At 45.2% G+C, this 57,671-nt stretch carries 49 protein-coding genes and 3 tRNA genes; 24 read left to right on the forward strand and 28 right to left on the reverse strand.

All coding sequences use genetic code 11. The features are described 5' to 3' along the window. Position 1 precedes the first annotated feature (1 nt). The 6 genes from GWI56_RS17285 to GWI56_RS17310 form a co-directional block, all read right to left on the reverse strand. Positions 2–76 (reverse strand) — tRNA-Gln (locus GWI56_RS17285). A gap of 60 nt (positions 77–136) precedes the next feature. Beyond that, positions 137–221, reverse strand: a tRNA-Leu gene (locus GWI56_RS17290). 94 nt (positions 222–315) lie between these two features. After that, positions 316–392, reverse strand: a tRNA-Met gene (locus tag GWI56_RS17295). Between the two features lie 208 nt (positions 393–600). Then, positions 601–1,692, reverse strand: a complete 1,092-nt coding sequence (gene ychF, locus GWI56_RS17300) for a redox-regulated ATPase YchF (protein ID WP_028761466.1) — start codon at positions 1,690–1,692, stop codon at positions 601–603. 132 nt (positions 1,693–1,824) lie between these two features. Further along, positions 1,825–2,412, reverse strand: a complete 588-nt coding sequence (gene pth / locus GWI56_RS17305; RefSeq protein ID WP_028761467.1) for an aminoacyl-tRNA hydrolase — start codon at positions 2,410–2,412, stop codon at positions 1,825–1,827. Between the two features lie 165 nt (positions 2,413–2,577). Continuing rightward, positions 2,578–3,840 carry an FAD-dependent monooxygenase gene (locus GWI56_RS17310; RefSeq protein ID WP_198573610.1) on the reverse strand — a complete coding sequence of 421 codons (1,263 nt, stop codon included), beginning with the start codon at positions 3,838–3,840 and terminating at the stop codon, positions 2,578–2,580. A 377-nt stretch (positions 3,841–4,217) separates the two neighbouring features. Between GWI56_RS17310 and miaB the strand changes: the two genes are divergently transcribed. The 7 genes from miaB to GWI56_RS17345 all read left to right on the forward strand — a co-directional run bounded on the left by miaB (position 4,218) and on the right by GWI56_RS17345 (position 11,210). Beyond that, positions 4,218–5,642 (forward strand): tRNA (N6-isopentenyl adenosine(37)-C2)-methylthiotransferase MiaB, encoded by a 1,425-nt coding sequence (miaB, locus tag GWI56_RS17315; RefSeq protein WP_006082739.1) that lies wholly within the window; start codon positions 4,218–4,220, stop codon positions 5,640–5,642. 208 nt (positions 5,643–5,850) lie between these two features. After that, entirely contained in the window at positions 5,851–6,900 is a 1,050-nt protein-coding gene (locus tag GWI56_RS17320; protein ID WP_028761469.1) for a PhoH family protein, read from the forward strand. Then, entirely contained in the window at positions 6,890–7,351 is a 462-nt protein-coding gene (ybeY, locus tag GWI56_RS17325) for an rRNA maturation RNase YbeY (protein ID WP_105251690.1), read from the forward strand. Before GWI56_RS17320 ends, ybeY begins: the two co-directional genes overlap by 11 nt. A gap of 40 nt (positions 7,352–7,391) precedes the next feature. Next, positions 7,392–8,267: a CNNM family magnesium/cobalt transport protein CorC gene (corC, locus tag GWI56_RS17330; RefSeq protein ID WP_006082742.1), complete on the forward strand. Its 876-nt coding sequence runs from the start codon at positions 7,392–7,394 to the stop codon at positions 8,265–8,267. Between the two features lie 6 nt (positions 8,268–8,273). Next, entirely contained in the window at positions 8,274–9,848 is a 1,575-nt protein-coding gene (gene lnt / locus GWI56_RS17335) for an apolipoprotein N-acyltransferase (protein WP_198573611.1), read from the forward strand. Positions 9,849–9,858: 10 nt separating this feature from the next. After that, the gene (locus GWI56_RS17340; RefSeq protein WP_198573612.1) at positions 9,859–10,362 is read left to right on the forward strand and encodes a prepilin-type N-terminal cleavage/methylation domain-containing protein; all 504 of its coding nucleotides are present in this window, start codon (positions 9,859–9,861) and stop codon (positions 10,360–10,362) included. Positions 10,363–10,550: 188 nt separating this feature from the next. Next, complete coding sequence (locus GWI56_RS17345) at positions 10,551–11,210, forward strand: methyltransferase domain-containing protein (protein ID WP_198573613.1); 660 nt, start codon at positions 10,551–10,553, stop codon at positions 11,208–11,210. A gap of 103 nt (positions 11,211–11,313) precedes the next feature. Here GWI56_RS17345 and GWI56_RS17350 read toward each other — a convergent pair whose 3' ends face one another. After that, on the reverse strand, positions 11,314–11,814 hold the full coding sequence (locus GWI56_RS17350; protein ID WP_028761474.1) for a zinc ribbon-containing protein: 501 nt from the start codon (positions 11,812–11,814) through the stop codon (positions 11,314–11,316). 121 nt (positions 11,815–11,935) lie between these two features. Between GWI56_RS17350 and leuS the strand changes: the two genes are divergently transcribed. From leuS to lipA, 14 genes are all read left to right on the forward strand, one after another. Then, entirely contained in the window at positions 11,936–14,515 is a 2,580-nt protein-coding gene (leuS, locus tag GWI56_RS17355; protein ID WP_198573662.1) for a leucine--tRNA ligase, read from the forward strand. A 100-nt stretch (positions 14,516–14,615) separates the two neighbouring features. Continuing rightward, positions 14,616–15,110 carry an LPS assembly lipoprotein LptE gene (gene lptE, locus GWI56_RS17360; protein ID WP_198573614.1) on the forward strand — a complete coding sequence of 165 codons (495 nt, stop codon included), beginning with the start codon at positions 14,616–14,618 and terminating at the stop codon, positions 15,108–15,110. Positions 15,111–15,127: 17 nt separating this feature from the next. Further along, positions 15,128–16,159 (forward strand): DNA polymerase III subunit delta, encoded by a 1,032-nt coding sequence (gene holA / locus GWI56_RS17365; protein ID WP_198573615.1) that lies wholly within the window; start codon positions 15,128–15,130, stop codon positions 16,157–16,159. Between the two features lie 24 nt (positions 16,160–16,183). Further along, positions 16,184–16,834, forward strand: coding sequence for a nicotinate-nucleotide adenylyltransferase (gene nadD, locus GWI56_RS17370; protein WP_168822788.1), 651 nt, complete (start codon positions 16,184–16,186; stop codon positions 16,832–16,834). Between the two features lie 107 nt (positions 16,835–16,941). Continuing rightward, complete coding sequence (gene rsfS / locus GWI56_RS17375; RefSeq protein WP_006082751.1) at positions 16,942–17,271, forward strand: ribosome silencing factor; 330 nt, start codon at positions 16,942–16,944, stop codon at positions 17,269–17,271. Beyond that, positions 17,271–17,741: a 23S rRNA (pseudouridine(1915)-N(3))-methyltransferase RlmH gene (gene rlmH / locus GWI56_RS17380; protein WP_006082752.1), complete on the forward strand. Its 471-nt coding sequence runs from the start codon at positions 17,271–17,273 to the stop codon at positions 17,739–17,741. Before rsfS ends, rlmH begins: the two co-directional genes overlap by 1 nt. A 61-nt stretch (positions 17,742–17,802) precedes the next feature. Beyond that, on the forward strand, positions 17,803–19,659 hold the full coding sequence (gene mrdA, locus GWI56_RS17385; RefSeq protein ID WP_131523225.1) for a penicillin-binding protein 2: 1,857 nt from the start codon (positions 17,803–17,805) through the stop codon (positions 19,657–19,659). Continuing rightward, positions 19,656–20,762, forward strand: coding sequence for a rod shape-determining protein RodA (rodA, locus tag GWI56_RS17390; protein WP_028761480.1), 1,107 nt, complete (start codon positions 19,656–19,658; stop codon positions 20,760–20,762). The genes mrdA and rodA overlap by 4 nt, the downstream gene beginning before the upstream one ends. 16 nt (positions 20,763–20,778) lie before the next feature. After that, entirely contained in the window at positions 20,779–21,855 is a 1,077-nt protein-coding gene (gene mltB, locus GWI56_RS17395) for a lytic murein transglycosylase B (RefSeq protein WP_173497493.1), read from the forward strand. Beyond that, positions 21,839–22,684, forward strand: coding sequence for a septal ring lytic transglycosylase RlpA family protein (locus tag GWI56_RS17400; protein WP_198573616.1), 846 nt, complete (start codon positions 21,839–21,841; stop codon positions 22,682–22,684). The genes mltB and GWI56_RS17400 overlap by 17 nt, the downstream gene beginning before the upstream one ends. Before the next feature lie 141 nt (positions 22,685–22,825). After that, entirely contained in the window at positions 22,826–24,001 is a 1,176-nt protein-coding gene (locus tag GWI56_RS17405; protein WP_028761483.1) for a serine hydrolase, read from the forward strand. Between the two features lie 121 nt (positions 24,002–24,122). After that, complete coding sequence (gene ybeD, locus GWI56_RS17410; protein ID WP_006082758.1) at positions 24,123–24,389, forward strand: DUF493 family protein YbeD; 267 nt, start codon at positions 24,123–24,125, stop codon at positions 24,387–24,389. A 93-nt stretch (positions 24,390–24,482) separates the two neighbouring features. Beyond that, positions 24,483–25,136 carry a lipoyl(octanoyl) transferase LipB gene (gene lipB, locus GWI56_RS17415; protein WP_028761484.1) on the forward strand — a complete coding sequence of 218 codons (654 nt, stop codon included), beginning with the start codon at positions 24,483–24,485 and terminating at the stop codon, positions 25,134–25,136. Next, a complete protein-coding gene (gene lipA, locus GWI56_RS17420) occupies positions 25,133–26,098 on the forward strand; it encodes a lipoyl synthase (RefSeq protein WP_198573617.1) in 966 nt (321 codons plus the stop codon). The genes lipB and lipA overlap by 4 nt, the downstream gene beginning before the upstream one ends. A gap of 203 nt (positions 26,099–26,301) precedes the next feature. Here the strand turns inward: lipA and rimI are convergent, their stop codons facing one another. After that, positions 26,302–26,781 carry a ribosomal protein S18-alanine N-acetyltransferase gene (gene rimI / locus GWI56_RS17425; protein WP_242068435.1) on the reverse strand — a complete coding sequence of 160 codons (480 nt, stop codon included), beginning with the start codon at positions 26,779–26,781 and terminating at the stop codon, positions 26,302–26,304. A 155-nt stretch (positions 26,782–26,936) separates the two neighbouring features. Beyond that, positions 26,937–27,290, reverse strand: a complete 354-nt coding sequence (locus GWI56_RS17430; RefSeq protein WP_113939278.1) for a hypothetical protein — start codon at positions 27,288–27,290, stop codon at positions 26,937–26,939. Between the two features lie 243 nt (positions 27,291–27,533). Here GWI56_RS17430 and dpsA point away from each other — a divergent pair, with 243 nt between their 5' ends. Next, positions 27,534–28,001 carry a DNA starvation/stationary phase protection protein DpsA gene (dpsA, locus tag GWI56_RS17435; RefSeq protein ID WP_028761488.1) on the forward strand — a complete coding sequence of 156 codons (468 nt, stop codon included), beginning with the start codon at positions 27,534–27,536 and terminating at the stop codon, positions 27,999–28,001. Between the two features lie 93 nt (positions 28,002–28,094). Here dpsA and GWI56_RS17440 read toward each other — a convergent pair whose 3' ends face one another. From GWI56_RS17440 to GWI56_RS17480, 9 genes are all read right to left on the reverse strand, one after another. After that, a complete protein-coding gene (locus tag GWI56_RS17440; RefSeq protein ID WP_198573619.1) occupies positions 28,095–29,351 on the reverse strand; it encodes a heparan-alpha-glucosaminide N-acetyltransferase domain-containing protein in 1,257 nt (418 codons plus the stop codon). Continuing rightward, positions 29,341–31,512, reverse strand: coding sequence for a TonB-dependent siderophore receptor (locus GWI56_RS17445; protein WP_198573620.1), 2,172 nt, complete (start codon positions 31,510–31,512; stop codon positions 29,341–29,343). The genes GWI56_RS17440 and GWI56_RS17445 overlap by 11 nt, the downstream gene beginning before the upstream one ends. 85 nt (positions 31,513–31,597) lie before the next feature. Next, on the reverse strand, positions 31,598–31,888 hold the full coding sequence (locus GWI56_RS17450) for a DUF2607 family protein (protein ID WP_028761491.1): 291 nt from the start codon (positions 31,886–31,888) through the stop codon (positions 31,598–31,600). Between the two features lie 154 nt (positions 31,889–32,042). Next, the gene (locus GWI56_RS17455) at positions 32,043–33,044 is read right to left on the reverse strand and encodes a siderophore ABC transporter substrate-binding protein (RefSeq protein ID WP_198573621.1); all 1,002 of its coding nucleotides are present in this window, start codon (positions 33,042–33,044) and stop codon (positions 32,043–32,045) included. Beyond that, the gene (locus GWI56_RS17460; protein ID WP_198573622.1) at positions 33,041–33,823 is read right to left on the reverse strand and encodes an ATP-binding cassette domain-containing protein; all 783 of its coding nucleotides are present in this window, start codon (positions 33,821–33,823) and stop codon (positions 33,041–33,043) included. Before GWI56_RS17460 ends, GWI56_RS17455 begins: the two co-directional genes overlap by 4 nt. Further along, complete coding sequence (locus tag GWI56_RS17465; RefSeq protein WP_198573623.1) at positions 33,820–34,770, reverse strand: iron chelate uptake ABC transporter family permease subunit; 951 nt, start codon at positions 34,768–34,770, stop codon at positions 33,820–33,822. The genes GWI56_RS17460 and GWI56_RS17465 overlap by 4 nt, the downstream gene beginning before the upstream one ends. Beyond that, the gene (locus GWI56_RS17470; protein WP_347339146.1) at positions 34,767–35,708 is read right to left on the reverse strand and encodes an iron chelate uptake ABC transporter family permease subunit; all 942 of its coding nucleotides are present in this window, start codon (positions 35,706–35,708) and stop codon (positions 34,767–34,769) included. Before GWI56_RS17470 ends, GWI56_RS17465 begins: the two co-directional genes overlap by 4 nt. Positions 35,709–35,780: 72 nt before the next feature. Then, on the reverse strand, positions 35,781–36,491 hold the full coding sequence (locus GWI56_RS17475) for a TetR/AcrR family transcriptional regulator (protein ID WP_198573624.1): 711 nt from the start codon (positions 36,489–36,491) through the stop codon (positions 35,781–35,783). Between the two features lie 92 nt (positions 36,492–36,583). Then, on the reverse strand, positions 36,584–38,701 hold the full coding sequence (locus GWI56_RS17480; RefSeq protein ID WP_198573625.1) for a TonB-dependent receptor: 2,118 nt from the start codon (positions 38,699–38,701) through the stop codon (positions 36,584–36,586). Between the two features lie 319 nt (positions 38,702–39,020). On the opposite strand from GWI56_RS17480, the gene GWI56_RS17485 reads away from it, so the two are divergent. Continuing rightward, positions 39,021–40,622, forward strand: coding sequence for an ABC transporter ATP-binding protein (locus tag GWI56_RS17485; RefSeq protein WP_198573626.1), 1,602 nt, complete (start codon positions 39,021–39,023; stop codon positions 40,620–40,622). Then, complete coding sequence (locus GWI56_RS17490) at positions 40,619–42,196, forward strand: ABC transporter ATP-binding protein (protein ID WP_198573627.1); 1,578 nt, start codon at positions 40,619–40,621, stop codon at positions 42,194–42,196. Before GWI56_RS17485 ends, GWI56_RS17490 begins: the two co-directional genes overlap by 4 nt. 285 nt (positions 42,197–42,481) lie before the next feature. Here GWI56_RS17490 and GWI56_RS17495 read toward each other — a convergent pair whose 3' ends face one another. The 10 genes from GWI56_RS17495 to GWI56_RS17540 all read right to left on the reverse strand — a co-directional run bounded on the left by GWI56_RS17495 (position 42,482) and on the right by GWI56_RS17540 (position 57,606). Further along, entirely contained in the window at positions 42,482–43,891 is a 1,410-nt protein-coding gene (locus GWI56_RS17495) for an ammonia-forming cytochrome c nitrite reductase subunit c552 (RefSeq protein WP_198573664.1), read from the reverse strand. Then, positions 43,875–45,086, reverse strand: coding sequence for an NnrS family protein (locus GWI56_RS17500; RefSeq protein WP_198573628.1), 1,212 nt, complete (start codon positions 45,084–45,086; stop codon positions 43,875–43,877). Before GWI56_RS17500 ends, GWI56_RS17495 begins: the two co-directional genes overlap by 17 nt. Before the next feature lie 1,010 nt (positions 45,087–46,096). Next, on the reverse strand, positions 46,097–47,026 hold the full coding sequence (locus GWI56_RS17505) for a hypothetical protein (protein ID WP_347339148.1): 930 nt from the start codon (positions 47,024–47,026) through the stop codon (positions 46,097–46,099). Positions 47,027–47,427: 401 nt separating this feature from the next. Next, complete coding sequence (locus GWI56_RS17510) at positions 47,428–48,498, reverse strand: hypothetical protein (protein WP_198573629.1); 1,071 nt, start codon at positions 48,496–48,498, stop codon at positions 47,428–47,430. Between the two features lie 553 nt (positions 48,499–49,051). Beyond that, a complete protein-coding gene (locus GWI56_RS17515; protein WP_198573630.1) occupies positions 49,052–49,702 on the reverse strand; it encodes a hypothetical protein in 651 nt (216 codons plus the stop codon). An 86-nt stretch (positions 49,703–49,788) separates the two neighbouring features. Next, positions 49,789–50,085, reverse strand: a complete 297-nt coding sequence (locus GWI56_RS17520; RefSeq protein WP_198573631.1) for an immunity protein YezG family protein — start codon at positions 50,083–50,085, stop codon at positions 49,789–49,791. 6 nt (positions 50,086–50,091) lie between these two features. Beyond that, on the reverse strand, positions 50,092–51,228 hold the full coding sequence (locus GWI56_RS17525; RefSeq protein WP_198573632.1) for a DNA/RNA non-specific endonuclease: 1,137 nt from the start codon (positions 51,226–51,228) through the stop codon (positions 50,092–50,094). Between the two features lie 2 nt (positions 51,229–51,230). Continuing rightward, positions 51,231–52,013 (reverse strand): DNA topoisomerase, encoded by a 783-nt coding sequence (locus tag GWI56_RS17530; protein ID WP_242068437.1) that lies wholly within the window; start codon positions 52,011–52,013, stop codon positions 51,231–51,233. Next, a complete protein-coding gene (locus tag GWI56_RS17535; RefSeq protein WP_198573634.1) occupies positions 52,013–55,795 on the reverse strand; it encodes an AAA domain-containing protein in 3,783 nt (1,260 codons plus the stop codon). Before GWI56_RS17535 ends, GWI56_RS17530 begins: the two co-directional genes overlap by 1 nt. Continuing rightward, entirely contained in the window at positions 55,792–57,606 is a 1,815-nt protein-coding gene (locus GWI56_RS17540; protein WP_198573635.1) for a hypothetical protein, read from the reverse strand. The genes GWI56_RS17535 and GWI56_RS17540 overlap by 4 nt, the downstream gene beginning before the upstream one ends. Positions 57,607–57,671 lie beyond the last annotated feature (65 nt).

Genomic DNA, 57,671 nt, shown 5'->3' on the forward strand with positions numbered 1-57,671 from the left:
ATGGCTGGGGTACAAGGATTCGAACCTTGGAATGCCGAGATCAAAACCCGGTGCCTTACCACTTGGCGATACCCCAACTAACTCTGTTTCAAACATCCGCTATCGCCGATGTTTCTAAATTCATATATCTAAAAAATGGTACGGGAAGAGAGACTTGAACTCTCACACCTTGCGGCACCAGAACCTAAATCTGGCGTGTCTACCAATTTCACCATTCCCGCACAGTTTCATGTTTACATCGTGAAGAGATGCTAGCAATCAATGCTAGAGTAAAATCGTTATTCATTTTGAATAAGAAATTTATCTTAAATAAAATGGTAGCAATGGCGGGACTTGAACCTGCGACCCCAGCATTATGAGTGCTGTGCTCTAACCAGCTGAGCTACATTGCCACATCGATATTACGCGCCCCTCTCAGCGAGGAACGGGGCGTATTATGCTTATTCGAGGTATCTAGGTCAACAGCTTTTTTTCGCTATTTCCCTTAGGTTAAGCTGTTCGGCTATTACTTCACCAAACTGAGCAACAGATGTGCTAAATAACACCTTGTTGCTCATACTTAGCTTAATTTATCGAGACTTACAGCGTAAATAAGCTTTGTTATACGTTAAACAGGAAATGCATCACATCGCCATCTTTAACAATATAGGTTTTACCTTCCACGCGTAACTTACCGGCTTCTTTCGCACCAGCTTCACCTTTGTGGGCAATGAAGTCGTCAAATGCCATCACTTGGGCACGGATAAAACCGCGTTCAAAATCGGTATGGATAACACCCGCCGCTTGCGGAGCACTCGCACCCACTGGCACAGTCCAAGCACGCACTTCTTTCACGCCTGCGGTGAAATAGGTTTGCAGATTCAGTAATTCATAACCTGCGCGGATCACACGATCTAAACCAGGTTCTTCGATACCCAGATCCGCCATAAACTCATCGCGCTCCTCGATTTCCATCTCGGCCAGTTCAGATTCAATCGCCGCACATACGGCAACAACGATAGCGTTTTCAGTGGCAGCAATGGCGCGAACGGCATCTAAGTGCGGGTTATTTTCAAAACCATCTTCCGCAACGTTAGCAATATACATGGTCGGCTTTAAGGTTAAGAAGTTCAGGTAAGCCACCGCTTCCAGTTCTTCTTTCGATAAATCCATTGAACGCAACATTTTAGCTTCGTCTAAAATGGGGCGCATTTTTTCTAATACTTCCACTTCAAACTTAGCGTCTTTATCACCACCTTTAGCACGTTTCTGCTGACGCTGAACCGCACGCTCTAAACTGTCTAAGTCAGCTAACGCTAATTCAGTGTTGATGACTTCGATATCGCCAGCAGGGTCAACCTTGTTAGCAACGTGAACAATGTTGTCATCATCAAAACAACGTACTACATGACCAATAGCATCGGTTTCACGGATATTAGCGAGGAACTTGTTACCTAAGCCTTCGCCTTTAGATGCGCCAGCCACAAGACCCGCAATATCCACGAATTCCATGGTGGTAGGTAACACACGTTGTGGATTCACAATCGCAGCTAACGCATCCAGACGTGGATCCGGCACAGGTACAACACCAGTGTTAGGTTCAATGGTACAAAACGGGAAGTTAGCCGCTTCGATGCCAGCCTTAGTTAACGCATTAAAAAGCGTTGATTTACCTACGTTAGGAAGACCAACAATGCCGCATTTAAAACCCATATGCTTACCTTTCTCTCGATTATTGGCTGACAAGTCACACTCATCAGCGAGGTTTAGTCGTCCTGCCCTATGGCAGCACATTACTGAATAATTAAATCACTTGAATCACTTAAGTCTCGCCAAAGGCAAAACCTACTCCGCTTTAAAGGAGTGTAATCTGTTCATGGCTTTCACCATGTCTTGTTTAAACAAAATTTCGGTAGAACGCACGGCTTCATCTATCGCCGCCTCGATAAGTTCTTGCTCTTTAGCAGGCGCTTTTCCCAGTACGTAACCACTCACTTGATTTTTATCACCGGGATGACCGATACCTAAGCGTAAACGGTAGAAGTTTTTATCGTTAGCCAGTTTAGCAATAATATCTTTCAGACCATTGTGGCCGCCATGACCGCCACCGAGCTTAAACTTAGCCACACCGGGCGGCAGATCGAGTTCATCGTGAGCGACCAGAATCTCTTCCGGCGTGATACGAAAAAAATTCGCCAAAGCGCCAACCGCTTTACCGCTTAAATTCATATAAGTCGTCGGGATCAATAAGCGGACATCTTTACCGTGCAATACGGCTCTGGCGGTCAAACCAAAATACTTACTGTCAGCCACTAAAGTCACGCCGCAAATTCTCGCTAACTCAAGTACGTACCAAGCCCCCGCATTATGGCGAGTGTGTGCATATTCAGCACCTGGATTAGCCAGACCAACTATTAATTTTATTTCGCTCATGACACTCAATATCGTTATTTCGTCGATGACAGCCGCGCAAAGTGCCGACTGAACTGACCATACCTGCTAAAAACGCGGCATTTTAGCACTCAAACCCCAAGTCAACAAATGCCACGTCATCGCACAGGAGCAGAGCACAAGGTCAGAACACAGAACAACTCAGCGTTAATTAAGTCCCATAGCATATTTAAGGACTGTCTTTTTGAGCGGGGAATTGATGTTTGCCAACTTTAACGCGCCATTACGCAGCAGCTTTAGCGGCAGAATATCGTTGCTAAAACCGGCGTAAAACAAATCCATCGCCGTCATCATCAATTGATTATCGCGATAACGCTTGCGCTGATATTGGGCAAGCACTTCATTCGACCACCAGAGATTATTTTGAGTTAATGCCTCTTTTATTACCGCCAAAAACGCTTCGACATCCTTAAACCCAAGGTTCACCCCTTGGCCAGCGAGGGGATTAATGGTGTGGGCGGCATCGCCTAAAATCACCACGTTCTGACTATAGTAGCGCTGGGCATGCCGACGAGTGAGGCCAAAACTGCCTTTATTCTCAACGGTAAAATCAGCGTCCAAACGTGCTGGAAAATGCACTCTTATCTGATCTGCAAGCTGTTTATTATTAAGCTGCATTAACTGCTTAATTCGATTGGCATCGTCGTACCACACCAGCGAAGCGTTATTGCCTGGTAAAGGTAATAATGAACGCGGTCCTTTGGGCGTAAACTGCTGCCAAGTCACATCCTGTTGCCCCTGTGCGGTGTTGATATTAATCAACATGGCCGATTGAGCGTAATCCCAACCCGAAATGCCAATTCCCGCCCATTGACGTACCTGCGAGTGAGCACCATCGGCGCCAACCAACAACTTAGCTGTCAGTTTACTATTTGACTGTAAGTGCACGCTCACACCGTCGCTATCGCGGGTAAATGCCACCACTTTATCGGGACAATATAAGGTGATGCCTGCCAATTGTGTCATCTGTTGCCACAGGGCAAGTTGGATTAAACGATTTTCGACTATATGACCTAAATGGCTGGCGCCAATTTGTGAACAGTGGAATTGGGTGATGCAGCCATCAAGCTCCCAAGTTTCTAAGCCCAAATAAGGCACATTACGCATCTTGAGCAATGAGTTCAAGGCGCCAAGACGTTCAAGCAGCGTTTCAGAAGCAACACTGATGGCCGAGACTCGCACATCTAATGGCTGTTCGGCTTGATAAGCCTCTGGCGCAAAGGATTCAATCACCGCCACTTGCAAACCCTGTTGGGCTAATCCAATTGCCGTCGCCGCACCAACCATGCCGCCGCCGACAAGAATGACATCGAACTCAGTGCCTTCAGCATGAGTAACGTCAGCATGAGTCACGTTAGAATCTGTGGTGTCGGATATCATCTGCGCATGTGTCTCTTCAATCTGGCTCATCCTACTTACCACCTTAGTTACGACCTTAGTTACCACCTTTAAGCCCTTCTGTATTTCTGCCCAAGCGACTTTTCACAAACCCGCTCGATTATGCCTTATATCAAGATACCACGGAAATGTTGAGCGCATTTCGATTCGAAATCCGTGAAGACATAGGCATTCAAGCCCGAATAGTTTGCTGGAAATAACGAAAGCTCAGCATGTTAACAATATTAATCTTGCCCAAATGCAGCCGAACAATAAAAACCTAGCATTTGTGAGGGTATCGCCCTTGGCAAAAGCCAACAGCTAAAAGTGTGGACAAAGCTGGTCAGCAGCCGTAACAGCAGGTAAAATGTCGCGCTATTTTTATTGGTCATCTTAGGGCGACACAACTGATGAGTAAGAAACTCCATATCAAGACTTGGGGCTGTCAAATGAATGAGTATGACTCATCCAAGATGGCTGATCTGTTAGGCGAATACCAAGGTTATACCTTGACTGAAGAAGCGTCTGAGGCAGACATTCTCCTGCTCAACACTTGTTCTATCCGCGAAAAAGCGCAAGAAAAAGTGTTCCATCAGCTAGGGCGCTGGAAGACGCTTAAAGATAAAAATCCCAATTTGATTATTGGCGTGGGCGGCTGCGTTGCCTCACAAGAAGGCAAAGCCATTAAAGACAGAGCCCAATGTGTCGACATTATTTTCGGACCACAAACCTTGCACCGTCTGCCCGAGATGATCGAGCAAGTGCGCCGTGGCGACAAAGCGGTTATCGATATCAGCTTCCCTGAAATCGAAAAATTCGACCGTCTGCCTGAGCCACGCGCCGAAGGCCCAACCGCGTTTGTGTCTATCATGGAAGGTTGCAGCAAATACTGCTCGTTCTGTGTTGTACCTTATACTCGCGGCGAAGAAGTCAGCCGTCCATCGGACGATATTATCCTTGAAATCGCCCAATTGGCGGAGCAAGGTGTGCGCGAAGTAAACTTGCTCGGCCAAAACGTGAATGCCTATCGCGGCGCAACTCACGATGGCGCAATTTGTACTTTTGCGGAATTACTGCGCTTCGTGGCAGCCATCGACGGTATCGACCGTATCCGCTTCACGACCAGTCACCCGATTGAATTTACACAAGATATCATCGACGTTTACGAAGATACCCCTGAGCTTGTAAGCTTCTTGCACTTACCAGTGCAATCGGGTTCTGACCGTATTCTCACGGCGATGAAACGCGGCCATATGGCGATTGAATATAAGTCAATCATCCGCCGCCTGCGTAAAGCCCGTGAAGGGATTCAAATCAGCTCGGACTTTATCATTGGCTTCCCTGGCGAAACCAAAGAAGACTTTGCCGATACCATGAAGTTGATTGAAGACATAGGTTTCGACCACAGCTTCAGCTTTATCTATAGCGCACGTCCGGGCACGCCAGCGGCGGATTTACCCGATAACGTCGATATGGAAGAGAAAAAACAACGTCTGGCGATTCTGCAAGACCGCATCACCCAGCAAGCCATGCGCTACAGCCGCCACATGATGGGCACAGTGCAACGTATTCTGGTTGAAGGACCATCGGTGAAAAATCCTATGGAACTGCGTGGCCGTACTGAGAACAATCGAGTGGTGAACTTCGAAGGTCAACCAAAACACATAGGTACTTTCGTGGATGTCGAAATTGTGGACGTTTACACTAACTCACTGCGCGGTGTCTTTATCCGCGGCGAAGATGAAATGGATCTACGTCGTAGCCTGCGCCCGGCTGAAATTCTGGCCAAGCGCAAGCAAGATGATGAACTGGGTGTGACTCAATTTAAGCCATAAGCGTTAAATCGGCTTAAGCTTAAACAGTACCTATATAAAGAAGGGCGACTTAGTCGCCCTTTTGCTTTCACGCACTTTTGTTTAAGTCTACCGAGGCAATTGTTATTTTCCGTTAGCAATTATCGGCTATGGCTCGTAAACTAAAATTATCTTGCGATGGTTAACCAACCTCGTACCTTGCTTTCTTATTCGCTATTGGGAGTGCTATTTGTCCAGTAAATTAACTACCATGAATCTGTATCTCGAACCCGCAGAAACACGCCGTTTGGCTTCACTGTGCGGTCCATTCGATGACAATATCAAGCAGATAGAACGTCGCGTTGGCGTCGAAATCGTCCGTAAGAACAATCATTTCCAGATCACCGGACTGCCACGCAATTGTTTAAGCGCCAACAACTTACTCAAAGAACTCTACATCGAGACCCAAACGGTTAAAGGCAGCACGCCCGATCTTGAGCCTGAGCAAGTCCATATCGCTATTCAAGCGGCCATTGCCCTAGAGCAAGCAGACGCTAACGACGACAGCGGTATTAATATCAAAACCCGCCGCGGTGTCATTAAGCCACGCAATCCGAATCAAAGCTTATATGTGGCCAATATTACGCGTCACGATATTACCTTCGGTATTGGTCCTGCAGGAACGGGCAAAACCTACCTTGCCGTAGCAGCGGCAGTAGATGCGTTAGAGCGCCAAGAAGTGCGCCGCATTCTGCTGACTCGCCCTGCGGTGGAAGCGGGTGAAAAACTCGGTTTCTTACCTGGCGATCTCAGCCAAAAGGTCGACCCTTATTTACGCCCCCTCTACGATGCCCTGTTCGAGATGCTTGGCTTTGAAAAAGTGGAACGCCTTATCGAGAAAAATGTAATAGAAGTGGCGCCGCTTGCCTATATGCGCGGTCGTACCTTAAACGATGCCTTTATTATTCTCGATGAAAGCCAAAACACCACAATCGAGCAGATGAAGATGTTCCTTACCCGTATCGGTTTCAATTCCCGTGCGGTGATCACAGGCGACATCACTCAAACCGACTTACCTAAACATCAAAAGTCAGGACTACGTCACGCGATTGAAGTGTTAAGCCAAGTCGAAGAAATCAGCTTTAACTTTTTTGTCTCCCAAGATGTAGTGCGCCATCCTGTGGTTGCCCGTATCGTTGAAGCCTATGAAGCCTTCGAGTTAAAAGAGCAAACCTTAAAAGCCAAAAAAGAAAGCCAGTACCAAAAGCAACAGCAGGAAGCCGCAACACATGAGTCTTGAGTTAGCCTTAGATATTCAACATGCCAGCACCAGTGAGTGGCTACCAACGGACGAACAATTCGCCCTTTGGGTCACTACCGCAATTGGCAATAGCATGGATGAAGCTGAATTAACCATACGTATCGTCGATAGCCGCGAGAGCCAAATGCTCAACAATACCTATCGGGGTAAAGACAAACCGACCAATGTACTGTCATTTCCCTTTGAAGCACCACCAGAAATTGAACTTCCTTTACTCGGAGATCTTGTCATTTGCGCGGCAGTCGTTGAAAATGAAGCCCGTGAACAACAAAAACCACTAGAAGCGCACTGGGCACACATGGTTGTACATGGTTGCTTGCATCTGCTAGGGTATGATCACATCGACGATGAAGAAGCCGAAGAGATGGAGTCATTAGAGACTCAACTCATTGAAAGCTTAGGTTTTACTGACCCATATAAGGAACAATAATTAGCTAAGATAATCCCTATCAAAAGCTAATGAGAAAACTATGAGTGACGATATCCCCCCTAGTACGAACGCCCACAAGAAAGGTTGGTTTGATAGAGTAAGTCAGCTATTTCAGGGCGAACCTCAAAATCGCGAAGATCTAGTCGATGTGATTGATGGTGCCGAGCAGCGCGATTTGATCACCCAAGACACCCGCGAGATGATAAAAGGTGTATTAGACGTTTCTGATATGCGTGTTCGGGATATCATGATCCCAAGAGCTCAAATTGTCGCCCTCCAGATAGACAACTCGGTCGAAGAGTTACTTGCGACTGTGATTGGTTCAGGTCACTCGCGCTTCCCCGTTGTTAACGAAGATAAAGACCATATCGAAGGCATATTGCTTGCCAAAGATTTGATCCCTTACGGTTTCTCCAACAGTGATGAGCCCTTCTCACTGGATCGCGTGATCCGTCCCGCCGTGGTTGTGCCCGAAAGCAAACGCGTCGATGTTCTGCTAAAAGAATTCCGCTCTCAACGCTACCATATGGCGATTGTGGTTGATGAGTACGGCGGTGTATCGGGACTCGTGACTATCGAAGATATTCTTGAAGAAATTGTCGGCGAAATTGAAGACGAATTCGACCACGATAGCACTGAAGAAACCGAGATCCGCAAAGTCGGTAACACGGTTTATATGGTTAAAGCTTTGACGCCAATCGAAGATTTCAACGAAGAATTCAACACTGAATTCAGCGATGAAGAGTTTGATACCGTCGGCGGCTTAGTCTCACACGCCTTTGGCCATCTGCCAGAACGTAACGAGAGCATCATCATTGAAGGCATAGAATTTAAAGTCATCAATGCTGACACTAGGCGTTTAATCCAACTCAGAGTTAAACTCCCCGATCCTAATACTGGCGAAGACGTAGAATAATCACTCGTGCTAAAAAAAATCAGGGCTTTTGCCCAACAACAGTCCCAACCTAGTGCTTTGAGACTCGTACTGGCATTTGCTCTTGGCGCCAGTACGGCGCTTTCATTTGCGCCCTATTCCATTTGGATAATCTATCCGTTTGCCATGGCGATTGCCCTCTGGCACAGCCGAACGCTGAGCACTAAGGCAAGCTTTTACTATTGGTTAAGCTTTGGATTTGGCTGTTTTGCCGTAGGGATCAGCTGGGTTCACGTGAGCATGGATACCTTTGGTGGTATGCCGCTCATTGCCTCCGTTGGGTTAATGGCCTTGTTAGCCTTGTATTTAGCCTTGTATCCCGCGCTAACTGGTTTAGCGCTGGTTTGGTTAACTAAAACGCTGAGCCATGATGGTGAAACTCGATTTGGTCTTTGGCGTAATCTCGCCTTATTCCCCGCATTATGGACCTTGACCGAATGGGCTCGTGGCTGGGTAATGACAGGCTTCCCTTGGTTATGGGCGGGTTACTCGCAAACTCAAGGGCCGCTAAAACCCCTTGCCAGTATCATAGGCACACTGGGAATAAGTTTTGTATTGGCCATGCTCGCTGGTGCATTAGCGCTTTGTTTTACTAAGCGTTATAAGAGTTTACTGCTTTTACTGCCGCTCAGTATTCTGGCCGTGTGGGCTGCGCCTAAACTTTGGGACATTCATCCTACAGGTGAAAATGTTAAAGTGGCGCTGGTGCAAGGCAATATTCCCCAAAGCATGAAATGGGAACCCGATGCCCTGTGGCCGACACTGTTAAAATACATGGATTTATCCCGCGAACATCTGGATGCCGATATCATTATTTGGCCAGAAGCGGCAATTCCAGCGCCAGAATCTATGGTGCAGGATTTTTTAGATAACGCCAATAAAGTCGCCAATCTAAACCATACCTCAATTATCACTGGCATTATTAGCCATCAAAACAATGAGTTCTATAATTCATTGATTGTGCTTGGTAATCATAATCAGAAACAACAAGCAGGCCCAGACTATGAGGGCGATGGTAGCAATCAATTTAAGAAACACCATCTGTTGCCAATTGGCGAGTTTGTCCCCTTTGAAGCGCTGCTGCGCCCGATAGCACCTTTCTTTAATTTGCCCATGTCGTCCTTTACGCGAGGCGAATATCAACAGCCTAACCTGAGCGCCCTAGGCCATAAAATCGCGCCAGCAATTTGTTATGAAATTGCCTTCCCAGAGCAATTACGCGACAGCGTTAATCAAGGGACAGATATACTGTTAACTGTCTCTAACGATGCTTGGTTTGGTAGTTCAAACGGCCCATTACAGCATATGGAAATCGCCCAAATGCGCGCGGTTGAATTGGGTCGGCCTCTATTACGCGCAACCAACAATGGCGTGACAGCCATAGTCGATGAGCATGGCAATATCACAGCGTCATTGCCACAGTTTGAAATAGGTGTGCTAAGCGCAACCATTCTATTAGTCACAGGGCAAACTTGGTTTGCAAAATTAGGCCAAATGCCCCTACTGATACTCTGTGGTTTAATCGTTCTGCTCGGTCTTGCACGACGTTTTAAAGCGCAATAGGATTTAGGCCATGCATTACCAAGTCAATAAACAAGATGTGGCAGGTTTTACCTTAATTGAACTTGTCGTTGTGATTATTGTACTTGGGATCTTGGCTGTGATTGCCGCGCCTAAATTTATCGGTTTGAGTAAAGAGGCTCGGGTACAAACCTTGAGCCAATTACAGGCCAGCGTAAAAACCGCCAACACACTGGCCTACTCAAAAACGCAAATGCCTAGCCTACTGAGCCAAGCGGTAGCTGGGCGCGATGATATTATTGATATCGACCTCAATGGTGATGGCACGCCAGATACACGATTAAAATGGGGTTACCTCGATAATACTGATGTGGAAAAATGGATCACCTCAGATGATAAACTTATCATTCAATATCAAGGCATTGATATCACTTATATAGGTTACGATCTTAACAACAATTCCTTAGTGAATGATGACCAATGCTATTTCCGCTACACCCAAGCCAGCGATGCCAACACTCCGCCACAATATGATATCAACACCCAAGGTTGTTAGGCTGACACTCAGTTAACCTGTGTTATCCCGCAATTGTCTGCGAATACATTAGGCTGATTGCGCGTTCCACGTTAAGGTGAACGATTAGACGTGGCCTTATACCAATCACAGTAACTGTGTCTGCATAGCCAATATGATTGGTACCATTACCTCGTTCCTTAACCAAGGTACACAGTCAAGGCAACTCTATGGCACTGCTTCGCGTGCGCTACCAAACCCACGAATTTGGGGATCTCGACATTCATGTCAGAACCCTAAGAAATAACCAAGAATTTGAAGACCTAGATGGCGAAGCTGAAAAGCTCGGTATTTCCTCCGCAACTTGGCCATTATTTGGCATAGTTTGGCCGTCTAGCCAAGTGCTATCCCATCATATGGCCGATTATCAAATTGATAATAAACGCATTCTTGAAGTTGGCTGCGGTATAGGGCTGGCAAGTCTAGTGCTAAACCACAGACATGCCGACATCACAGCAACCGACTATCACCCCGAGTCGGAGAATTTCCTTAAACAGAATGTCGATTTAAATCATGGTCGTGCGATTCCGTTTGTTCGAACTGGGTGGGCAGATGCACAAACTAATTTAGGTTTATTTGACCTCATTATCGGCAGCGATCTTTTGTACGAACAAGAACATGCCGATCTCTTATCACAATTTATTGAGCAGCATGCTAAACCAATTTGTGATGTAGTCTTAGTCGATCCCGGTCGTGGTAATCATGCCAAATTCAGCAAACGTATGGTGACCTTAGGTTACGAACATACACAACATAAACCCATTCACACTGAATTCTTATTGGCGCCCTTTGGCGGTCAAATCCTCAACTACTCTCGTACCAACAATTGATACAACAGCCTAATTAATGCAGATATGAGCCATTTAGGTCTAATAGAACTCTAAAAAAACGACGCAGAGGCGTCGTTTTAGCTGCATAACCTCATCACCTTGATTAAGGCGTTAGCGGCTCGCGGGTAAATTCTTCATGATCACACTCTGGACAATCTGGGATGGGACTTGGAAATTCAATACTCATTTCATTACCACAGTTAGTGCACACCATGATGCCCTGATTCACAATATCACCACTCTTGTAGTAGCCTTGGTGCTTAAAATCTTGCGTTAACTCATGCCATTCGACTTGGCTGCGGTCGGTGATTTCACTCAGCCAATGCCAAAGCGTATTCTCTAAAGTAATCACGGTTGGGCTATGACTCAAACTATCCGCGTTCTGCTCACGGAGAAAACTCGTAATATCACGCTTTAAGAATTGTTCGACTAAAGCGAGTTCATCTTCCCCTGCCTGTTCTTTAAGACGTAAATACTCCTTACCTTGAGTGACAGAGTTGAATAAGTTCTTTACAGTCATAGTGTTATCTTCTGCAAATTGAGATTTCACTTCGGTAATTAAGGCTTGATACAGTCCTAGTAACGCGTTACTTCTATCATTCATAACCAATACTCCTTCATACGAACCTTTTTAATGCATCGCTTCTAGTTTATTCTATGCAGATCTTACTCGCGCTGATATGGCGTTAGATCCAATAATAGGCGGCACTGCCGGAAATAGAGTGATGCAAGAGCAATATAATCCCTCAGAAATTGAAGCCTTAGTGCAAAAGCACTGGCATGACAACAAAACCTTCGAAGTCACTGAAGACGCAAACAAAGAAAAGTTTTATTGCCTTTCGATGTTTCCGTACCCTTCTGGCAGACTCCACATGGGACACGTACGCAACTATACCATAGGTGACGTAGTTGCACGCTTTCAACGTCTTCAAGGCAAAAACGTGCTCCAGCCTATTGGTTGGGACTCCTTTGGTTTACCCGCAGAAAATGCCGCGATTAACAACAAGACTGCGCCTGCGCCATGGACCTATGAAAACATAGAATACATGAAGAACCAGCTGAAATTGCTGGGTTTTGGTTACGATTGGAGCCGTGAAATCGCCACTTGTACCCCTGAATATTATCGCTGGGAACAATGGTTCTTCACTAAGTTGTACGAGAAAGGCCTAGTCTACAAAAAGACAGCTTCAGTCAACTGGTGTCCAAACGATGAAACCGTACTGGCGAACGAGCAAGTTCAAGACGGTTGCTGCTGGCGCTGTGATACCCCTGTGGAACAAAAAGAAATTCCACAGTGGTTTATTAAGATCACTGCCTATGCAGAAGAATTGTTAAACGATATCGATACCTTAGATGGCTGGCCTGAACAGGTTAAGACCATGCAGCGCAACTGGATTGGTCGCAGCGAAGGTGTGGAAATGACCTTCGGCGTCGCAGGTCACGATAAAAGCTTCGATATCTATACCACACGTCCAGATACCTTAATGGGCGTGACCTATGTGGCGATTGCCGCAGGTCATCCATTAGCTGAAGTCGCCGCGCAAACGAATCCTGAGCTTGCCGCCTTTATCGATGAGTGCAAAAACAGCACAACATCAGAAGCCGAACTCGCGACAATGGAAAAACGCGGTGTCGCTACAGGGCTTTTCGCCATTCATCCTATCACTGGTAAGCAAGTCCCGATTTGGGCAGCTAACTTTGTGTTGATGAACTATGGCACAGGCGCTGTGATGTCAGTTCCAGGCCACGATCAACGTGACTTCGAATTTGCGAAAAAATACGGCCTGGCGATTGAAGCTGTGATCAAGCCAGTTGATGGCGACGTCGACATTAGCGAAGCCGCTTATACCGAAAAAGGCGTACTGTTTAACTCGGGTGAGTTCGATGGTTTAGACTTTGAAGCGGGCTTTAATGCCATCGCTAACAAGTTAGTCGCCGAAGGTAAAGGCAAGCGCCAAGTCAACTATCGTCTGCGCGATTGGGGTGTTTCACGTCAGCGTTACTGGGGCGCGCCAATCCCTATGGTGACCTTAGCCGACGGCACTGTGATCCCAACGCCAGCAGAACAACTGCCAGTATTGCTGCCAGAAGATGTCGTGATGGACGGTATTCAAAGCCCAATCAAGGCCGATAAAGAATGGGCGAAAACCCAAGTTAATGGCCAAGATGCGCTACGCGAAACCGATACCTTCGATACCTTTATGGAATCCTCTTGGTATTACGCCCGTTACTGCAGCCCGCATGCAGACGAAATGTTAGATCCCGCTAAAGCCAACTACTGGCTACCTGTGGATCAATACATTGGCGGTATCGAACACGCTTGTATGCATTTGTTATATTTCCGCTTCTTCCACAAGTTGCTGCGTGATGCAGGTCTGGTTAACTCTAACGAGCCAGCCAAACAATTGCTGACCCAAGGCATGGTGTTGGCTGATGCTTTCTACTACATCAACGAAAAAGGCGCCCGTGTATGGGTTTCGCCTTTAGATGTAGCGACTACAGAAAAAGACGACAAGGGCCGTATTACTAAGGCTATCGATAAAGACGGCAACGAGCTGGTTTATACCGGCATGTGCAAGATGTCTAAGTCGAAAAACAATGGTATCGATCCTCAAGTCATGGTCGAAAAATACGGCGCCGATACCGTTCGCCTATTTATGATGTTCGCCTCACCACCAGAATTAACTCTGGAATGGCAAGAATCTGGCGTTGAAGGCGCACACCGCTTCATTAAACGTCTGTGGAAACTGGCAAACGAGCATGTGAACCAAGATAACAGCGAAGCCTTAGATGTCAGCAAGTTAACTGCCGATCAAAAAGCGCTGCGCCGTGAAGTCCACAAGACGATCGCGAAAGTGACCGACGATATCGGCCGCCGTCAGATGTTCAACACTGCGGTTGCCGCCGTGATGGAACTGATGAACCATCTGCAAAAAGCGCCACAAATGACAGGCCAAGACAACGCCATTATCGGCGAAGCCTTATCCGCCATAGTGCGTTTGCTGTACCCTATCATTCCGCATGTGAGCTTTAACCTGTGGAACGAGTTAGGTAATGCAAGCAACATCGAAGACAGCCAATGGCCAGTCGTTGATGAAGCTGCGCTAGTTGAAGACAGCAAGCTCATCGTTGTGCAAGTTAACGGTAAAGTTCGCGCAAAAATCACAGTAGCCGCCGACGCTGATAAAGAATCAGTAGAAGCCTTAGGCATGAGTGATGAACACGTGATCAAATACCTAGACGGCCTGACAGTACGTAAAGTGATCTATGTGCCGGGCAAACTGCTCAGCATAGTGGCCAATTAACGGCTGCTAATAACTCGCTATACTCAAAGCCAATGAAGTTGCAGCATAGCTGCAACTTCAAGCCTGCAGGGTATACCACGAATAGGAAACCGCGAAATCTATGCTAATCAAACGCATATGCTTCGCAATCATAGCACTAGTCATTATGACCAGCGCTGGTTGCGGTTTTAAGCTTCAACGCAGTTATCAGATCCCTGATGCCCTCAATCATTTGAGTTTGAGCAGTGTGGATGAATACAGTGAACTCACTCGTTTGGTGCGTGAACGCCTGCGCTTGAACAATATCCAAGTTGTCGACGCCGCAGATAATGTTCCAGTATTAAGATTAATCACCGACTCCCTTGAACGCTCGACCTTATCTTTGTACCCCACAGGTAACGTCGCCGAGTATGAGCTGATTTATTTAGTCGAATTTGCTGTGGCATTGCCGGGCAAAGAAGCGCAGCCTTTCAAGGTTGAAATTCGCCGCGACTACTTAGACGATCCACGTACCGCATTGGCAAAGAGCCGAGAAATGGAATTGCTGACGAAGGAAATGCGTATCCAAGCTGCCGATCGTATTCTGCAAGCAATGGCCAGTACTGAGGTGAATTAATGCGGGGCTATCATTAAATGAGAGTCTATCCAGACCAACTCTCCCGCCACCTTAACCAGTTATTTCCTTGTTATCTGATTTTTGGGGATGATCCTTGGTTGATTGAAACCACCAAAGATCAGATCCGCCAATTCGCCAAGCGTCATGGATTCGATGAAAAAGTCCAACTCATTCAAGAGACGGGCTTTAATTGGAACGATCTGACTCAGGAATGGCAGGCCATGAGCCTGTTTTCCAGTAAACGCTTGATTGAGCTAACCCTTCCCCAAGCTAAGCCCGGTGCCGAAGGCTCAAACACACTGCAAGCCCTATTGCAGACGCCCAATCCCGATATGCTTTTGATTATCGAAGGGCCAAAGCTCGCCACAGAGCAAACCAACAGTAAATGGTTTAAGACCTTAGATGCCCATGGCATGTATCTGCCCTGCGCTACGCCAGAGGGCGAGCAGTTTATGCGCTGGCTCGATGGCCGCATCAAGCACTTTAAGCTCAATCTGCAGCCTGATGCCCGTGCTATGCTGCATTCTCTGTATGAAGGGAATTTACTAGCTGCCGATCAAGCCATGCAGTTGCTGCAACTCCTGAGCCCAACAAAACCCGTCAGTGCCGACGAACTGGGCCACTATTTTGAAGATCAGTCGCGCTTCACCGTATTCCAACTCACGGATGCATTGCTGAATAATAAACAGGATAGCGCGCAGCACATGCTAGCCCAGCTCAATGGCGAAGGCACTGCCTTACCTATCCTGCTGTGGGCCTTGTTTAAAGAACTCGGTTTGTTATTCAATTTGAAATGCGAGCAAGCCCAAGGCGTTGCGCTAAGTGCACTCTGGGGTAAACATCGAATTTGGGATAAACGTAAACCACTGTATCAAGCGGCACTGCAACGACTCAGCCTTGAACAACTCGAACATATGCTCGCCCTCGCCTCGAAACTTGAGCTCAACTTAAAGCAACAGGGGAAAGAGGATTGGACTGGTCTGAGCCACCTGTGTCTGTTATTTGATCCTAGAGCCCATCGGCACTTGGCGCATATAGCCATAGACTAATCATTGATTAACCAAAGGCTTGATATGCGTATTGGTATTTTAGGCGGCACTTTCGACCCGATACACTATGGTCATATCCGTCCCGCAATTGAAGTGAAGCAAGCATTAGCCTTGGATAAAATCCTGCTGATGCCGAACCATATTCCGCCCCATAAACAGCAGCCGAACTTAACCACAACACAGCGCCTCAAAATGGTAGCTGATGTCTGTCAGCAACTCGACGGATTTGCACTGTGCGACATCGAAGCTAAACGCGACACGCCTTCCTACACAGTTGTGACGCTTGAGCAACTGAAAGCCTTACATCCGGAAGACGAGCTGTTTTTTATCATGGGGATGGACTCTTTCCTCCAATTAAAAAGCTGGTATGAGTGGCAACGCCTATTCGACTTTGCCCATCTCGTTGTCTGCCAGCGCCCGGGTTGGCAGCTCGATGCAGAACATCCTATGCAGCAGATATTGACGGCCCGGAGTCAAGCGCCCCAAGGGACAGACGAAGGTCGTACTAGCTGTGTCCATAAAAACTGTGGGCAGATTTTCCCTGTAGCGATTACACCACAGGATATTTCCTCGACGCTCATTCGTGAACAACTGGCAAAAGGCGAAATTCCCGCCGATTTACTCATGCCAGTCACGCTAGATTACATCAAAAATCAACGACTTTACTTACCTTAGCTCGAACCGTAAGCAGATATCGCCAACTCAACTGCCAATGACAATGTATTCCCAGCAGCAACACTGGTATACTACCGCGCTATTTAAAATTAATGAGGTACGCCAGCGTGCAGAGCGCGGAATTAAAACAGTTTGTTGTCGACAAGATCGACGACTTGAAAGCCAGAGACGTTGTTGTTCTGGATGTCAGCAAGCAATCTAACATCACTGACTACATGGTCATATGTTCAGGTACATCAAAGACTCACGTTAAAGCTATCGCCGAAAACCTTGTGGTTGAAGCGAAAAAAGCCGGTATTCCACCTTTAGGTGTTGAAGGCCGCGAAAGCAGCGAATGGGTTCTTGTGGACATGGGCGATGTGATCCTGCACGTTATGCAAGATCAAACCCGTGATTTCTACCAGCTTGAAAAGCTCTGGTCAGAAAAGCAAGACTGATGAAGTTACAGCTCATCGCAGTAGGAACACGGATGCCCGATTGGGTTACCCGTGGTTTCGAAGAATACCAGCGCCGTTTTCCCCGTGATATGGCGCTGGAGCTTATCGAAATACCCGCTGGAAAGCGGGGGAAAAATGCCGACATTGTCCGGATACTTCAAAAAGAAGGCGAACAAATGTTGGCGGCCATTCCCAAAGGCAATCATATTGTTAGCTTAGATCTCCCCGGCAAAAACTGGACGACCCCCGAGCTAGCAACCGCACTGACTAAATGGCAACTCGATGGTCGCGACGTCAGTTTACTGATTGGTGGACCTGAAGGATTAGCGCCAGCTTGCAAAGAAGCGGCAAACCAAAGTTGGTGTCTTTCGGCATTAACCTTACCTCACCCACTCGTACGGGTGGTGGTTGCCGAAAGTTTGTACCGCGCGTGGAGCGTGAACACGAATCACCCCTACCATAGAGAATAGCGGGATCTTGATGTTAACGAGTGTCAACCACCCGTCATGGGATCAGCCGGAGATAGCATAAGTGTCGCCAAAAAAGCGGATAACAATGCATGATCACGCCGCCGAGGCGTCTCTTTTTAAGCGCAGGGCGCTTTTCACTTTTTTTTGCGTTTTCGCTCTATTTTGCGTATTAGTCACCAACCTTTATCATTTACAGGTTGAATCCTATAAAGATTATGCAACTCGCTCAAATGATAATCGCATCCGTGTTGTTCCAATTGCCCCTAGTCGTGGTCTCATTTACGATCGCAACGGTATACTTTTAGCTGAAAATTTACCCTTTTATTCCCTCGATCTCGTGCCCGAAAAAATCAGTAACATGTCAGAGACCTTAGATGAACTCGGCAAGTTAATTGAGATCAGCGATGACGAGCGCGAAACCTTTACTGACGCCCTGAAATTTCATCGCCGTTTCAAACCGCTAACACTGAAAAACCAGCTCACCGAAGAACAAGTGGCCATTTTCAGTGTTAACCAACACAGATTTCCGGGTATTTCGGTCGAAGCGGGTCTTAAACGTAACTATCCCTACGGCGCGCAAATCACCCATGTGCTGGGCTATGTAGGCAAAATTAACACCCGAGATCGCGCCCAACTTGAACGCAGCGATCTGTGGAAAAACTATGCGGCGACCAAAGACATTGGTAAGCAAGGCATTGAAAAATTTTATGAATCTTTGCTGCATGGTAAACCCGGACACTTAGAAGAAGAAGTGAACAACCGCGGCCGCGCCATTCGCACCTTAAAAATTGTTCCGCCAGAGCCGGGGCAAGATATTTACCTCACCTTAGATCTCAAGCTGCAACAAAAAGCGGTGGAACTACTCACAGGTCTGCGTGGTTCTATTGTTGCCATCGATCCCCGTGACGGTGGAGTATTAGCTATGGTATCAAGCCCAAGCTATGATCCAAACCAGTTTGTACAAGGCATTAATAGCAAAGATTACAGTGCCTTACTCAATGATAAATCTCGCCCTTTGATTAACCGCGCGACTCAAGGTCAATATGCACCTGCGTCTACCATCAAGCCTCACCTCGCACTGTTAGGCCTTGATGAGAAAGCCATTAGCGAGAGTACCCGAGTGTGGGATCCCGGTTTTTGGCAAATACCTGGTGTTGAACGTAAATACCGCGACTGGAAACGCTGGGGGCATGGCTGGGTCAACGTTTATAGCGCGATTGTAGAATCCTGCGATACCTTTTTCTATGAGTTAGCCTATAAGGTCGGTGTCGATCATATCGCCCGCTTTATGGAACAATTTGGCTTTGGCCAAAATACAGGGATTGATATCTTTGAAGAATCGGCTGGCAATATGCCATCCAAGGAATGGAAACGCTTAAAGTACAATCAAGCTTGGTATATAGGCGACACCATTTCCGTCGGTATTGGCCAAGGTTATTGGACGGCAACGCCATTACAACTCGCTAATGCCGTTGGGATTATGGCCAACAAAGGCCGCCGTCTCCCGCCACATCTGCTGAGATCCATTAAAGACAATACTGCCAAAATTGACTCACCGATTAATGAGTTACCGCCAATTGAACTTAAAAATCCCCGTAACTGGAACATCATCAACGAAGCTATGCGCCAAACTGCAAATAAGTCACGCTTTACCGATGCCACTTACACTGCCGCAATGAAAACCGGTACTGCACAGGTCATTGGCGTGGCGGAAAATACTAAATACGATGCCAGTAAAATTGCCGAACATTTCCGCGATAATGCTTTAGTTGTGGCCTATGCGCCCTTCGAGGATCCTAAAATCGTCCTCGCCGTCGTGATGGAAAACGCAGGTTGGGGCGGCGCAAATGCTGGCCCAGTCGCTCGAGCTATGCTCGATGAATATATGCTTAGAGATACTTGGAAACCCATACCATGAGTACCCATAGCCAATATCAAAACATCTGGCAACGCTTGCACATAGACTTGCCATTATTGCTCGGACTATTAGCTGTGATGGGCTTTGGCCTGTTTGTCATCTATTCTGCCAGCGGTGCAGATTTAGAGATGATGGAACGACAACTATTCCGTATGGTGTTGTCGCTAGGCATCATGTTTACCATGGCACAAATCAATCCTGAAGCGCTTAAACGTTGGGCATTACCCATTTATCTTGCGGGGGTTGTCTTGCTGCTTGGGGTACACTTTTTCGGTGAAATCAATAAAGGCGCGCAGCGCTGGTTGAACTTAGGCTTTATGGAGTTCCAACCCTCAGAGCTTATTAAACTCGCCTTCCCCATCACAATGGCTTGGTATATCAGTAAGTTCCCTCTTCCCCCCAAGAAACGTTACCTCGCTGGCGCAGGAGTGATTTTACTCGTACCAACCCTATTGATCGCTAAACAACCCGACTTAGGCACCTCAATTTTGGTGGCTGCATCGGGGATTTTCGTGCTGTTTTTATCGGGCATGAGCTGGATTATTGTTGGCAGCTTTATCGCAGCAGTACTCGCCTTCCTGCCTATCCTTTGGTATTTCTTGATGCACGATTACCAAAGAACGCGGGTATTAACCTTGCTCGATCCAGAGCAAGATCCCCTCGGCGCGGGTTATCACATTATCCAGTCGAAAATCGCCATCGGCTCAGGTGGACTTTGGGGCAAAGGTTGGCTCGAAGGCACTCAATCACAGCTTGAGTTTATTCCCGAGCGCCATACCGACTTTATCTTTGCTGTGATAGGTGAAGAATTTGGTTTAATTGGCAGTATCTTACTGTTAATTATGTACCTTTACATCATAGGGCGTGGGTTAGTCATCGCCTCCCGCGCACAAACCAGTTTCGCTCGTCTACTGGCCGGCAGTATCACGCTGACGTTTTTCGTTTATGTTTTTGTGAATATTGGCATGGTTTCAGGTATCCTGCCCGTGGTAGGTGTACCACTGCCCCTTGTCAGTTATGGTGGAACCTCCATGCTGACATTGATGACAGGGTTTGGCATTCTTATGAGCATTCATACCCATAGACGTTTCGTAGATAGATAATTTTAGGGACTTTTTTATGCCTACTCTCCGAGCTTATTTGGCTCCACTCGGTTTACTGTGTTTAAGTTCATACTTAGTCGCATGCACCACGGCAAATGAACCGACACCCGCGCAGGCACCCGCTTCAAGCACCCCAGTGGCTCCAGCAGTGGATAAAGTACTAGTACCCGCAACTCCCGCTGAGCTCAAAGAAGAGTTTATCCAAGCTCAAGTAAAACAAGGTTTTACTCGGACAGAAGTGCTCGCTTTTCTAGACAAAGCAAAATACAACCAAGGGGTTATCGATGCGATGACCCGTCCATGGGAAGCAAAACCTTGGCATGTGTATTACCCGATTTTTTTAACAGAAAAACGTCTTGATGCTGGGCTCGCTTTTTGGAAAAAACACGAGAAAACCATTGCTAAAGCGGCGGCTAAGTACCAAGTCGACCCACAGATTATCGTTGCCATTATTGGGATTGAAACCTTCTACGGCCAGTTCACAGGTAATTACCCTGTAATTGATTCCCTCTATACCTTAGGTTTTCACTATCCGCCTCGCGCCACCTTTTTTCGCAAGGAATTTGGTGAGTTGATGAAATTAGTCAAAGAAGAACACTTAGATATCAATACCCTCAAAGGCTCCTATGCGGGTGCCATGGGTTATGGGCAGTTTATTCCCTCAAGTTACCGCCATTACGCCGTCGATTTCGATAACAGTGGTAACCGCGATTTATTGCAAAGCCCAGAGGATGCGATTGGCAGTGTTGCCAATTATTTCCATGAACACGGTTGGCAAGCCAATGCTCCTGTTGCTTTACCGCTGGTCAATAGCAGCCAAACAGCGCCAAAAGCGAAAGTATGGGCAGGCGAAAAGCTCAATTATAAAGTCGCCAATATTCTAACGCCAACCTTGTCCTTGGCTGATGCGAGGGACTTGGATGTCTCGCAAAAAGCCTTACTCATTAAACTGGAACAAGCCGATCACGATGATTATTGGCTTGGTTTAAACAATTTTTATGTAATCACTCGCTATAATCGCAGTCCTTTGTATTCAATGGCCGTTTATCAATTTAGCCAACAATTAAAGGAACAGCATGCCGCTAAGAAATAATCTTTTACAGCTTGTCACTTTGGTTGCGTGCTTCACACTTGTTGCGTGTTCTTCGAGCCCAAACCAAGCTAGCTCCAGCACAAACAAAAAAAATATGGACCCCAATAAGGGGCGCTATTCGCTAAAGAATGACAAGCTGCCACTCAATCCACCCAATGTGGATCATGTGCCAAATGCCACGCCTAAGTACGAGCCCTATAGTCGCCGCGGTAACAAGCCTTATACGGTTTACGGCGAGTCTTACACTGTGATGAACACAGGCCAAGGTTTTAGTGAAACGGGCCGTGCCTCATGGTACGGTGAAAAATTTCATGGCTATGAGACATCCAATGGCGAACCCTATGACATGTATTCCATGTCAGGTGCCCATAAAACGCTGCCACTGCCAAGTTATGCTCGGATCACTAACTTAGATAACAATAAGCAAGTGATCATTCGCATCAACGATCGCGGGCCATTCCACTCAGACCGTATTCTCGACGTCTCCTACGCCGCCGCCTATAAACTCGGCATGCTCGGCAAAGGAACCGCGCGGATCAAACTCGATGTGGTGTATGTCGGCAGTGTCGCGGCCACTAATTCGGCTATTGCCAGCGCGCAAGATACAGGTAATCATTACATTCAGTTAGTCGCATCGAAAGATAAAGCCAAACTCAATACCATGGCGAAAAATCTGGAGCGAAAATATCAGGTAAAGACCCGTGTACAAGCCGCAAACAATATGTTTAGACTACAGCTCGGCCCCATAGGCCAACCTGAGTTAGCAGAAAAACTGCTCAATAACGTCCAGCAAAATGGGTTTCCTGAGGGCTATATAGTCCATGAGTAATGACTGTTTGTTCGGACCAGAATTGATTTAAAAATAGAGATGAAGGAACCTTCACTAAAACCCACAGTCAGAAAGTGGTACACTGTTGGAGATCTTCTCGAATCCTTTCCATTTAATACAACCAAAAGACGTGCCAAGTTAATGATGAATTTTGTAAAAAGTCCCATTAAAACATTGCTGCTAATTTCCAGTGTGTCTCTCCCCGTTTATGCTGCGCAGCCTATTATTACACCTGATGCACCAGCAGTGGCCGCCAAGGCTTTCGTCTTGATGGATTATAATTCGGGCCAGATTATCGCTGAGAGTAACGCTTATGAAAGCCTTAACCCAGCCAGCCTAACTAAAATGATGACCAGCTATGTCATAGGTCAAGAAATCAAAGCGGGCAATGTCTCGGTCGATGATGATGTGACTATCAGTAAAAATGCCTGGTCTAAAAACTTCTCTGACTCCTCGAAGATGTTCATCGAAGTCGGTACTACCGTTAAAGTCGGGGATTTAAACCGCGGTATCATCATCCAATCGGGTAACGATGCGTGTGTGGCTATGGCAGAGCATATCGCTGGCACCGAAGGCGCCTTCGTTGACATGATGAACTCATGGACAAAACAGCTGGGTATGCGTGATAGCTACTTCGAAAACTCCCATGGCTTAGACTCAGAAAACCACAAAACAACCGCCTATGATATGGCATTGTTAGGTGCAGCCTTAATCCGCGACGTTCCAGAAGAATACCGCATCTATAGCGAAAAATTTTATACCTTCAACGGTATCAAACAATATAACCGTAATGGTTTGTTGTGGGATAACAGCATGAGCGTGGACGGTATCAAGACAGGCCACACCTCTGGTGCAGGTTACAACTTAGTGGCATCTGCAACCAAAGACGGCATGCGTTTGATTTCTGTGGTTCTGGGTACTCAAAGTGAATCAGCCCGTAAAGCTGAAAGTAAAAAGTTACTGACCTATGGCTTCCGTTTCTTTGAAACTGTCACGCCTTACAAAGCGGGTGATAGCTTCACAACCCAACAGATATGGTACGGTGACAAGAGCACTGTTGATTTAGGCGTCGCAACTGATACACCTATTACAATCAGCCGTGGCCGCGGTAAAGACTTGAAAGCAAACTTCGAATTGACTAAGCCATTAGATGCACCGTTGAAAAAAGGTGAAACTGTAGGCCGTCTATTCTTCCAACTTGATGGTAAAGACATTGCCCAGTTCCCACTGGTAACGTTGCAAGAAGTCAACGAAGGTAGCTGGTTTAGTAAATTAGTCGATTACTTTAAGCAGATGTTTTCTGGATGGTTTAGCTAAGTTAAGTCCCATAAATAAAGCCACCTTAGGGTGGCTTTATTTTTTTGGGGAGTGCATCGCCCTTGAATCGGGTATAATCGCCACCATATATATCCCAATATAGCCGCTAAGAGTACTGAGTATGTTAGACACTAAATTTGATGAACTGATGGATTTCCCTTGCGCATTTCCTTTTAAGGTCGTCGGTGAAGCCCACGAAACGCTAACTGACAAAGTCGTGGCTGTGGTACAAAAACATGCACCGGGTGATTATTCACCTTCGACAAAAACGTCGAGCAAAGGTAGCTATCACTCCATTACTATCCGCGTGACAGTGACCAGCAAAGACCATATCGAAATTTTGTACACTGAACTTGCCGCCATCGAAGGCGTACGCCGCGTACTATAAATATTCCTCAAGGCCATGAAATGTGATCTGTCTTACATTTATGGTCAAGAGGCGTATAATAGCGCCACTCAATTCTAAGGGGAGAGGTTGCCCTTGCAAGACACGACTTTGCACATTCGGCATCTTGGAAAACAAGATTACGAATCAGTGTGGCATGCTATGCAGCACTACACTGACACGCGTAATAGTGAGAGCCCAGATGAGCTGTGGATAGTAGAACACCCACCCGTGTTTACCCAAGGCCAAGCTGGTAAAAGCGAGCATATTTTGAATGCTGGCGATATTCCTGTGATCCAAGTGGATCGTGGTGGCCAAGTCACTTACCACGGCCCTGGACAACTAGTGGTATATCCTCTTCTCGACATAAAACGTAGTAAAGTCGGCGTGCGTCAACTCGTTACTCATATAGAGCAAAGCATTGTCGATATGCTCGCCAAGTACGACATTAACGCTTATGCCAAGGCCGATGCGCCGGGTGTATATGTGGATGAACGTAAAATTGCCTCCCTCGGATTACGCATTCGTAAAGGCTGTTCATTCCATGGATTAGCCCTTAATGTCGATATGGATTTAGCACCATTTCGCCGCATCAACCCTTGTGGTTATGCCGGTCTTGAAATGGTGCAATGCAAAGCACTTGGCGGACCACAAACCGTGATTGAAGCGGGCGAGCAACTTACTATTACTTTTAGCCAATTACTGGGCTATCAACACCTAGTTCATCATCAAGGATTAGCAGCGTCATGAATAGGCCTGAACGTTTACAACCCGGAGTAAAACTAAGAGATGCCGATAAAGTGTCTCGTATTCCGGTCAAAATCGTCCCATCAGAGCGCGACACTATGTTGCGTAAACCCGATTGGTTACGGGTTAAACTGCCGGCATCGAATCAACGCATTTTAGACATCAAGCAAGCGCTGCGTAAAAATGGCCTGCACTCGGTCTGTGAAGAAGCCTCTTGCCCTAACCTCGCGGAATGCTTCAACCACGGCACAGCAACCTTTATGATTTTGGGTGCGATTTGTACTCGTCGTTGCCCATTCTGCGACGTGGCCCATGGTCGTCCGCTTAAGCCTGATGCTGAAGAGCCAGTTAAATTGGCGCAAACTATCCGCGATATGAAGCTAAAATATGTGGTGATTACCTCTGTAGATCGTGACGATTTACGTGATGGTGGCGCCCAGCATTTTGCCGATTGTATCCGCGAAATTCGTAAACTGAATCCTGACATCAAGATCGAAACCTTAGTGCCTGATTTCCGTGGTCGTATCGATGCCGCCTTAGATATTTTATCGACTGAGCCGCCTGATGTGTTTAACCACAACTTAGAAACGGCGCCCATGCATTATCGTAAAGCGCGCCCAGGTGCGAATTACCAATGGTCGCTCGATCTGCTCAAACGCTTTAAAGAACGTCATCCCAATGTGCCAACTAAATCAGGTCTGATGATGGGACTGGGTGAGACCAACGCAGAAATCGCTCAAGTATTACGTGACTTGCGCGCCCACAACGTTGAAATGCTGACCTTAGGCCAATACCTACAGCCGTCTAAGTTCCATTTGCCGGTTGAACGTTATGTGCCACCAGCAGAGTTTGATGAGCTTAAAGCCTTAGCCGATGAATTAGGTTTTACCCATGCAGCCTGTGGTCCATTAGTGCGTTCAAGCTACCATGCGGACCTGCAGGCCCAAGGTAAAGAAGTGAAATAACCTTCTTGCTTAGATGCATAGCTCAAGTGATATAGAGTTCAGGGTTATTCAAATAGAAAAACAGCGCTTAGGCGCTGTTTTTTATTGGCTGTTTTTTATGACAGTTGTTTATGACTGTTATTTATGACAGTTGTTTATGACTGTTATTTATGAAAAATGGTTCGTATAGCTGTCGTTTTTCAACATGAACGCTAATGCTCAGCTTATTCTTGGTTTATCGCTAAATCCATCAAGATAGCATCTTCTTTACCGCCCTCTATCGGGTAGTAACCTTTGCGACGTCCCGATTCAATAAAGCCAGCCTGTTGATATAAAGCACGGGCGGCAAGATTAGACTCTCGCACTTCTAACATAAGCACCACAGCGCCCGATACCTTGGCCGATGCCATCACAGCCTTAAGTAATAACTTACCGTAACCTTTGCCCTGCTGACTCGGTAATAGGCAAATATCCAATAAAGTCACTTCATCGATAATTTGCTGCACTATCGCAAACCCTAAGAGTCCTTCGATGTGATAAGTATCTGAATCCGAAACGACGTCAATATTTGCCTCAGTATTTGCATCTACCTCTAAGTTAACACTCAGCTTTAAACCTAGGACACGGTACAAGTGACCAAAACAATCGGCAAGATTCCCCTCACTCATGGGATGGCTATGGGCCAAGGATTCAAGCTGCGCCATTTGGGGAACATCTTCAAGTGTGAGGGGCACAAGCTCAACAGGCAAACCTGATGTCAATTGTGCTGCGAATGGTGTCGTGAATAGACTATCTACTGGTGGGATGCTCAACGCCGGTATTCCAAAGTATTGGTTATTAATGTATTTACGAGTAGAGCTTAAGACTTGCTTGGCGCTTGGTCGCGCCATTGGTAAATCTGCTGCCAGAGCGCGCTTTTAGCCTGCCAACCCACCAATAAATCGGCCAACGGCTCAGACACTAACCATGCGGTACGTGGCCTGACTTTGTGACGTCGCAGATCCCAAACGATCTGTTTACCCGTATGGGGCTCACAGTCAAAATCACATTCGTCCCGCTTTATGTCGATAAGCGTTAGCACAGCGTCAATAAGCGGCTCTGCTTCTGGTAACTCACCATTTTCATCCCAAATCACTAAATAAGGTTTCACCTTAGTGTCGCGCACTCGCCAAGTTGTCACATTCATGGCGGTTAAATAGGCTGATTTATTCATTAGGGTCAGTTTTATTCAATTAAAGTATCAACTCACAATATCCCGCTAGGATAGCAGTTCTGCCATGGCATTGTTACTGCAGCACGGCGAAAGGAGATGATATCTGGCTTTATCGCTTACGAGATTTAACACACGAAAGTTCAATCGAATTTATAGATTTACAAAATCTAATTTACTCATTTTACATTTAATATCAGAAGATTAGACTAAACACACTCAGTAAGACAATAGAAGGAAAACGCCATGATTAACATAGGTATCAATCAAGCTCACAGAGAAGAAATCGCCGCAGGGCTAAACCAACTATTGGCTGACAGCTACAGTCTTTACCTTAAGACCCATAGCTTTCACTGGAACGTTACTGGCCCAATGTTCACTAGCTTACACTTGCTATTTGAACAGCAGTATACCGAACTAGCCCTTGCGGTCGACCTTATCGCAGAGCGTGTACGTGCATTAGGCGCCAGAGCACTCGGCTCATATTCAGCCTATGCCGCGCTGACCGAGATAAAAGAAGATCAAGGTGTCACTCAAGCCGAAACCATGATCCGCGAACTATTAAGCGATCAGGAGCTAGTAATCCGCAATGCCAGAGCCTTGTATCCGCTGGTGAATCAAGCGAATGATGAAGCGACTGCGGACTTACTCACCCAGCGCATCCAACTGCATGAGAAAAACGCTTGGATGTTACGCAGCTTACTCGCAGAATAATCGCTAAATAGATTATTGCTCTGACCAAAGCAAAAAGTCGCCAAGTAAACACTTGGCGACTTTTGCATTTAAAGCTTGATCACGCAAAATAGATTAGAGGTACTTAATCCAAGCCTGAGTGCTGTGCTTTTTATATTCGCTAAATCGCTTAACGGGATAATACAATGCGATGGCTAACACGCCCACGATAAACCAAACCCATCCTATATTGCTCACACCAAAGTACTCACCATGGTTTGCGCCAAAGATGAATTTCGCTAAAGTATAAAGCAGTAACAGCACGTACAAATGTAAGATATAGAAGAACATAGGCACTGAGCCAAACACAGACAACCCATGGCCCACTCGCGCTAATCCACCTCCCACTTTCCCACTTGATGCAAAATACCGCTCAAAGGCCACTAAGCAAAAGAACATACCTCCTAAGGTCACCAGTAAAAAGCTTAATGATGGCGGGTATTTCGTTAAATTGAATACCGACATCAAGGTTTCACCCAAATGTGCCCCCGACTGCCAAGGCAAGGTTTCGCCATAAAGGTTAAACCCACGTAGCACCGCAAAAAGTACCCAACAGCTGATCCCTAAAAACAACAGCTTTTGCTGGCGAGCCGATGCATCAAGATGGCTTCCATTCGGCTTATTACTAAAAAGTGGCCCTGCAACATAACCCAGTAAAATCACTCCAATCCAAGGCAGCACGGGATAACTCACCTTAACCCTAAGCGCACCTTCGCTGACGAGATAACCGCGGTCGTGCAATATGGTCCACAGACCGTAAGCCCACTCATTTGGCTGAAAACCAATTGGCGTCAACAGATTATGGCCAAAAACAATCGCAAATCCTAAAAGGGCCATCCAAGGTCTAGGCAGGTTTATCAGCGCAGCGAGCGCTAACATACTCAGACCAATCACCCAAATCACCTGTAACCAAAGGGTGTAATAGCTGACCATCCAAGAGAGGTTAGAGAAGTTAATCACTAAAATTTCCAGCACGATTAAAAACAGCCCGCGTTTAATCAAAAACATACGTGCTGAACGTGGCTCGCCATGGCTACGATTGGCATAAAGCCATGCAGAAACCCCGGTTAAGAACACAAAGACTGGCGCACAAAAATGGGCGGCAAAGCGACTCACAAAAAGCCCCCAAGAGGTCGAACTCAAATCCATAGGATCGCTCACCTGCATGTGAAAGAAAAACCGCTCCCGCACATGGTCAAGTAACATGATAAGCATCACGGCGCCGCGCATCATATCGATACTATTAATCCGGGTGCGGCCAATAGAACGACCCAATTCTTGCTCGGCAAAACCTGAAGATAACGCTGGATTAGCACTGATATTAGAATTCATAGCTGACACTCACTTTAATGCTACGTGGCTCACCCGGCACGGCCCAAAGAGCGGAATAGCTACTCGCGATGTAATGTTCATCCAGTAAGTTATCCAGATTCACTCCAAGGCTTAAGTTGTCGCTTAAGTGGGTGTTCATAAACAACCCAAGTAACTGATAAGAAGGCAATTGAAAACTCGGATCGGCAGAATCGCCGAGGCGCGAATCCACATAACGCCAGCTAAGCCCTAGATGACCATCAATAGAAAGCCTATTCAAATCCTGTTTCAGAATCACACTCGCGGTATGCTTTGGCACATTCACCAGTGGACTGCCTGCAGGAATGAGCACGCCCCAATCAGGATTCAAACTGTCATTGGCGGTACGGGTATTAAGATAGGCATAGGATAATTTTGCTTGTAAATCCTCCGTCAGTTCAGCGGCTAAATCGAGTTCAACCCCGCTACTTTTAGCTTTACCTAAGGTGGCAGAAAAACCAACATTGATAGGATCTGAGGTCAAGATATTGCTCTTTTGAGCATCGAACACGGCTAAACTACCGTTTATAGGAAGATCGTTTAACCAAGTACCATTAAACTTCATCCCCAGTTCAACTGACTGACTCTCTTCCGCTTCGAAGGGCTTACCCGCAAAGTCAGTTCCAGAAAGCGGTAAAAAGCCTTCAGAATAAGAGCTATAGAAACTTAAGGCATTGGACCATAAATACACCAGACCCACCTTGGGGCTGACTCGACTATCGGTTTGCTCTGACAGAGTATCTTTCGCGACTTCGCTGATATCTTGCTGATAACTATCGAACCTTAGCCCAAGGTGCAACTTCCACTTTTCTGTTAAATCCATTTGATCTTGCAGATAGGTCCCCCACGCCTTTTGAGTCTCGTTATTCTCATACAACAAACTCACCTCTGGCTGAGGCCCACCGTATTGAGGGGCATAGATATCGATGGCGTATTCACCTTTTTTGCCCCGATAACGATACAGTCCCGTCTTCAAATTGTAGTGATAGACATCTGCACCAAGCAGCAAATTATGACGAATAAAACCCGTATCCACATGACCACTTAACTCTAGACGCAGCGAATTATCCTCAGAGGCGTAGTCACGATATCTGTGCTGCCTAGTCAGCGTGCGACCATCATCAAATAGCGATTGCCGCCCCTTTGCTAACTCGGCATCAGACGAATACCCCTTCAAGCTAGAGTCTCGGTAGTTATAGCCAGCAGTTAATGACCAATCATCATTTAATTCAAAGTCATATGTCAGCTGATGCCCTGTGGCATTCACCTCCGTTGCGCCATCATTAGGCTCACCTAAATAACGCGAGCGTGGTACGGTATTAATATCGTTATTGAGCACAATAATGCCGCGATCGAATAGCTGTTCCTGCTTGAGGTATTCCATTTCATACAGCAAGGAAGCTTTTTCGGAAATCTGCCAACGCACAGACGGCGTAACAATTTTTTTATCGCTAAACACATAATCACGAAAACTATCGTGTTCCTGCCAAGCGCCATTAATCCGAAATGCCAAGTTATCGGTTAAACCTGAGGTCACATCACCTTCTAACCGATATTGGTCGAAACTCCCAGCCGATGCTTTTAAATAACCACTAGTTTCATATTGGGGTTTCTTAGTGACGATATTAACTGTGCCACCGGGCTCGGAGCGGCCATAAAGTGCCGAACCTGGGCCTTTTAAAATCTCAACATAGGCAACGTTTGATAAATCTCTATGACCACTAAAACCTCGGCCACCATTAAAGCCATTGATTAAATACCCCGATGGCATGTTTTCGTTGCCCGGAAAGCCGCGTAGGGAAAAACTATCCCATAAACCACCGCCATTGTTTTGCCGCGCCACACTCGCGGAATAGTCCAGTACATCTTGAAACCGCGTCAGCCCCGCATCTTTTATCAATTGCTCGTCTAACACACTGATCGCTTGGGGAAGTTCAGTTGAGGACACATTGCCACGATAGGCTTGGCGATAATGGATACTTAAACGTTCAATGTCAGTGTCAAGCACTGCGTCACTCACAGTATCAATAGCTTGTGAACTCGATTGACTGCTTTCTGCGGCCAACAGCATTGAAATAGGATTGAGCACAAACAAGGCGCCCAGCAACAGCGCAGTGCGCTTAGGGACATAAAAAGAAGTCATTTTCACTCCGAAAATAAACAGCATCGGCGCCTTAGCTAAGCCAAGGCGCTCAAAGTTAATTAAGATAAATTGAATAAACAGTAACTTATGCTGTTATGGGTGGAGCACGACTATTGAAGAAACGACTAAAAGGTCGCTTAAAGGAAACGGCCTGAAACTCAACCGAGATATAACCCTGCTGAGCGAGTTGGAAATGAAAGGGTGTACTGGTTAGCGCATGTTGCAACTGGTGCTGATGTAAGCACAGCGAACAATTGGCCTTGGAGTCTTCACTAGCATGGGAAACACTGTGAACAGCAATGGCAACAGACAATAGCACCAATATGGCAGCAAGCCATATTGCTAGGGTGCGTCTTGTTTGTATCACACTATTCAAACCCTACTTCCTCAGATAATTTGGCAGGCGATTGTATGTTAAGCACTACTAAAGTTGCAAACCGATTTACCTAAGCCGTAGGGCTTAAATGTTACAAGAGGTAACTTATCTCATGAGTCATTAGCTATGCCGTCCATAGACGATTTGCAACCTGCTACTTTACATAACCCTTTAACACATCATCAATCATGATATTAAGGGATGTTATGCCCGCACCTGTGATATACCAAGCCTCTGGATCCACAAAAATAATGTTCCCCGTCTTCCAAGCGTTAGTTTCACGCAAAAGAGGGTTATCTATGGACTGTTTATCCAATACTGGGCTTCGCTCCATCACTGCGGTTCTGTCAACCACGTAAATGATGTCGGGATTGTTTTCAAGAATAAACTCGCTTGATACAGGTTGACCGTGCAATCCCATCTGCTCTGATAAGCTAGCGGGTTTAACCCCTAGCGCACTGTAAATAAACCCATACCGAGAACGAATACCTAAAAATCGAAAAGCGCCATTATTATGCAACACCACCAAGGCTTTTTCTGGCCTGTCCTTAATCACCATTCTGGCGGCTTGGATCTTAGTTTCCAGTTCATCCACTTTATGTTTTGCCAAGGTTTGCTTATCGAATAATTTACCCAGCATCAATAAGTGTTTTGTGACTATATCAAAGTAATCGCTGTTGCTGTCTTGATAATCAATATCCAAATGAATGGTTGGTGCCAAATTGGAAAGCGCTTGATAATGACTAGCTTGAACGGATGACATCAGCACCAAATCGGGTTTAAGTGCATAAATACGTTCCATATTGGGTTGAACGATAGCACCTAAATCAACGATATCACTATTGTTGCTGTAGTCTTTCAGGTAGTAAGGAACAAAATCCTTTGGCATACCGACAATGGGAATACCCAACTGTTCGAGATAGTCGACTTCATTCATATCTAAGGCCGCAACGCGTACTGGCCGTTTTGTAATAACAGTAGTGCCCAGCTTATGCTCTACCTCTATCGGGGCAAAATCCAACTCAGCCGTTGAAGCACTCGTATCCAATGATGCAAGTTGTACTGATTCGGTTTTATTGTCGCAGGCCAGCAAAAAAGCCGAGCTAAATAACAGAATCGCTATCACTTTAGTCCCACTTCTACATTTCGACGTCACTTGTATTCTCCTTGTAAGTTGAAGTTGAAATAGTTACATACTGTTCCTTGGTTCGTTTTCAGCACCTCAAGATCCAGTTCGTACAGTGCTTTTAACCTTTGTGCTGTGACGACCTCTTCAACGGGTCCAGCGCAGTGCACAACGCCTTGCTTCATACCGACAATATAGTCGGAGTAGTTAGCCGCAAAATTGATATCGTGAACCACTAACACTACCGTTCGTTTGTAATCGTCACACAAATGGCGAAGTGCCCGCATTATGCTAACGGCATGTTTCATATCCAGATTGTTGAGCGGTTCATCTAACAATAAATAATCCGTTTGCTGCGCAATCGCCATTGCCAGAAAAGCCATTTGGCGTTGTCCGCCGCTAAGTTCATCAATAAATACATTGGCTAATGACTGTAAAGCTAAAAACGACAGCGCTTCATCAATGGTGCGATGATCTTCCTTTGTGAGTGCCCCTTGGCTATAGGGAAAACGACCAAATGCCACTAACTCCCTGACCGTCAGGCGTAAATTGAGGCTGTTAAACTGACGCATGGTTGCCACTTGCTTGGCATAATCCTTCAAGGGAATATTGTGGATAGCAGTACCTTTGAGTAATACCTCGCCCTGCTGGATATTCAGTAACCGACCAATCGACATCAGTAAGGTACTTTTGCCGGCACCGTTAGGGCCGATGAGAGAAGTCATCTGATGTTCGGGAAATTGTGCCGTGACATTTTTTAGCACAGGTTTCGCGCCATAAGACTGATATAAGTTATTGACGGTTATCACACTGCGCTCCGAGGTTTAAGAATTAAGACAAAGAAATAGGCGCCACAAAATAGATTAATTAACAGCCCAACACTGGTTTGATAATTAAACAGATGCTCAACGAGCATTTGCGCGATCAGAAAAACCGAGATAGCAACGGCGCATCCTGTTATCAAGGTAAATGAGTGCGACGGATGCCTTGCCAGTGCATAGGCCATGTTCGCGACAAATATCCCCATAAAAGCAGTCGGCCCCACTAAACTGGTTGATATTGCGACCAATACCGCGATAAGACCCAATAGCAGGCGCACCACTTTTTGATAATCAATACCAAGAGAGATAGTTTGCTCCCGCCCCATCAGTAATACATCAAGTACAGCACGCACTCTCCAAGCGGCAATACACACGGCACTGACAAGTACTAGAGAGATAAGCAATTGTTCTGGTTGAGCGCGGTTGAACGACGCTAAGCTGTAGCTCTGGAAAATAGAAAACTCACCGGGACTGATAGAATATTGGATTAACTGAGTAAAACTGCCTAACACCACAGTGAGCACTAAGCCCACAAGCAGTAGGAAGAACACATCATGTCGATCTCCACTAAATAGCCAACGATGAATCGCCATTGAGTAAAGCAACATCACCACGACTGAGACAAAGAAATTGCTGTTAGCGGTGATCAGAATACTGCTGCCCGTCCCTAAGATAAGGATCAACAGTGCCTGCAAAATCAAGTAAACCCCTTCATACCCCATGATAGATGGCGTTAAAATGCGATTTCCGGCTAAGGTCTGAAACAGTATCGAAGAAAACGCAATACAGACACCACCAAGGCAAATAGTGCCCAAACGCACCAATCGATTCGGTATGACATAGTCAAAATCAAAGCCTGAGCCCATCAATAAAAATGTGACTGCCAACATAATAGGCAGCCCCCAGCTCAAAAAACGCCATGCACTGTCTTTCATTTGATTTTCCAAACGATAACTAAAAATATGAGTCCACCTAAACAGCTTGCCGTTAGACCTATAGGAATTTCAAAGGGATACAAAATAAGCCGTCCAAGCAAGTCACAGATTATCAGTAGTGTTGCGCCAGCAAAGGCGATAATAGGCAAGGTACGTTTTAAATTATCGCCGTAACGCATAGCGACAAGATTAGGAATAATCAAACCAATAAATGGAATGCTCCCGACTGTGATAACTGTGGTCGCTATGGTCAGGGAAACCAGCACTAACCCTAAGATAACTAGGTTGAAATAACTCAGGCCTAGTGTGGTAGCCAAGCCTTCGCCCATTCCTACAATGGTAAAGCGCTGTGCATAAAGGTAGGTCAGTATGACTACGGGAAGGATCAGATAGATGATTTCGTAGTTACCCTGCACGATTTTTGAAAAATCACCCAGCATCCATCCCTGCATACTCTGCATCATATTGTTTTTATAAGCATAAAGTTCCGCTATCGCACTGAGTACACTGCCAAACATAATCCCAATAATTGGAATGAGCACCGGACTCTTATACCGAATACCACGAATAATCAGAATAAAGGCTAAGCTCGCAAGCAAGCAAAAAACCAAAGCCCCCAACATTCTGGCGGTGACACTCATACTCGGGGCATGAATGATTGAAATTAATATGCCTAGTTTGGCGGCATCAAGCCCGCCACAAGTAGCAGGTTCAACAAACTTGTTTTGCACAATCTGCTGCAATATCACGCCACAGACAGCGAGCCCGACACCTGAGCAAATCAAGGCAAAGAGCCGCGGCAGACGACTCGCAGATAACACCAACCAGACATCATCCGATAACGTCAGCATCTGCGTCACAGAGGCATACTTTGCGCCTAGCAGCAATGAGGCAAAACAAAGCACAAAAAAGCACGTCAGTGCATAAACCACCTTCACAAACTGATACTTCCTATACGCAATAAATCTTGTACTAATCTGCAGCCGCTATGAGGTTTTCATATCGACACGCTATGTTTGAGCCTTATCGGATCCCCCTGCCTTTTGGGCATGGGTAACGGCAATACCCGCTAACACTAAGTCACGTTTTCGCTCCCACCATCTGCGTGCGCCCACCTTCATGATGTCTACCATCGCATTTATCTGCTCAGCTTTATCAGGGAGCTTGGTGGCTTCATCTTCCCAAATTGCGATAATTCGCTCTTTACGTGTCCGGCCATCTGCTTCTGGTTTAGTGGTTGACCACCATCCCAAAAAGCACTCCCCCACCATGTCAACTAAGATATCAACGGCAAGCACAGCCTCATCGAGGGAGAAGCCTTTGCGTTGCAGCTTTTCGACCGATTCAGCAAAAGAACGTATACCCGATGACGGCGTAACACTGGCCTGATGGATAGACTCAGCGAGGCCAGGATGACGCTCATACAGTGCCCAAATGGCATCGGTCAATATGATCAATTCGCTCCGCCAATCGTTGGCTGCTGGCGCTCGCCAGTCCAGCTCATTAATTGCAAGCTCAGCGGCAATGGAGATAACATCATTCCGACCTGCTACGTGATGGTAGAGGGAAGAATGATCGACCTTTAAATGCGCCGCTATAGCTGGGATGGTCGCTTGATCAACCCCAATCTCCAACGCAGCTCTGGCGATAGCCTCACGGGAAATACGGCTAGGTCTGCCACGCTGGCGTTTTTGAGTGGGTTGATCCGGTACTTGTGTCATATCGATAAGGTTTCCAAGGCAAAAAAGCCATTCTAACCGCTCTTGCTACCCGCTGCATGGCAATAGCCAATACCGCGGGTAGAAGCTAGCCGCTAAAACTTCGCCCTGACGCCTACACCTATTTCTCGAGGTTCAAGTAAATATGCATCCACGCCTCCGGTACTTCTGTCAGCCATTTTTGCCACAGGTGCATGTTCATCCAGCAAATTACGTGCATAAACAAAGGCTTCAAAATATTGGTTGATTTGATAAGAAGAATTCAGGTTTACCGTTGTGTAAGACCCCACTCTTAACTCAGGCTCATTGGTATCCGTTGAAAAGTATCCATCCGTATGGCGCACATCACCGCTCACTTTGATAGTGTCTGTGATTGAATAGTCAAACCCTATATTGAACATATATCCCGGCGCTTTACTAAACTCGTTGCCGACAAACTCCTCGCCACGGTAGTCATTAAATTCACTTATCTCAGTTTCAAGTAAACCCAGCCCACCATATAGGCTAAAACTATCGGCCACTTTAAAGTTCCAATCTAATTCAATCCCATAGCTTTGCGCTTCATCGGCATTAATAATGACAGAACCAAAGGGTCGTCCATCTAGGTAGTCAGTAACTGAACGTTGTGAATCTTTAAAGCGGGTGTAAAAGAGATTGCTATTTATGATTAAGCGCTGTTCAAGCAGATCGATACGGGTAAAAAGTTCATAGTTCCATGCCGATTCGGCATCGAATGTATAATATTCGCCGCCGCGGAAGTTAATGCCTGTGCCCCCAGGAATGTTACCTTCACTGATCATAGCGCCGATTAAGACGTTATCTGTCAGATCATAAGACAGGACAACCTTAGGTAATAAAGCCGTAAACGTCTCTTCATATTGATGGCGCACACCTGGGATGTAGCTGGCAATACCATCGTGGCTAATTTCATCAGACTGATAACGAAGTGCGCTGGTGAATGCCCACTTGGGTGAGAAACGCCATATGACTTCACCGTAGGGGGCAAAACTGGTATGTCTCAGGTCGGCGTCGGCATTACCAAATACGTTGTTCAGCTTGTTGTTGGTTTTATCATCCCAGTAGAATACACCGGCAACCCCACTAAACTCTGAACTCTTGTCACCAAAGTTCAGCCTTATATCATTCGAAAAGTTTTCATTATCTCGTTTTGCAATCCCTTGATAAGGTGCTGCGAAGTGATAATCAAACTGCCCTTCTGAATACTGCAGTTGGTTATGCAGCTTCATGCCATTATCGAACACATATTCAAGATCAAAAATTCCGACATGATTGCTGACTTCTTGATTATCCTGAAAAATTGAACGATTTTCTAAGTCATCATAGGGTTCTGATACCACCTCGTTTCTGGGACGTTTAGCCTCAGTGGAGGAATAAGTCAGCATGGCGGAAAAGTTGCTGTATTTTTCGGGTTCCCATAACAACTTCGCCCGTAGATTTTGGTTTTTAAACTCAAAATCTAAATCATGGGCAGTAAACTCTGGGTTAACGTAATCAACAAAGGTATCTCTAGCGCTGTAATCTGCGCTAATTCTTGCGGCAAAGTCATTACTTAGCGCACCGGACGCCATGACCGAAAAGCGCTTCTTATTCCGACTGCCATAAAGTGCTTGCGCTGCAAATTCTGGCGTATAAGTGGGGTTATGGGTATGGATGACTACGGCGCCAGCAATACTGTTGGCTCCTTGACTGGTCGTTTGCGGACCACGGTAGACTTCAATAGACGACACATCCCACACGCCTGCGGCACCTAAATCCAGTTCTGCGGGGCTCAGATATTTACCATCAACACTGATAGTTGCCCCAGGCACAGGCTTAGATAAGTAGGCATTACCCGCTGCAACAGGCCCTTTAGTATCCGTTCCGCGGATAATGGGCGCATCGGTATTTCCGGCATAAATTAAGTTTGGCGTACCGCCGAGAATTTCAGAGATCGTTGATTGGTCGGCATTTTTCCTCAACTGTTCTTCGGTGATGACCGTCACTGAGCTCGCCGTTTCCTTCAGCGTCCGCTCGATTTTCTGACCGTAAACTGTGATGACTTCAATATTTCCCGCTGCATCTTGTTGCTTGGATTGCTTATCCGGAGCAGTTCCACTGTCAGCAATAGTTGAGCCTGAAATAGCGCTAAGCCCCAGCGCAAGAGAACCGATAACCCACTTTGATTGTGGGTAAAACTTACCAAATCGGGGCATGTTTAATAACTCCTTATACGAAAGATTTGTTGCCAATGAGAATGGTTATCAATTATATTATCGCCATTCAAAACATTTATCAACACTGTGTTGATAAATAAAAATGACCGCTTAATATGGTCGCCATCTCATGGCGGTTCAATTTTTATGAAACAAGGAATTTGGCTCGTGGATGTTCATTTGCCCATAAACTCTGGCACTCAGACTATTTTTTACTCTGCAATATCAAGACTTCATCGCTTCATTGGCCTTGTGTTAATCACACTTTCCAGACCGAAGCCCAGCCTGTTCCACTTCGATTTTTTAGGTGAACATTAAAATGCAGCGACTTTTCAGTCCCACTTCAAGATTAGCCTTCGCCCTACGTCCGGCGATTCCCGCACTCACTTTCGGAATGCTGCTAGCGGCAGGTGCTGGCATGACGACACTAGGTGCACTCTGGTGCATGATTCAACTTATTGCTGGCCATCATTCGCTATGGTTAGCGGGGGCGCTCATATTTGGGGTCGTGTCAGCGTTGCTATCAGCTGGCGCATCTTGGGTTAACCACAATGCTGAGGCGCAATTTTCTGGAAGATTAAGGCGTCATGTTGCAGCGCATCTTGTCAGGTTGCCACCAAGTACCTTGGCAAAATATAAGGGCGAAAAGTTAAAGCGATTAATGGTCGATGACATAGCGTCATTGCATCATATGATCGCGCATTTACCCTCTGAGCTAGCGACCTTTATCATTGTCCCTGCTATCACTATTGGTTTGCTGATCTTAAGTGCGGGCTTAGTGGCATTACTTGCCCTTATCCCAGGTCTAGTCGCCGCACTTTTCTATTTGGTGGTGATCCCAAGGCTTGCTGCAAAACAGGGGGAAGCACGAGTCAATGTGATGGGAAATATCACTGCAGCAGTAGATGACTACGCCCGTGGTGCGCCTGTATTTCGCATTTATGGCGCACAAACTGGTGCTATGGCCGACTACCAAAAGGCAACGACACATTTTATTGGGGATATTCTTGAGCGGGTAAGCAAGGTATCCACTTCAGTCGCCGTGGCCACATCACTACTGCAGGCTGTCTGTACTTTTGCCATTGTCTATGCCATCGGGTATGAATGGCCCCCAGAAAACCTTGCTGCCGCCTTGTTCTTCAGTCTGGCCATAGTCACGCCAGCCCTAAAGCTCGGGCATGGGCTTGATTATCTCGCCACGGGCCGCGCTGCCGCTCAGCGGCTAACGGATTTTCTTGAGCAATCGAGAGTTCCTGTTGGTAACGGCAATATTGAGCTTAATACACCTATGCCGCTCACCCTCACGAATGTTGTGCCTTCACTGTCTATAAGCAATCAATCTGTGCCCATTAACTATCAATTTAGATCTGACAGAGTGACGGCAGTTACAGGGATCAGTGGTGTTGGCAAATCCACATTACTGCGCTTATTAGCTGGCATGGAGCCGCTAAATGCCGGAGATATTCGACTCGCTGGTATGGCACTCAAAGAGATGGATGAAACCTCGATTAATCGCGCGATCATGCTATTGCCGCAAGGTGCGGGACTACTGGCAACCTCCATCGCCGACAATCTCGCACTCACCGCACCTGATGCCACGGATGAGGATTACTTAGCAGCATTACACTGCGCTCAATTGGATAAATCCTTAACTACTCATGCAAACACCTTGTCTGGTGGTGAAATACAACGGGTTAATCTTGCCCGTGTGTTTCTTTCACCCGCTCGCGTGATATTGCTTGATGAACCCACATCGGCCCTAGACAGCGAAACGGCATTGAACGTGTTCACAGCGCTAAGCCATCACGCAAAAACAAACCACAAAACGATTGTGATGATCACCCATGACTTAACGCTTTCTGAGCTGGCGGATGACAAGCTCACACTCAAGCATTATCACATGGAAGGAGAAGGCCAATGATAAATCGTCCCCAAGATTACGCCGCCATAAAACACTTAATACCTGTTGCCTGCGGTTGGGCTGTGGCGGCCATATTGGAAGCGGCATGCTACATTCAACTGGCTTTAGCCATTATTGAGCAGCAATCACCACAAATAGTGCTATTCATTGCCGCGATAACCATACTCACCACAATACTGGCTTCGCGTTCAGGTTTTTGGGCTGGCGCAAGGCTGGCCAATGCGCTCTACAGTGCCTTAGGCACAACCATGCAACAAGCTAAGCTCTCTTGGTTTACAGCCAGTGTCAGGACACTACTCATAGAAACCGTCTCTCGGAGTATTCCTGGCTTTATGAGTATTCCGGCACATCAATTTCAGGTCTTTATTCATGCACCGCTTATTCCGCTCTGCATTACTTTCGGCATCGGATTGATCGGTGGCATACCACTGGTAATGATGTTGGCTAGCTTGTTGCTCATATCATTTGTGATTCAGAGTATGGCGCAACGGGCCCTTGCCCGCGCAGATATGGACCGAAACAACGCTGAATTGGCAGCAGATCAGTCAACCCTTGAACTGATCGACCACCTAGAGTTACTGCGCACAGCAGCAGGATATAGCGGCGCAACAACACGATTGGAGCAAAACTGGCAAACACAAGAAATCGCACTGGAACGAACTAATCGCGCCGCCGCTATAGCAACATTACTGTCGGCTATCGCCAGCTTTTTACCTATTGCAGGCATGGCACTCTACCTAGTGCTATCCGGTATAAACAATACGACAATGCTGCTCGCTGTTTTGATGTTGACCATGCGCGCGGCGGCGCCACTTGAAACTCTCGCCGTGGCGGCAATAAGCATTAATGATCAGTTAGCGGCTATTAAACACTATCGACAAGCGACTCATGCGCCAACGCTCAAAGAGCCAAGCCAAGCGCAACAAAAGACACCGAACAATCATACAATCGAACTGAATAACGTAACATTTCCTCCTGCGGTGCAAAATATCAATGCCACTATCGAGCCAGGTGAACGCGTGCTGATTTGTGGCCCGAGCGGTTCAGGTAAAACCAGCTTACTTAAGTTATTGATGCGCTTTGATGATCCCACCCTAGGCCTGATCACTTTGGGCAAGGTGTCACTCACGTCAATCCCCGCTGTTGAACTTGCCCACTTTTTCGCCTATGTGCCACAGGATCCACTCATCTTTACAGGCACCATTGCCAGCAATATTCGTATCGGTAACCCTGATGCCGACGATCAAGCCATAGATAAAATTGCACGCCAAGTCGCACTAGATGAAGTGTTAGATAGATCAGAACAGGGCATTTACCAAGAAGTCGGCTTGCAAGGCGCAGGGTTATCGGGAGGGGAACGCCAAAGGCTTGCCTTAGCACGTGCGCTTATCAAAAATGCGCCAATTCTGATAATGGATGAGGCCACCTCGGCATTGGATGAGGAGACAGAAAAGCGCGTAGCCAAGGCTATTTGTGAACAGAGTTGTACATTGGTTTTAGTTTCGCACCGAAACCAATCACTTTGGCAGCCAACCAAGATAATAGAATTTCATCAATCAGTTGCCTCAAAGTAGGATCGGCTTTCTACGCATTAAAAAACTGAATTACAGATATCTGACACAGATTACAGTGATTAATTTGTCGTTACAGACCAACATCTCAATGAGCAATAACTGCAGCCGAAATGACATGAATCATTTCGACTGCAGTTATTGCTCGTGCAAAGGAAGATGAGCATCGCTGTAGAACCGACCAAGCCTTGTTGGCATAACGCTCACTGAATCAAAGCATAAATACTCGAGCTTCCTCTCGCTTTTGAGCTTTAAAATCCCTCAAATTATCAGCTACCCGTTAATAAACTAGTAACCATATTTTGCGACAGGGTGCCAGTTTTTATTAACATCCTCTTCAATAAACTTTTGTTTTTCTTTGATTAAATCCGATTCAACTAACCCTATCGCTTGATGGGCCTTTTCCTTAGTACTGATATCTGGATAACTAACTTGAGTCACGTTAAGTTGCTTCAATATTCCAGCGAGCAGATGACGTGCTTCGTTCGCTTGTTCGATGGCTTTATCTAAAAGCTGTTTACCTTCTTGTGGATTATGTGCATACAAACCATGTGAAGACATGGCAAAGTCCCAGCGCCACTGACTGTGTCGTATCGCCATAATTGGCTCATTCATATTCTCCCATTTAGCACCTGCATCCCATGCCGCTTTGGCTTCATAGTGGGCTTTGACGAGCAGAGCTTCAACTTCGCGGGCTTTGGTCTCAATCGTTAATTTATTAGCCGCGAGCTTGGTTTCAATTTTGGTTTTACTGCTATGGCAGCCACTGCAACTGTTATCAAAATGCGGTAAGGCTTTATCAACTTTATGGCTAGTAAATTCAACACCTTTTGCATCCTGCTGGGTAGGCATATGGCAGGTAATGCAAGTGACACCGACTTCGGCATGTTTACTGCGACTCCAGTGTTCAAACTCAGGATGACGTGCTTTGAGTATGGGCGTTTTCGAAAGAGGATGGATCCATTCGAAGAAGCGGCGAGTGTCATAATATTTTTCAATATCATCTGCGGTGCTGCCAAAAATCCAGGGAATATTAACAACATTACTTTTTTCCGGACGAAAATAGTAAGTGACATGACATTGACCACATACCTGCGCACCTTGCATATCGGTATCTTGTTTATCGAATGGCAGGTGAATTTTAGCCATAGCCTCTTGGGCATGGGGACGAGGTAAAGTTAACTTATTAGTGCCAGATTCATGGCAATCACTGCAATACACTACGCTTTGGATCTCTTTACCCAGATCGGTAAAGTTTTTAGCGGAGTATCCTTCAAATCCCAGTTGTTCAATCAATCTAGGGGCATCCGGTGTCTTGCAGGTCCAACAACTGGCGGATAATCCTTTCTCTCCTGCTTTAGGGGGGACACCTGTACGTAAAGTATGCGTCACATCAGCAACGGCAAAATGGTGCCCACGTGGGCTATGGTACTCTTTGGCATAGGAAGATCCTGCCCAGAGTATGATGCTGGCGGGATAATTGGCGAGCATATCCTCGCGTTCAACTTGTTCAGAGGTGGCTTGCCAAGATTGATATTGGTTAGGATATTTTTGTTGATTGCTAGTATCGGAAGCCGCTACAGATGCACATGTAGTTATGACGAGCAAGCAAATCATTTTTAGCAATATAACTGTTTTTAAATAAATTTTCACTTTGTATCCTTTTGTCCTAACATCAATATTAACCTGGGCGCCCATCGATACGGGGGCGAGAAAGTATCGGCAAGTAATGCCATACAAACAGTGCAAATGCGATAAACCAGCAACTGCCAGCCAACCATAACCAGACTTGGGTGTGGGCCGGAAACCAGATGGGCATTAATGCCCTGAGCAGTGCCGCTAATGGTAGGCAGATAAATGCCAAGATCATTTTCGGGCCCTCATAAATATTTCGACTTGTGTGCCCGAGTGACACTCTGGAAATCATCGAAAGACACAGGGTAGCCATACAACCAATAGCAAATAGGTGAAGCAGACTGCGATAGGCATATTCATTATCGAGATACCAACTCATGGCTAACAGGCTGAGTGGCAACATTAAATAGGCAAGATGCAAGGACCACAGCATAGGTTCTTTCAGTGTTTTATGGGGTAACCAGCGTGCAAATCGGACCAGCTGCAAGAGCCCTGCAATGAGCAGTAAGCCTCGCTCGACTTCCAGAGGTATAAGGTGGATGAGTGATTGAATGACGAGCAAGATCATTGTCAGGATCAGCGGGTATTCAATCCAAGTTAAGGGTTCTGCTTTGGTGGCCTTAATGCGCATCGCGGTAAAGAATGGAATGACACGCCCACCGACTATGGTGATAAGTAAGGCTAACCACCATAACATCGCCTGCCAGATCTGGTTGGCAAGGATAAAATCGCGTTCAAATAAAGCGTAATAGCTGACATTGTTAATCACGAGTGCGGCAAACAACATGAGCGGAAAACCAATATTGCGCCATTGCTTCACCTTATAAATGCAGCGCCATAGAGTAAGGCTTGCCATACCAAGGAACAAGGAATCAAACAAGGCGGGCAAAATGAGCGGAACTTGCATTGGGAGTAAGAGTAATAATCGTGCCAGTAACCAGCAGCTAAAGGTCAATGCGAGTGGCCATCCCTTTAATGTGGGTTGGTTGGTCCAATTTTGAACGGCAGTCAGCAAAAATCCACACACAATTGCCATAGCGAAACCGAACAGCATTTCATGTGGATGCCACCATAGCGGCAATATCTTGCTCCAAAAGGATGAAGGGAAAAAGCTATATTGGGGAGTAAACCAAGTTAATAGCCACAAAGGGATATATAGCGCAGCTAATATGGCTCCCCCAAGGAAAAAAGGTCTAAAGCCTAAGCGCCATAACGCGTGAGTACGTTCGGTTTGTGTAGGATCATCAATATTTAGCATAGTTGTTAGCCGAGTTGCAGAACGATGATGAACACACTTAAGATGCATTCAATATAGTCCTTATATTGTACTGTTATGACCTTCAATTCAAACTAAATCTTAGATTTTGGAACTAAGCTCCCAAAGATGAACAAAAAATAAAGTGTCGTGGAATAATCATTTCTGACGGCTAATAGGCTTAATCAATGTACTGCGGGTTCATGACGGACAAAGGTTCAATGCAAACTTTTACACAGGTAACGGCACAAACAGTCACACATTGGTAAATTTTAGATGGGAGAAATACCGTTTTGATTTAAATAACCGTGGTTTTATCGGCCTATCTTATTTCGAACACAGCCAAGACTTTGATAGCACAGGCAGCTCAATTTATAACGGCGATAACAGTTGCAGATGATTATGTGGTAACTCGCTTTAGCATCGATTATCAGGCTAGAAACTGACGGATTAGTGACTTCGCCAACAACCTATTTGATGAACAAGCATTGACAGGAAATAACCTACAAGTCGCAGTTATGTGGAGGGTTACGACAAAAAAATGGAAATAGTACCGGCAATTGGTAGCGTTAAAAAATGGCGAGTTATTCAATCCAAGCAAAATCATTTTTTACGCTTTATTCAACACAAAATAAAACGGCTCGCATATTTCTATGCAAGCCGTTGTTTTATTTGGCAGGGGTGGCAGGACTCGAACCCGCAACCATCGGTTTTGGAGATAGTAATTTAAAATATAAAAATCAATCAGATAAGAATTTTTTTAGAAAGTTAAACTCGAAAAAACATCTAATAAGCACATGATTCTTGATGTTTTACATTATAAATTTCTAACTATTTTAATCACAGAAAAGGATATCTATTCGCACTCACTTAGCTATCACACTCTTATAGGATTAGACGACTAACCTCAATATGCTCTTCCTCTAACTCGTTTTTGGACATTTCTGAGTTAAGAATTGGTTGTATCTCGGATTACCAAATGTATGGCACATCAAGCCCATCAGCCTTCTGGATTAATCTTCTTCACAAAGCAGCTTATATTTCCGTTTGGCATTTCTTACCTGTAGGTCATCAACCAGCTTATCAAATGGAATATCAAAAGCGGCATTCACAAAAGCGGCAATGGCTTGGTTCGATAATTCAAAATCATCAGGTATTTTAAAGCAGCAAGAGTCTCCATCATTTTCTTTAGAAAACTGCACTGTTCTTAATATTGCCCTGATTTGATCAGCACTAGATGGGCGCTCGGTTCTAGTGAGAATCAGATCTAGTTCTGAACTCGTCTCAATTGAGGCATTTTGAGCATCAATCCCAAGTTGAGTGACTATTTGACTAATGGATGGGTAATACCTTAGGTCATATGGGCCAACAGTATTTCTCAACGATTCTTTTAAATAACTTTCAAACATGTAATTTGATTGTCCTGCATCTTCTATAAGTTTGAATAGAGCATAGTGAGTGTTGCTTGTAAATGAAGTTTTTTCATGTAGTTGAGTTCTCTTATCCAGTTGTTCAGCGAGTTCAAATGCAAGCTTGGAAATGTTGTCATTAATCGCTTTCAACTCTTTGGGGGCCGTTCTAACTTCCTCTACTTCACTCTCATTTCCTAATGCCACTGCGTCAATTACAAGGTCAATGAATCTATTCATTTGAGGAATTGTTAGGGTTTGATACATCACCTTTACATGTGGCTCAAGTTCTGAATACCGTTCTATAAGTCTCTTAATTACTGCATAGTCAGAACGGTGCCTTTTCCCCTCGGCGGCCTCCTTTTTCTGTCCCCCTAAATACTCAAATGCGTTAAGCTCTGTAAATTCACCCATCATAATATTCTCCGATCTTGTTAACTGGTGTTTTGCAAAGCTAATCGATCCCGAACCTAAAGTACCAATCTGAGTTAAATATTTTTTTAGCGAACTGAGATTGGAAATCTCAATCGCCACTGTTACTCAGGCCACTAAAAGCACTACATCAACGAATCGAATTGCTCCCAACACTATATGCGGAAATTGATGAGATGATCTGATCCAGTAATAGTGGACACTCTGTATCATTACTAAAAGTGGTTCTATCAAATTTGGGGCTAAAGCTTGTTCACCCGAAGCCACGCAAACAGACTGGTTTTGGCGTGTGATTCACTCTTCCCCAGATTGATTCACTAGCTCAATTTTGGACATTTCCGAGTTAAAGCCTTATCTCTAACTCGTCAGTTTCGGATAAAAATTTCTATGGATTAACACCCAATTAAGGTGTGAAGCACGCTACTACAACATTTGATTAGATCACCGTAAACACTGAACTAGACCCAAACCCCAAGCGTGCTGAATCACTCTTAAATTGATTGTTAGAAATTTGAGTGCGCATTCACTAAATCAATAAGCAGTAAATCAAGCAAGCTAGACAACCATTTCACTTCTATTTCTTCTTTGGTATTTGAAGTTAAGCGGAAACTTGAGTCAACGTTCTCAGCATGAACAGACTTATTACGCACAAAATACATATACTTAATACACAATGTTGCGGCCAGGTGTGAATTATTAAGTGTTTTGTTTTCAATATGATGATTTAGGTGTGCCTCTACATCGTTATAAAAACCGCTATCTTTTAAGAATTTTTCACGTACTGCCAAAGTGCTCTGATTAATTTCAGCTAAACGATGGTCCTCATTTGCGATGACAAAATTCTTAAATTTCTCTGTTTGTTTTAAAGTAGAAAAGTTATTGTGAATAAACTTAACCCAACGAACTTTGTCTCGAATTCCAGTTGCCGTTAGTTTACTTACAACATCAAAAGTCAGAGGGTAAAGTTCAGGATGATTGATCAAGTGATTTCGAACAAACACCTGACGATTGAACTCATTGTCTTCATTTGAAACTTGTCGATACAGTGCATTGAAAGACTTCCATTTCCTTTCAAAAGAGTCATAAGGACTCTCTGAACAAAACGACTTTACTAAATGCGTTAATGCAATTAAATATGAATGTCCCTTGGGGCTTTCTTCGAAAATAACCTCTAATTCATCAGCTTTTAACTTCTTCAAAAGTGAAAGGTTATCATTATTCTCAAATATCTGATTAACATCATTACTTTTAACAATTAACTTGTCTTTAATGACATTGTCATAAATATAATTAGTCTGAATTTTCTTAATTTTGTTGGCTTTTCCTACACAACAGTAGTAATAGACTAATGATTTAATAATTTGTGTATACAGGGCACTGTTGTGGTTATCATAGATGCCTTTGATATCAACTTTATTGCTCCTATCAGCAACGATTACGATTTTATCATCGGCAATCGTCAGTTCATCCTTGTAAGACTTAGAAAAAGGATAAGGAACCTCTCCCCAAAATAGCGAATTCCTCTCTTCGGATAAGAACTCAATCGTAATTACATATCTATGCTTTCTAGCCATTTACACCATATTCCAAATAAAATTTCTAACATTTTATTAGTTCGTATGCGCGTTTAACACGTTGAACCAGTGAAAACGCGCACAGTTAACTACCTGTATATAATGAACTTATCAGCATTCTGTTAAATACACCATCTGGAAAAACGCGCATGCGCGTTTTTCAAACCTATGTTCTAATTCATTATTTTATAGGTGTATGATTTTAAAGATATTTACTTATGCATGAATGTGAAAACACGCAAGAAGTTAGGATGGAAATCGTCATTTTTAGAATATAACTGTGTGCTTATCCAGCCTTTAGGCATCGGTAGGAATTGCAACATTTGAGTTATAAGGATGAAAATTTCTAGGCTAGAAAGTCTGGTTTTGACTGCACCACAGACAACTTGTTAACTCATTTTGGGGCAAGAACAGTTGCACAAAATTGTTTACAGGGTTGCTCTACCCAGATAACTGCGATGAACCTTAATTATAAATAGTCATCGTTGAGTTAGCAAAAAAATAATTTTATAAGGATAGCAATACATGCGTTATCTATTGTGGGCACATAAAGTTAGTCGAGAAATTTCAACCAATTCAGCCTACTTTGAGCGGCAATAGGCATCGCCGAATTTTCACTGCTCATTTTTATCTGTTCCGCTAATTGCTGCTTTAAGCTTTCATCAACGGGGGCCGATTGTTTCACCAGCGCGATTCCATAATCGATCTGCGATCGACTGAGCGTATTCCACCCGTATATTTTACTGTTGCGTTCGAAGTTTTGATCCCAATCATCCAATAAGTTGGTGTAGCCAAACGTAACCTGATACATGATGTAAGCATCCAATAGCACGAATGACGGAACCCTAGGCATTAATGAATACAGTCGGTTGATACGCTCAAGGTTGTCTGGTGAAAGGGGCAGACAAAGCGTCGCCTTAATCACGTCAGCAATAGCTTTTTGGCACTGAGGATTGTCCTCAATTCCATTCGCCAAGTCTCTGTTTGACATGCGATCGAAAGAGGCAGCTATTGATTCCAGTAGGCGCGCATTATCAGGTAAGGAAGGGCTTTTGCTATATTCCACAGCAAAAGTTTCGATACTCAGCTCTATCCACTCTAAATTGTAACTTAAAGAAGGGTTTTCCATTTGGGTGAATTTGAGTTTTTCCACACACAAATCTCGAGTGAAAGGCCAATAACTAAAATCTATTTCTTGACTCATACTTAGGATCCTAATTGTACCCTTCTTGATTGGGAGTCTTGAGGGAAGTGCATGTCAACGTTGAACTCAACTTGTTGAGTCACTTTCTAAACCGAATCAAAATCAATGCTAAAATCACCGTTTGACTGGAGAGTGAATATGGCTCTATTCCAAGTATTATGCCCATGCTCGGTAGTAATTTGATGAAGTTCTTCAAAAGCTTTATAGGCATCATAGCTAACTACAAAGTCATGCTCACTATCTGAGTCATCTTTTTTGTACACGCACTCAAATTCACCCGCGTCTTCTTCTCGATAAAATACAACAATGGCACTACTCCATTGATCATCTATCGCATCAACGATGTCTTGAGCGATAGTAAGGTAGAGATCATCTACGGTCATTTTTGTTCAATTCTCTGGTCGATTATAAAAGAATTTTACTTTGCTTTTGCCATTAGTCCAATATCTGACTGCGAAAGCATCAGGTCGATTACTGTCTCTACCATAGAGGGGCAAGATATCGACTTTTACGTCTTTAGGAGGGACGGCTTTTAAAGCGTTTCGCCATTCATTCTCCATTTTTACCCAGGCGCTGCGGTTGAGGTTGGAATCCATTGGGAGATAGTTGATCTGTTCTCCCGCGCCTGAGAAGGTCGATGCAACCAAGTGACCGCCATCATCACGGGGAAGAGCGTCTTTGATGCCGCCTGTTTTACTGGATTTTGATTGTTGATAGGTGCTTCTATCTCTTGTTTTAAGCTCCAATTTACCACTGACTCGATTAACACGACCATTAGCATCTGTCTTATACGTATGATCACCAACTTTGTAGCTTTGGTTTGATTCAAGCTTCGTATTGAGCTGTTTATTCCAACTGCCTTTTTGGCCTGGCGCGAGTGTAACTACATTACCCGAATCTTTTACACTCGTTGGCGCCACCTCTTGCTTAATCTGACGTTGGCTATCAACTTCTATCGTAGAGTGCTTACCTGCCATAAAGCTTTTCTGCAAGACGAGAGCTTCACTTGGATGTGAATGAATGGCTTGCATTATCGCCTGGCCTGATTGATCGGAGACAGGATGGTTATCATCAGCCAAACTCAATGTCATGCCACTGGAGTCTATCAATACTGATGGACTGCTTGCGCTCAACTGTTGGGGCACAACTCGAAAGTCAAACAGCCCAGTTGCATTGAGCCTCTCATGGATTGGTTGCTCGACATCAGGACTAAGAGAAAGACCAATGGACACCATGGTCGCGTTGAGCGTTTGGATATGCTCCCGATACTGTTGCATTTCATCTGGGTTCGAGGTCACATCGGGCTCTAACTTCGCGTAGAGATCTTGATACAAGTGCTCGAGAAGGAGTCTTTTCAAATGCGGCGGTAAACGATGCCAACCGATTAAATGTAACAGTGTCATAATACTGTTGAGATCATTCAGACTCACCTTGCTTGAGAGTGCTCGAATGAGTCTCGAAATCTCTTGCAAACGTTGTTTGTTTAAATTTTCTCCTGTACTACGGGGGTAGGTAATATAACCCATAGCTATTCAACTGTCTTATACAGTTTAGTAACTAGACCACCAACACGCTCTGAATGCTTATCTTGCGAATAAAGCGTATTGGGGTCCGTCCATGTCATCTCGTTGACCTTAACTCTTTCTTCATATCCGAACAGATCTTCGTAAACCATAAGTATAGGAATATCTGCAGATAGATACCCGTTTTCTACATCCTGCAAGGTGCTTGAAAGTGCCCCATTCCACTCGAAGGTTCCGACATTACCCAAATGTGCCTTTAGAATCTCGTGAACTATTTGACCTGTTTGGGTCACGGACACCTCATCGACATTGGTATTGATATCTATCAAGGAGGAGTCTTTCATTAACGTACTTAGAATATGTTCAATTGTGGAAGGACGTGCTATCCCATACAGTTCCATCTGCTCAATTAACTCATCCAAACGAAGTGCAGGAAATGCTACCTCCTCGCCTTCCAAGGTGATCACAAAATCCCCCCGTTCGATAGCGTCTAAGTCATGTTTCGTCAATGACGGCTCTAGCTTAGGTTTAATCCGATTATCTTGAAACAGTTCTCCTTCCCACCATCCTGATTGAGTCACTGACTCGACTTCAAACACTATTGGGACCTGACCATTTTCACTATTGAAAGTGAACTCTAAGGTTTGCTTGATGGTTTCCGCATTTCCCATCTTTTCAGCTTCTTCCATGTGCAAAATCAGCTCAAACAACGCTTTCATCTTTGGATCGCTGATTTCATCCAACACATCAGGGCTCAAGACACTAATGTCATCATGTGCACTGTTCATCAAACATTATCTCCAATATACAAGCGCTGAAGTAAGGCCATGGTCAAACTCGGGGGAAATTTATAGTTGAGGTAGGCATATCGTAACAATCCCGCTGTCGAACGATTGGGTGGAGAGTAAGAGTTGAGTTTGCTCTCAAACTTATTAAAGCTGTACCGTTCCGGATCACTCACCATCGAGGTAATATTTTTGTCTTTTAATTGATTCTTAAATTTGATCACATCATTAGGTGACATGTTGCTCAGTCGCCCTTGTATCTTTCTGCCATTCACGCTTAGGGTCACGTTAATAGACGTTGAGCGTACTCGCTCCGCTTCCATTTTTTGCTTGCTCAATAAGTCGAGCACCGCGGCTTTGACACGGCCCATCCCAATCGCTTTCTTATTCTTTAGAGACGCATGCTGTTGGATTACAGCATACATTCGCTGAGCAACCCACTTATCAATAATGTCACGACTGATTTCTGCAGAAACCATGCTTAAATCAAAGTCTCTCGGATTGTCCTTGGCCACACTAACATGTTCTTGGGTTATGGCATTGAGCGGGACACGGATCATTTTACGCGCGAGTTCGGGGGCTATTTTTTTCGTATGTTGGAACAAGTGCCAAGCGATGGTCTCGCCAACATTGTCATTATCAGTTGCGAGTAAAATACTCTTCACTTTCGGGCCTTCGGTGAGAATTGAGTCCAAAGCCTGTATGCCATTGTTGTTTAAACCATAGTCGGGCAACAATTGTCGTCGAGCCGTCTCTATATTGTCCTCTTGCAACCCAGATTTGGTGACAGCACCATTGGTTGGGTAGACGACATATTCTTGCCCAAGCATCCGTGACAGTACACTCACCTTGCCTTTCGCTTCGACGATAAATAGGTGTTTAGGGAACAGACGTTTACCATGTTGGTTAAGGTAAAGCCCTAGAAACTGGACAGAGTTGCTCGAACCTTTGGACGCTCGCGGATCGAATGAAACTTGGTTTAAGTGGTACAACTTAGGGCAAATTACGGCGATAAACGATTTCTTTGCTCTTGAGACCGCAACATTGAGTAAGAAGGGTTGCTTCTCAAAGAACAGTCGTGCGCTATCACAGTGTGTCTGTACGCCAGAAAATATTACGATGTCTTTTTCCGCGCCTTGTAACTTATGAATAGTATCGATCGTCGTGTCTTTGATTTCACACTCAGGAATTACGTGACCGTGTGCCTCATTGGTTTTATACAATGCATCGCGAATCGCTTTGGGCTGTTTATTGAAGGGGGTTACGATCGCAAGCATGGAAGCGAGCGCAGGCAGAGCATCTCCCTTTTTCAATAGCTCTTGCCAACTTCGATAACGGAAAACCACCATTTCAGCGATGAGGTTGGCTTCCTGATAATTAACCTTGGATTTCTTTCCTTCTCCGGCTTCCGAAGACCCAGGCGTTTCCACGTAAGCCATAGCAGGTAGATCTTCTGGGTCGACTTCTTTATCATTGCTTGGCAGGTAGAACAATTTATTGTCATAAACCATTTGATTACAATAATCGATGATTTTTTGAAAACAACGGTAATGCCCCCTCAACATAAAGCCTGCACCTTGGTAGGAGTACGTTGACGCATGCATGACCAAATGCAATAAACTCCCAGAGGTCGGTGTGAAACCAAGCTCTATCAAGCGTGTAATTTGCTTAGCGCTGTACCCTTCCTTTAACCAAGCACTGTAGTCATCATAGGCTGAGATATCTTTCTTGTTATCAATCACTGGCTCTAATTGGCTGATGTCTCCAACACTGATCAATTTTCTACACAGCGACATGGAAGGGAGACCTAAACGAATATCGGCCTGTCCTGACTCATCGGTGATCAGCAAGTCTATCCCGCCGTACACAAAAGAACGCTGTATGGCCCCTGGTGTATAGCTTTTGATCTGCAGTAACTTAGGCAGCATATGAAGGGTTGAGATGATAACAGGCGTGACCATACAGATACGCCTTAACCCTTCAATAATGTTCTCTTCTGTTTGAGCAAACAGAACTGATTTTCTCAGTGATAAGAGGTATTCCGCTTCCCAATACCTAGCCGCGATGTGAAACAATAACGGTCGATACGAGGTATCAAGAAGGTGTTCAATGTAGATATCTACCGTTACGCCGTGTAATTTCTCGACATATTCCACTTCTGAAATGGCTTCATCTCTAATACGTTCGCGATTTAAACGTGCAACAATATCCAGATAGCCTCGACTGGTTTTGTCCATTTGTAACCAAGCTGAAAACTCTTCTCTAACCGTGACGAAATATGGCAAGGAATAATAAGTCTCAGAGATTGGGAACAAAGCTTTAGGCTCAAAATGTCCTGCTCTAATTTGAGCCACGCAGTGCTTCGCCACAGCAAGCATCTCTGTACTTTTCTCGGTTAAGTACTTATGCAGATAATGTTTCGCTTGTTCTATATCGTCAATGTATGGGTGCCCCAACTTTTGGCAATACAGCTGTAATTTGGCCAAATAGTACGTTTCATGCTCTGGCAAGGATTTGAGGTGATTGAGCTCCTCACATACACTTGTCCAACCAAAGACAAAGGGTCTCTCTTTACCAAAAGATTCAATCACTGGCGTTTTGACTTTTTCTTCTTCCGTGAATTTTTTTAACGCATCATTGGAAGCTAAAAAGCTACCGTAGTTATTGATCTTGGGTAGCCAGCGTTGGTACAAAATGAAGTCGTCATCGTCATCATGTAATACGTCAGGAAAGGCGGAGACGACATTTTTCACTGATTGGTTCGTTGCACCCGCAGCAACGATGATCGGGCACGGTCTTCCCTCTAGAGCTGCGAGGACACTTTCTTGAGCAATGACCGCTTTTAACATGGATGTCTTACCACTGCCAGGAGGGCCACTTACTGCCAAAATATGACCCAACTCGGGGTGTTGGGCCTCACAAGCACCAAGATGTCGAGCCATGATAGCCGCATGACGTTGTGTATTATCTAATGGAAACAGCTCACGCGCTTTTTTCGGATCGCCCCCCCCCGTTTTTGTGTCCATATGCCCCATGATGGGACTCGAGCCTATGTGGCCACTGTACCAACCCGTTTGAGCCTCAAGAAACTGGGTTGATAACGTCTGCGAACAACTGACGCCTTCGAGTGTAGCGAGTAACTTTTTTAGAGGAGTATGCTGCCAATCCTCCGCCCTGTCGGCAAGCAGACCTTGGTATAGATTCGAGATATGCGTTAACGAACCTTCAGAATCAAGGACCGACGAAATGCTAAACTGGACAGTTAAGTCAATATTGCCCAATTGCCCACTGATTGACTTGGTCAATTCCTGTAAGCTACTGACCTCGCAGGTATGATAAAAAAGCTCCTTTGCCTCTTTTAACCAAGACTTTAAGGTCCCCAGTTGATAATAGGCCGCTACATTTTCTAAGGCATTCGATGAGCTAGCCAAGATCAGCTCAGGCTTACTCTCATTGTGTTCACCTAACAGATACTCTGGGTTAATTTGAATCGGCTTGATAGGGTTTGGGTGGAGAAAGAAACCGCTTTTGTCGTTTGGAATATCGATTTTGACCGGAATGGCCAACAACAAGTAGCCTCGACTCTCACCGCGCTTGACCATCTCCAAAATCAAATAACTGGAACCATTTGGCGTTGGCAACTTTTTCGAAGTGAGTTTCTGACTTAAATCCTTGTCCCATTCTTCGATTGAGTCAGGAAGTATGAGCCTTGTTCGTTCAGTGTTCTTTAACACTTCGATGTTGTTATATGACGTTAAGGCGTAAAGACATTTTAGAGCATTCATTGGCGAAGCTTACCGGAAAGGATTTCTTTCACATTGTTGAATTGACCGATTACCTGGATCTTACAAGCGTACTGGTAACATTCAGGCTCTGATATCGTTAATAACTGATGGCTATAGTCTTTGAATTGAAAGGTCCGCTTTTTATCTAAAGACATTAAGTGGTAAACATGGACTGTTTTGTTTGCTTTAGATTTCTCATCATAATACGTAAATGCTTGGCTGGCTTCCTCGCAGACGAATATAAGCTCTTCGATATAGATGCTCCTTTGTCCAAACAGGCCGCGCTCACCATCATCAATGACTTCACAGTTATCAGCGAGCCACCCTTGCTGCCCCTCGGTAAACAGTTCAAGAAGTTCGAGTCTTGCTTTACCCCGGATCAAAGCTCCAGCACCTATTTGGGTTATTCCCTGTAATTTCAGCAGAGGTGCGGGTATAAAAATCATATGCGCGACATTCTGTGAGATGACTTGACAAACTAAGTGGTTTCGCAATGCGTAACGATCGAGTTCTCTGTAGACTTTACCGAAAGGGGAATCTTTCTCTTGACTATAGACATACCAATCATGCGCCGCTTTGCCCTCAAACGGGACCAGATCTTGATGGTTATGATTCGGGACGAGCGCAATGGGATCCTTCGACTTTATTTTCCATTCTGGCGCAGACTTTTTGTTTTTCTTAAAATCGTATAAACTGACTCTATCCAAAGCTCCTTTTTCGATATAATCAATGACACTTTGAGCAAACAGCTCCGACTGTTTGATGATGAACTGATTTCCATCAAAGGGTTGTGTTTTAAATACTAAGTTTTTGATCTTGTTATGAATAAAGCTGCGTTCATAGGTAATAAACCCTTCGTAATTGGTACAAGTCGAAGACATAATCCCAAGATAGAGCTGCCCTTTTTCTTTTTCTAAGGTGACCTTGAGCATCCCTTCAACGATATCATCACAAGTTAACTTGTCGCACTCAATACCTAAACGCTGTAGCTCATTTTGCCAAGCGATCGCGCGGAAGGTCACTCCTAACGTCTCAAAAGTAAAATAGTACTTGTCACCATCACTGTTAAGAAAATAAAAGCAGTGCCCTATTTTTTGCGCCTCTAGCTTTTGAGCGAGCTCGTCCTTTGCTTGCTTTAAACATACCGTTGACCTATGGTTTTCGTGGTCAAACTTGAGCGTCACATTGTCTATCTCACAAGACTCCGTGACTACGAGAAAATCATCGATTAAAAAGCTGGGAAACTCAGTATATAGACGCTGACCATCGTCACTACAAAACCAAGCTCTGTACCATTTGATGTTCGTTTTGGCCGACTTGACAGTGATGTTGTATAAGTAACCCGTTAACTGCGTCGGCTTTGCTTTGGACTCAACCACCTCAAGCTTGAATCCTTTATCATCTCTTAAGAAGCTTATCCCTACCAACGAATTGTGAGAAACGCAGTAACGGAGTTTTCGGTAGTTTTCATCTGACTCGGAAACGATTCTCAGTAATTCTTTTCCATGCGTATCTGAGCAAGAAATTTGAGGTGATTTGTCACCACGATACGAGACTCTTACCATGATCGGCTGTTTGAAATCGCTAAACTCTACTGGAATGAGCTGTTGAATAAAGTGAGGACCTTCAGGCGCCCCTTTGACTAATGCGATGTATTCTCGCTCCACTATAGGGGGCGCGTAGAAGTGGTTTTCCGTTAAGCTCTTTTTGCCAATGTATGCCGTAATGACGCCATCTTTGCCCTCAATCTTTGAGAACAAAGTACCATTAGCATTCCTGCTTAATTTTATGTGGTTGTACTGTAAAGACAAAACCGCTCCATTGAATCGCCACTGATATCGTCGACACTTTGTAGAATTACTAAAATTAAGTCAAC

It is taken from the genome of Shewanella sp. DW31, from assembly GCF_015767295.1.
In the GTDB taxonomy this organism is placed as follows: Bacteria; Pseudomonadota; Gammaproteobacteria; order Enterobacterales; family Shewanellaceae; genus Shewanella; species Shewanella oncorhynchi.

What these genes read in the sequence shown, in the direction of transcription:
- ychF (WP_028761466.1), bottom strand. Translation starts at nt 1,692, where the DNA reads ATGGGTTTTAAATGCGGCATTGTTGGTCTTCCTAACGTAGGTAAATCA.
- pth (WP_028761467.1), bottom strand. Translation starts at nt 2,412, where the DNA reads ATGAGCGAAATAAAATTAATAGTTGGTCTGGCTAATCCAGGTGCTGAA.
- GWI56_RS17310 (WP_198573610.1), bottom strand. Translation starts at nt 3,840, where the DNA reads ATGAGCCAGATTGAAGAGACACATGCGCAGATGATATCCGACACCACA.
- miaB (WP_006082739.1), top strand. Translation starts at nt 4,218, where the DNA reads ATGAGTAAGAAACTCCATATCAAGACTTGGGGCTGTCAAATGAATGAG.
- ybeY (WP_105251690.1), top strand. Translation starts at nt 6,890, where the DNA reads ATGAGTCTTGAGTTAGCCTTAGATATTCAACATGCCAGCACCAGTGAG.
- corC (WP_006082742.1), top strand. Translation starts at nt 7,392, where the DNA reads ATGAGTGACGATATCCCCCCTAGTACGAACGCCCACAAGAAAGGTTGG.
- GWI56_RS17340 (WP_198573612.1), top strand. Translation starts at nt 9,859, where the DNA reads ATGCATTACCAAGTCAATAAACAAGATGTGGCAGGTTTTACCTTAATT.
- GWI56_RS17345 (WP_198573613.1), top strand. Translation starts at nt 10,551, where the DNA reads ATGGCACTGCTTCGCGTGCGCTACCAAACCCACGAATTTGGGGATCTC.
- GWI56_RS17350 (WP_028761474.1), bottom strand. Translation starts at nt 11,814, where the DNA reads ATGAATGATAGAAGTAACGCGTTACTAGGACTGTATCAAGCCTTAATT.
- leuS (WP_198573662.1), top strand. Translation starts at nt 11,936, where the DNA reads ATGCAAGAGCAATATAATCCCTCAGAAATTGAAGCCTTAGTGCAAAAG.
- lptE (WP_198573614.1), top strand. Translation starts at nt 14,616, where the DNA reads ATGCTAATCAAACGCATATGCTTCGCAATCATAGCACTAGTCATTATG.
- holA (WP_198573615.1), top strand. Translation starts at nt 15,128, where the DNA reads ATGAGAGTCTATCCAGACCAACTCTCCCGCCACCTTAACCAGTTATTT.
- nadD (WP_168822788.1), top strand. Translation starts at nt 16,184, where the DNA reads ATGCGTATTGGTATTTTAGGCGGCACTTTCGACCCGATACACTATGGT.
- rlmH (WP_006082752.1), top strand. Translation starts at nt 17,271, where the DNA reads ATGAAGTTACAGCTCATCGCAGTAGGAACACGGATGCCCGATTGGGTT.
- rodA (WP_028761480.1), top strand. Translation starts at nt 19,656, where the DNA reads ATGAGTACCCATAGCCAATATCAAAACATCTGGCAACGCTTGCACATA.
- mltB (WP_173497493.1), top strand. Translation starts at nt 20,779, where the DNA reads ATGCCTACTCTCCGAGCTTATTTGGCTCCACTCGGTTTACTGTGTTTA.
- GWI56_RS17400 (WP_198573616.1), top strand. Translation starts at nt 21,839, where the DNA reads ATGCCGCTAAGAAATAATCTTTTACAGCTTGTCACTTTGGTTGCGTGC.
- GWI56_RS17405 (WP_028761483.1), top strand. Translation starts at nt 22,826, where the DNA reads ATGATGAATTTTGTAAAAAGTCCCATTAAAACATTGCTGCTAATTTCC.
- ybeD (WP_006082758.1), top strand. Translation starts at nt 24,123, where the DNA reads ATGTTAGACACTAAATTTGATGAACTGATGGATTTCCCTTGCGCATTT.
- lipA (WP_198573617.1), top strand. Translation starts at nt 25,133, where the DNA reads ATGAATAGGCCTGAACGTTTACAACCCGGAGTAAAACTAAGAGATGCC.
- rimI (WP_242068435.1), bottom strand. Translation starts at nt 26,781, where the DNA reads ATGGCGCAGCTTGAATCCTTGGCCCATAGCCATCCCATGAGTGAGGGG.
- GWI56_RS17430 (WP_113939278.1), bottom strand. Translation starts at nt 27,290, where the DNA reads ATGAATAAATCAGCCTATTTAACCGCCATGAATGTGACAACTTGGCGA.
- dpsA (WP_028761488.1), top strand. Translation starts at nt 27,534, where the DNA reads ATGATTAACATAGGTATCAATCAAGCTCACAGAGAAGAAATCGCCGCA.
- GWI56_RS17440 (WP_198573619.1), bottom strand. Translation starts at nt 29,351, where the DNA reads ATGAATTCTAATATCAGTGCTAATCCAGCGTTATCTTCAGGTTTTGCC.
- GWI56_RS17445 (WP_198573620.1), bottom strand. Translation starts at nt 31,512, where the DNA reads ATGACTTCTTTTTATGTCCCTAAGCGCACTGCGCTGTTGCTGGGCGCC.
- GWI56_RS17465 (WP_198573623.1), bottom strand. Translation starts at nt 34,770, where the DNA reads ATGAAAGACAGTGCATGGCGTTTTTTGAGCTGGGGGCTGCCTATTATG.
- GWI56_RS17475 (WP_198573624.1), bottom strand. Translation starts at nt 36,491, where the DNA reads ATGACACAAGTACCGGATCAACCCACTCAAAAACGCCAGCGTGGCAGA.
- GWI56_RS17480 (WP_198573625.1), bottom strand. Translation starts at nt 38,701, where the DNA reads ATGCCCCGATTTGGTAAGTTTTACCCACAATCAAAGTGGGTTATCGGT.
- GWI56_RS17485 (WP_198573626.1), top strand. Translation starts at nt 39,021, where the DNA reads ATGCAGCGACTTTTCAGTCCCACTTCAAGATTAGCCTTCGCCCTACGT.
- GWI56_RS17490 (WP_198573627.1), top strand. Translation starts at nt 40,619, where the DNA reads ATGATAAATCGTCCCCAAGATTACGCCGCCATAAAACACTTAATACCT.
- GWI56_RS17495 (WP_198573664.1), bottom strand. Translation starts at nt 43,891, where the DNA reads ATGGGCGCCCAGGTTAATATTGATGTTAGGACAAAAGGATACAAAGTG.
- GWI56_RS17500 (WP_198573628.1), bottom strand. Translation starts at nt 45,086, where the DNA reads ATGCTAAATATTGATGATCCTACACAAACCGAACGTACTCACGCGTTA.
- GWI56_RS17510 (WP_198573629.1), bottom strand. Translation starts at nt 48,498, where the DNA reads ATGGCTAGAAAGCATAGATATGTAATTACGATTGAGTTCTTATCCGAA.
- GWI56_RS17515 (WP_198573630.1), bottom strand. Translation starts at nt 49,702, where the DNA reads ATGAGTCAAGAAATAGATTTTAGTTATTGGCCTTTCACTCGAGATTTG.
- GWI56_RS17520 (WP_198573631.1), bottom strand. Translation starts at nt 50,085, where the DNA reads ATGACCGTAGATGATCTCTACCTTACTATCGCTCAAGACATCGTTGAT.
- GWI56_RS17525 (WP_198573632.1), bottom strand. Translation starts at nt 51,228, where the DNA reads ATGGGTTATATTACCTACCCCCGTAGTACAGGAGAAAATTTAAACAAA.
- GWI56_RS17530 (WP_242068437.1), bottom strand. Translation starts at nt 52,013, where the DNA reads ATGAACAGTGCACATGATGACATTAGTGTCTTGAGCCCTGATGTGTTG.
- GWI56_RS17535 (WP_198573634.1), bottom strand. Translation starts at nt 55,795, where the DNA reads ATGAATGCTCTAAAATGTCTTTACGCCTTAACGTCATATAACAACATC.